This window comes from Streptomyces sp. NPDC025721 (assembly GCF_055558595.1).
Genome location: NZ_JBVHMF010000021.1, coordinates 112250 through 157829 on the forward strand (window position 1 = coordinate 112250; position 45580 = coordinate 157829).

38 protein-coding genes are annotated in these 45580 nt (G+C 72.8%); 9 read left to right on the plus strand and 29 right to left on the minus strand.

The features are described from left to right. Nucleotides 1-363: 363 nt before the first annotated feature. From ACZ4EF_RS26285 to ACZ4EF_RS26305, 5 genes are all read right to left on the minus strand, one after another. Nucleotides 364-1503, minus strand: a complete 1140-nt coding sequence (locus tag ACZ4EF_RS26285) for an ABC transporter ATP-binding protein (RefSeq protein ID WP_467506567.1) — start codon at nt 1501-1503, stop codon at nt 364-366. Continuing rightward, entirely contained in the window at nt 1500-2681 is a 1182-nt protein-coding gene (locus tag ACZ4EF_RS26290; protein ID WP_467506568.1) for an ABC transporter ATP-binding protein, read from the minus strand. The genes ACZ4EF_RS26285 and ACZ4EF_RS26290 overlap by 4 nt, the downstream gene beginning before the upstream one ends. Before the next feature lies 1 nt (nt 2682). Then, nucleotides 2683-3669 carry an ABC transporter permease gene (locus ACZ4EF_RS26295; protein WP_467506569.1) on the minus strand — a complete coding sequence of 329 codons (987 nt, stop codon included), beginning with the start codon at nt 3667-3669 and terminating at the stop codon, nt 2683-2685. Next, entirely contained in the window at nt 3666-4643 is a 978-nt protein-coding gene (locus ACZ4EF_RS26300) for an ABC transporter permease (RefSeq protein WP_467506590.1), read from the minus strand. Before ACZ4EF_RS26300 ends, ACZ4EF_RS26295 begins: the two co-directional genes overlap by 4 nt. A gap of 83 nt (nt 4644-4726) precedes the next feature. Next, nucleotides 4727-6463 carry an ABC transporter substrate-binding protein gene (locus tag ACZ4EF_RS26305; protein WP_467506570.1) on the minus strand — a complete coding sequence of 579 codons (1737 nt, stop codon included), beginning with the start codon at nt 6461-6463 and terminating at the stop codon, nt 4727-4729. A gap of 224 nt (nt 6464-6687) precedes the next feature. Here ACZ4EF_RS26305 and ACZ4EF_RS26310 point away from each other — a divergent pair, with 224 nt between their 5' ends. Further along, nucleotides 6688-8142, plus strand: a complete 1455-nt coding sequence (locus tag ACZ4EF_RS26310) for an aminopeptidase P family protein (RefSeq protein WP_467506571.1) — start codon at nt 6688-6690, stop codon at nt 8140-8142. A gap of 126 nt (nt 8143-8268) precedes the next feature. Here ACZ4EF_RS26310 and ACZ4EF_RS26315 read toward each other — a convergent pair whose 3' ends face one another. Together ACZ4EF_RS26315 and ACZ4EF_RS26320 are read right to left on the minus strand one after the other, a co-directional pair. Next, nucleotides 8269-8979 (minus strand): GntR family transcriptional regulator, encoded by a 711-nt coding sequence (locus ACZ4EF_RS26315; protein WP_355335293.1) that lies wholly within the window; start codon nt 8977-8979, stop codon nt 8269-8271. Nucleotides 8980-9107: 128 nt separating this feature from the next. After that, a complete protein-coding gene (locus ACZ4EF_RS26320) occupies nt 9108-10796 on the minus strand; it encodes a carboxylesterase/lipase family protein (protein ID WP_467506572.1) in 1689 nt (562 codons plus the stop codon). A gap of 106 nt (nt 10797-10902) precedes the next feature. Here ACZ4EF_RS26320 and ACZ4EF_RS26325 point away from each other — a divergent pair, with 106 nt between their 5' ends. After that, nucleotides 10903-11646, plus strand: a complete 744-nt coding sequence (locus ACZ4EF_RS26325; RefSeq protein WP_467506573.1) for a TetR/AcrR family transcriptional regulator — start codon at nt 10903-10905, stop codon at nt 11644-11646. A 3-nt stretch (nt 11647-11649) separates the two neighbouring features. Here the strand turns inward: ACZ4EF_RS26325 and ACZ4EF_RS26330 are convergent, their stop codons facing one another. Both ACZ4EF_RS26330 and ACZ4EF_RS26335 read right to left on the minus strand, forming a co-directional pair. Beyond that, nucleotides 11650-12198, minus strand: a complete 549-nt coding sequence (locus ACZ4EF_RS26330; protein ID WP_355335301.1) for a DUF4383 domain-containing protein — start codon at nt 12196-12198, stop codon at nt 11650-11652. A 153-nt stretch (nt 12199-12351) separates the two neighbouring features. Next, nucleotides 12352-13050, minus strand: coding sequence for an RNA polymerase sigma factor (locus ACZ4EF_RS26335; RefSeq protein WP_467506574.1), 699 nt, complete (start codon nt 13048-13050; stop codon nt 12352-12354). Nucleotides 13051-13218: 168 nt separating this feature from the next. Between ACZ4EF_RS26335 and ACZ4EF_RS26340 the strand changes: the two genes are divergently transcribed. After that, a complete protein-coding gene (locus ACZ4EF_RS26340; RefSeq protein WP_401720093.1) occupies nt 13219-14244 on the plus strand; it encodes a MerR family transcriptional regulator in 1026 nt (341 codons plus the stop codon). Between the two features lie 225 nt (nt 14245-14469). Here ACZ4EF_RS26340 and ACZ4EF_RS26345 read toward each other — a convergent pair whose 3' ends face one another. Continuing rightward, entirely contained in the window at nt 14470-16566 is a 2097-nt protein-coding gene (locus tag ACZ4EF_RS26345) for a glycosyltransferase (RefSeq protein WP_467506575.1), read from the minus strand. A 217-nt stretch (nt 16567-16783) separates the two neighbouring features. Between ACZ4EF_RS26345 and ACZ4EF_RS26350 the strand changes: the two genes are divergently transcribed. Further along, the gene (locus ACZ4EF_RS26350; protein ID WP_467506576.1) at nt 16784-18133 is read left to right on the plus strand and encodes a glycosyltransferase; all 1350 of its coding nucleotides are present in this window, start codon (nt 16784-16786) and stop codon (nt 18131-18133) included. A 3-nt stretch (nt 18134-18136) separates the two neighbouring features. Here the strand turns inward: ACZ4EF_RS26350 and ACZ4EF_RS26355 are convergent, their stop codons facing one another. Then, complete coding sequence (locus ACZ4EF_RS26355) at nt 18137-19666, minus strand: SDR family oxidoreductase (RefSeq protein ID WP_401720084.1); 1530 nt, start codon at nt 19664-19666, stop codon at nt 18137-18139. A 267-nt stretch (nt 19667-19933) separates the two neighbouring features. Between ACZ4EF_RS26355 and ACZ4EF_RS26360 the strand changes: the two genes are divergently transcribed. From ACZ4EF_RS26360 to ACZ4EF_RS26375, 4 genes are read left to right on the plus strand one after another with little or no spacing between them, the layout of a single operon-like run. Beyond that, complete coding sequence (locus ACZ4EF_RS26360) at nt 19934-21226, plus strand: polyprenyl synthetase family protein (protein WP_355335318.1); 1293 nt, start codon at nt 19934-19936, stop codon at nt 21224-21226. Beyond that, nucleotides 21223-22761: a phytoene desaturase gene (locus ACZ4EF_RS26365; protein WP_467506577.1), complete on the plus strand. Its 1539-nt coding sequence runs from the start codon at nt 21223-21225 to the stop codon at nt 22759-22761. The genes ACZ4EF_RS26360 and ACZ4EF_RS26365 overlap by 4 nt, the downstream gene beginning before the upstream one ends. Continuing rightward, nucleotides 22758-23828, plus strand: a complete 1071-nt coding sequence (locus ACZ4EF_RS26370; RefSeq protein WP_467506578.1) for a phytoene/squalene synthase family protein — start codon at nt 22758-22760, stop codon at nt 23826-23828. Before ACZ4EF_RS26365 ends, ACZ4EF_RS26370 begins: the two co-directional genes overlap by 4 nt. Continuing rightward, the gene (locus ACZ4EF_RS26375; RefSeq protein WP_401854651.1) at nt 23825-24832 is read left to right on the plus strand and encodes a DUF5914 domain-containing protein; all 1008 of its coding nucleotides are present in this window, start codon (nt 23825-23827) and stop codon (nt 24830-24832) included. Before ACZ4EF_RS26370 ends, ACZ4EF_RS26375 begins: the two co-directional genes overlap by 4 nt. Nucleotides 24833-24846: 14 nt before the next feature. Here ACZ4EF_RS26375 and ACZ4EF_RS26380 read toward each other — a convergent pair whose 3' ends face one another. The 15 genes from ACZ4EF_RS26380 to ACZ4EF_RS26450 form a co-directional block, all read right to left on the minus strand. Continuing rightward, nucleotides 24847-26394 (minus strand): FAD-dependent oxidoreductase, encoded by a 1548-nt coding sequence (locus ACZ4EF_RS26380; protein ID WP_467506579.1) that lies wholly within the window; start codon nt 26392-26394, stop codon nt 24847-24849. Continuing rightward, nucleotides 26391-27233 carry a class I SAM-dependent methyltransferase gene (locus tag ACZ4EF_RS26385; protein WP_391048142.1) on the minus strand — a complete coding sequence of 281 codons (843 nt, stop codon included), beginning with the start codon at nt 27231-27233 and terminating at the stop codon, nt 26391-26393. Before ACZ4EF_RS26385 ends, ACZ4EF_RS26380 begins: the two co-directional genes overlap by 4 nt. Nucleotides 27234-27294: 61 nt before the next feature. Continuing rightward, complete coding sequence (locus tag ACZ4EF_RS26390) at nt 27295-28578, minus strand: lycopene cyclase family protein (protein ID WP_467506580.1); 1284 nt, start codon at nt 28576-28578, stop codon at nt 27295-27297. A gap of 601 nt (nt 28579-29179) precedes the next feature. Then, nucleotides 29180-30202 (minus strand): 4-hydroxy-2-oxovalerate aldolase, encoded by a 1023-nt coding sequence (gene dmpG, locus ACZ4EF_RS26395; protein WP_467506581.1) that lies wholly within the window; start codon nt 30200-30202, stop codon nt 29180-29182. A gap of 1 nt (nt 30203) precedes the next feature. After that, nucleotides 30204-31094: an acetaldehyde dehydrogenase (acetylating) gene (locus ACZ4EF_RS26400; protein ID WP_467506591.1), complete on the minus strand. Its 891-nt coding sequence runs from the start codon at nt 31092-31094 to the stop codon at nt 30204-30206. 194 nt (nt 31095-31288) lie between these two features. After that, nucleotides 31289-32149: a 2-keto-4-pentenoate hydratase gene (locus ACZ4EF_RS26405; RefSeq protein ID WP_467506582.1), complete on the minus strand. Its 861-nt coding sequence runs from the start codon at nt 32147-32149 to the stop codon at nt 31289-31291. Between the two features lie 179 nt (nt 32150-32328). Next, nucleotides 32329-33816 carry an MFS transporter gene (locus ACZ4EF_RS26410; RefSeq protein WP_402713268.1) on the minus strand — a complete coding sequence of 496 codons (1488 nt, stop codon included), beginning with the start codon at nt 33814-33816 and terminating at the stop codon, nt 32329-32331. Nucleotides 33817-34026: 210 nt separating this feature from the next. After that, a complete protein-coding gene (hcaB, locus tag ACZ4EF_RS26415) occupies nt 34027-34839 on the minus strand; it encodes a 3-(cis-5,6-dihydroxycyclohexa-1,3-dien-1-yl)propanoate dehydrogenase (RefSeq protein WP_391048151.1) in 813 nt (270 codons plus the stop codon). Beyond that, nucleotides 34839-35696 (minus strand): alpha/beta fold hydrolase, encoded by an 858-nt coding sequence (locus tag ACZ4EF_RS26420; protein ID WP_467506583.1) that lies wholly within the window; start codon nt 35694-35696, stop codon nt 34839-34841. Before ACZ4EF_RS26420 ends, hcaB begins: the two co-directional genes overlap by 1 nt. After that, a complete protein-coding gene (locus tag ACZ4EF_RS26425; RefSeq protein WP_467506584.1) occupies nt 35693-36958 on the minus strand; it encodes an NAD(P)/FAD-dependent oxidoreductase in 1266 nt (421 codons plus the stop codon). The genes ACZ4EF_RS26420 and ACZ4EF_RS26425 overlap by 4 nt, the downstream gene beginning before the upstream one ends. Continuing rightward, entirely contained in the window at nt 36955-37269 is a 315-nt protein-coding gene (locus ACZ4EF_RS26430) for a bifunctional 3-phenylpropionate/cinnamic acid dioxygenase ferredoxin subunit (protein ID WP_355335349.1), read from the minus strand. Before ACZ4EF_RS26430 ends, ACZ4EF_RS26425 begins: the two co-directional genes overlap by 4 nt. Before the next feature lie 49 nt (nt 37270-37318). Further along, nucleotides 37319-37882, minus strand: a complete 564-nt coding sequence (locus tag ACZ4EF_RS26435; protein WP_391048156.1) for an aromatic-ring-hydroxylating dioxygenase subunit beta — start codon at nt 37880-37882, stop codon at nt 37319-37321. 15 nt (nt 37883-37897) lie between these two features. Then, entirely contained in the window at nt 37898-39256 is a 1359-nt protein-coding gene (locus ACZ4EF_RS26440) for an aromatic ring-hydroxylating oxygenase subunit alpha (protein ID WP_467506585.1), read from the minus strand. 28 nt (nt 39257-39284) lie between these two features. Then, nucleotides 39285-40175 carry a VOC family protein gene (locus tag ACZ4EF_RS26445; RefSeq protein ID WP_467506586.1) on the minus strand — a complete coding sequence of 297 codons (891 nt, stop codon included), beginning with the start codon at nt 40173-40175 and terminating at the stop codon, nt 39285-39287. A gap of 152 nt (nt 40176-40327) precedes the next feature. Next, a complete protein-coding gene (locus tag ACZ4EF_RS26450; protein ID WP_355335360.1) occupies nt 40328-41128 on the minus strand; it encodes an IclR family transcriptional regulator in 801 nt (266 codons plus the stop codon). A 110-nt stretch (nt 41129-41238) separates the two neighbouring features. Between ACZ4EF_RS26450 and ACZ4EF_RS26455 the strand changes: the two genes are divergently transcribed. Beyond that, the gene (locus ACZ4EF_RS26455; RefSeq protein WP_401307858.1) at nt 41239-41865 is read left to right on the plus strand and encodes a TetR/AcrR family transcriptional regulator; all 627 of its coding nucleotides are present in this window, start codon (nt 41239-41241) and stop codon (nt 41863-41865) included. Nucleotides 41866-41928: 63 nt separating this feature from the next. On the opposite strand, the gene ACZ4EF_RS26460 is transcribed toward ACZ4EF_RS26455, so the two are convergent. The 3 genes from ACZ4EF_RS26460 to ACZ4EF_RS26470 all read right to left on the minus strand — a co-directional run bounded on the left by ACZ4EF_RS26460 (nt 41929) and on the right by ACZ4EF_RS26470 (nt 45410). After that, the gene (locus ACZ4EF_RS26460) at nt 41929-43392 is read right to left on the minus strand and encodes an MDR family MFS transporter (protein WP_467506587.1); all 1464 of its coding nucleotides are present in this window, start codon (nt 43390-43392) and stop codon (nt 41929-41931) included. A 241-nt stretch (nt 43393-43633) separates the two neighbouring features. After that, nucleotides 43634-44593, minus strand: a complete 960-nt coding sequence (locus tag ACZ4EF_RS26465; protein ID WP_467506588.1) for a fumarylacetoacetate hydrolase family protein — start codon at nt 44591-44593, stop codon at nt 43634-43636. Nucleotides 44594-44666: 73 nt separating this feature from the next. Beyond that, nucleotides 44667-45410 carry an SDR family NAD(P)-dependent oxidoreductase gene (locus ACZ4EF_RS26470; protein ID WP_355335370.1) on the minus strand — a complete coding sequence of 248 codons (744 nt, stop codon included), beginning with the start codon at nt 45408-45410 and terminating at the stop codon, nt 44667-44669. Nucleotides 45411-45580 lie beyond the last annotated feature (170 nt).

The following is a 45580-nucleotide window of genomic DNA, read 5'->3' on the forward strand; positions in this document are numbered from 1 at the left end:
AAGCGTGGTTTGGGGTTTGCGAACCGGGACCGGGAACAGATCCACCGTGGGTGGACACCTGGGGGGAGAAAGCCAAAGAAAGCTGCGGGCACCCCCCCCCCCCCCCCCCCCCCCAGGCCGTTTCCCCGCTCCCCCGCGCCCGGGAATTCCCCGCGCCCGGACCGCGCCCGCCCGCGCGCAGGCGGACGCGGCGGAGCCGCTCGACCCCGCTGTCCGGCGCACGGAGCAGCCCTGCCGACCTGACCCGTGCCTCGGCCGGTCAGGCGGCCCCGTCAAGCGGTCCGAGCGTGCGGCTCTGTCAATCGGCGTGTTTGTGCGGCCCCGTCAGTCGGCGTGGTCGTGCGGCCCCGTCAATCGGCTCCCTCAATCGGCGTCCGGGAAGTGGCAGGCGACCTGTCGGCGCGGCGGACCGGCCAGTTCGGGGCGGGTGACGCCGCAGATCTCCTGTGCCTTGTGGCAGCGCGGGTGAAAGGCGCAGCCCGACGGCGGCGCCGCGGGACTGGGCGGATCGCCGCGCAGCACGATCCGCTGCCGCACGCGTTCCACCGCCGGGTCGGGTACCGGCACCGCCGACAGCAGCGCCGCGGTGTACGGGTGCGCGGGGCGCTCGTACACCTGGGACTTGTCACCGATCTCGACGACACGACCGAGGTACATCACCGCCACCCGGTCGCAGACCCGCTTGACGACCGAGAGGTCGTGGGCCACGAACACGTAGGCCAGGCCGAGTTCGTCCTGGAGACGTTCCATCAGGTTGACGATCTGCGCCTGCACCGAGACGTCGAGCGCCGAGACGGGTTCGTCCGCGATGACCAGCCGCGGTTCGGTGGCCAGGGCGCGGGCGATGCCGACCCGCTGCGCCTGCCCGCCGGAGAACTCGTGCGGATACCGGTCGAGGTGTTCGGGCAACAGGCCGACGAGGTCGAGCAGTTCGGCGGCGCGGATCCTGGCCCGGCCGGCCGACGTGCCCTGCGCCAGGAGCGGGTCGGTGACGATACGGGCCACGGTCTGCCGGGGGTTGAGCGAGGAGTACGGGTCCTGGAAGACCATCTGGATGTGCCGCCGCAGCGGCCGGAGCCGCCGCTGGCCCAGATGCGTGATGTCCTGTCCCGCGAACCGGATACTGCCGGCCGTGGGTTCGAGCAGCCGCACCACCATCCGTCCGGTGGTGGACTTGCCGCATCCCGACTCGCCGACCAGCCCCAGCGTCTCACCGGCCGCCAGGTCGAAGCCGACCCCGTCCACCGCGCGCACCGGGGCCGTCGCCCTGCCCAGCCGCCGTCGTCCGGGGAAGGTCTTGACCAGGCCGCGGACCGACAGCAACGGCGGTTCGCCGCCCGGCTCCAGGGCGGGCGGCGGTCCGCCGTCCGCGGCGGCGACGGGTTCGAGGTGCCATCGCCGGTCGGGGGCGGTCCCGGCGCGCTGTCCGTTCGTATCGGCGACGGCCGCCCCCGTACCGGGGCCTGATCCCGTCGCCGGTCGTGCTCGGTCCGTGCGCTTCATCGCGTTTCCTTGACGGTGAGGGGCGGCCCGCTCCGGGCGTCCGCGGGCGGATCGGCGGCGGACCGCGCCGCCGTCGTCAGATGACAGGCGGTCAGATGCGCCGGGCCGGGCGGGGCCGCGGCGGCCTCTCCCCCGCCGCCGGGGACCCGTGGGACCCCGGCGGCCTCTCCCCCGCCGCCCTTCCCCGGCGGGGCCGACCCCGCGCCGCGCACCGCCTCCAGGGCCGGGCGCCGGGTGGCACACCGCTCCCGCTCCGGCTCGGACGCGACCGCCGCCCGGGGGCAGCGGGGCAGGAAGGCGCAGCCCTCGGACAGGCTGAGCAGCGAGGGCGGTGAGCCCGGGACGGTACGCAGCGGCGCGTCGTCCGCGTCGTCCAGCCGGAGCAGCGAGTCGAGCAGCCCGCGCGTGTACGGGTGGGCGGGCTCGGCGAACAGCGCGTCCACCGTGGCCTGTTCGGCCGCCCTGCCGCCGTACATCACCAGCACCTCGTGGGCGACGCGGGCCACCACTCCCAGGTCGTGGGTGATCATCACCACCCCCAGACCGCGTTCCTGCTGGATGCGGGCGATGAGTTCGAGGATCTGCGCCTGCACGGTGACGTCCAGCGCGGTGGTCGGCTCGTCGGCGATGAGCAGGTCCGGCTCGCAGGCCAGGGCCATGGCGATCATCACGCGCTGCCGCATGCCGCCGGAGAACTGGTGCGGGTACTCCGCGACCCGCCGGGCGGGTTCGGGGATGCCGACCTCGCCGAGCATCTCCACCGCGCGGCGCCGGGCGACCGCCCGGCCGGAGCGGAAGTGCCGCCGGTGCGCCTCGGCGATCTGCTCCCCCACCGTGTAGTAGGGGTGCAGGCTGGACAGCGGGTCCTGGAAGACCATCGCCATCCGGCGCCCGCGCAGCGCGCTCAGTTGCGCACCGCTCAGACCGGTCAGCTCCCGGCCGCCCAGCGCGATGGAACCGGTGACCTCGGCGTCTTCGTGCAGTCCCATGACCGCGAGCGAGGTGACGGACTTCCCGGAGCCCGACTCCCCGACCAGGCCGAGGGTCCGCCCCTTCTCGACGGTGAAGCCGATGCCGTCGACGGCCCGTACCGGACCGCGCTTGGTGCGGAAGGAGACGGTGAGGCCGTCCACGCGCAACAGCGGCGGCGTGGCCGCGCCGGCGGTGTCCTGGTCCATCTCAGTACCTCACCCTCGGGTCGATGACGGCGTAGAGCAGGTCCACGACGAGGTTCGCGCCGACGATGAAGAAGGCGGCCAGCAGCGTGACGCCGAGGATCACCGGCTGGTCGGAACGGCGGAGCGCGTCGAAGAAGAGCTGGCCGACACCGGGAATGCCGAAGATGCTCTCGGTGATCACGGCGCCCGCCAGCAGGCCGCCGAGGTCCATGCCGAAGAGGGTCAGGACCGGTGTCATCCCGGAGCGCAGCCCGTGCTTGAGCACGACCGTGCGCTCGGGCATGCCCTTGGCCCGCGCGGTCCTGATGTACGGCTGGGCCATCGCCTCGATCATCGAACTGCGGCTCTGGCGTGCGTACATGGCCGCGTACAGCAGGGCCAGGGCGATCCAGGGAAGCAGCAGGTTGGACGCCCAGTGCACGGGGTCGCGGGTGAGGGCCACGTAGGACGGATAGGGCAGCACCCCGGCGATGCGGACCGCTCCCCAGATCAGCACCATGGCGGTGAAGTAGACGGGAAGCGAGGCGGTGGCGACCGCGCCGACCATCAGTCCGCGGTCGGTGAGCGACCCCTTCTTCAGGGCGGCGGTGACTCCCGCGCCCAGCCCGAGGACGAGCCACAGCACGGCCGAGCCGACCGCGAGCGAGACGGACACCGGCAGCCGGTCGGTGAGCAGGCTCCACACCGGCAGCGAGTTCTCGTAGGAGTAGCCGAAGCAGGGGAAGCCGCAGTGCACGGCGTGCGGGCCGCTGCCCAGGTCGCGGCCCGCGAAGATACCGGTGAGGTAGTCCGCGAACTGCCGCCAGACCGGCAGGTCGAGGCCCATCATGTGGCGGACCTGCTCGACGCGTTCGGTGCTGCAGGACTTTCCGCAGGCCGCCGCGGCCGGGTCGGCGGGCAGCAGATAGAAGATGGTGAAGGTGATGGCGCAGACGGCGAGCAGCACGCCCGTCACGCCGATCAGCCGGCGGATCACGTAGAGCGTCACGACCGCCCTCCCCGCGGGTCGAGGATGTCGCGCAGGGCGTCGCCCAGGACGGTGAAGGCGAGGACCGCCAGGAAGAGGAAGACGCTGGGGATCACGAAGAACATCGGGTCCGTGTCGTAGTAGACGACGGCCTGGGAGATCATCTGCCCCCAGGACGAGGTGGGGGGCCGCACACCCACACCCAGGAAGCTGAGCGCCGCCTCGGTGCTGATCATGCCGGGGACGAGCAGGGTGGTGTACGCGATGACCGGCCCCGACACGTTGGGCAGAACCTCGCGGGCCAGGATGCGCGGCGCCGTGGAGCCGCCGACCCGTGCCGCGTCGACGTACTCGCGGTGCCGGAGCGACAGCGTCTCGCCGCGGACGATGCGCGCGATACCGGGCCAGCCGAACAGGCCGATGACGCCGGTCATCAGCGCGACGCGGTTGACGTCCTGGGCCACCGACATCATGGCGATCATGAAGATGAGGGAGGGGAAGGACATGGTCAGGTCCATCAGCCTGCTCAGGACGCTGTCCACCCGCCCGCCGAAGTAACCGGCGGTGATGCCCGCGGCGGTGCCGACGACGACCACGATGGCCGTGGCGGCGAAGGCGATCATCAGCGACACCTGTGCGCCGTACACGACGCGGGCGAACAGGTCGCGTCCGGTGGCGGGTTCGACGCCCAGCCAGTGGTCGGCGCTCATGCCGCCGAACGAACCGCGGGGCATGCCGCCGAGGTAGGGGTCGATGGCGCTCTCGTCGAACTCGTCGGGGCGCCAACCGCCCAGTCGGGCCAGGAGCGGCGCCGCGACGGACACGACGATCAGCACGACGACCGCGACGAGGGAGCAGCGGGCGGCGGGCTCGTGCCACAACTGCCGCCAGGCACGCCGCCACGGGCCGCCGGTGGTGTCAACTAAGCCGCCGGACAGGTGAGTTGATGGTTCGTCAGATACTTTCGGATCGGTCGGATGCATCGGATTCGGCAGGTCGGTGGAGCCGCTGGGCCGCGACCGTCGGGCGCGCCGCCGCCGGGCGGTCTTCCGCTCTGTGGTCATGCCGGTGGCGCCCTTCACCCCTGGCTCTTAGCGGGGTCCTTGAGGCCGATGACCGCGAAGTCGAACTGCCCGGTCCACGCCGAGTGGCCGAACGCGCCCGCCACGTTGGTGCCGACCAGCAGCGGCTTGCGCTGCCACAGCAGCGGTACGGCGGGCGACTTGTGCATGATCGTCGCGTCGAGGCCGATCCAGGCGACCTTCGTCTGGTTGGCGTTGGACATCGCGGCGATCTGGTCCATCCGCCGCTCCACCGCGCTGTCGCGGAACTGCGAGAAGTTGCCCTGGTTGCCCTTGGCCTTGATGGTGCGACCGTCGAAGACGAAGGGCAGGAAGGTCGAACCCGAGGGGTAGTCGGGACACCAGCCGCTGAGCGTCATGTCGGGTGCGTGGGCGGTGTCACCGACCGTGTCGTAGAAGACGGACGGGTCCACGACGTCGATCCTCACCTTCACCCCGGCCTTGGACAGCGACGCCTGAAGCGCTTCGGCCCTGGTCTTGTCCCCGGTGGCGACGGTGAGCGTGGCGTCCAAGGCCGGCTTGCCCGCCTTGGCCAGCAGTTCCTTGGCGCGCGCCGGGTCGCCGGACGGCGGCACGTTGTACACCGGGGCGACGAACCCGCCGGTCAGCAGCGGCGGCAGGTAGTGGGTGGCGATGTCGTTGAGCGCCGGTCCGCCGTCCGCGGTGACCTGCGCCGACCTGTCGACGGCGTACTGCATGGCCTCGCGGACGGTGGGATCGGTGAACGGCCCGCGCGCGGTGTTGAGATAGAGCATGTCCGTGCAGCCGGTCGGCTCGGCGGACAGCCGCTCCCGTACCGACCGGTTCGGCAGCACCTTGGCGACGCTGGCCGCACTGAGATTGGCCCATTCGACGGCCGAGGCGTCCGCGCCCGAGCTCGCGATCAGCCGGTCGTCGATCTGTCCGCCCTGCAGACCCATCGTGACCACGATGCGGTCCGGGTACGCCTTGCGCACCTGGTCGGTCCCGGGGCTCCACCGCGCGTTGCGGACCAGCACCATCTCCTTGCCCCGCTTGTAGCTCTCGATCTTGTACGGGCCGGAGGAGAACGGCCGCAGGTCGTACCGCACCCCGGTCTCGCGGGCCTTCGGGACCGGCGAGAAGGTCGGCAGGGTGACGGTGTACGAGAACTCGGCGACCGGCCGCTTGAGGTGGAAGACGATGGTCCGGTCGTCCGGCGTCCGGATGGAGTCCAGCTCCTTGCCGGTCAGCGGCCCGGTGTAGCCGTCGGTGTCCGCCAGGTACTGCCGGGCGTAGTCGGGGCCGCCGGTCAGGTCCGGCGAGAACGACCTCTCGACGTTGTACTTCACGTCCTGCGCCCTGATCGGGGTGCCGTCCTCGTACGTCAGGCCCGGTTTGAGGGTGAAGGTCCACACCCGCCCGTACTCCGAGGAGCGTCCGAGGTCGGTCGCGAGGTCCGGCACGATCGTGCCGCCGGCGGTTCCGGGCGCGGCCTTGAAGGTGGTGAGCGTCCGGTAGAGCAGCCGGGTGCCGAAGTCCATGGTCGGCATGACCCAGTTGCGGGCGGGGTCCAGGTGGTCGAAGTCCTGATTGGACAGCACGGTGAGGGTGCCGCCGCGCTCGGGAGTACCGCCGATGACGGTGCCGGTGGCCACTCCCGGGGCCTTGTGCTCTCCGTCCCTGCTCTTGGTGTCGGCCGAGCAGGACGTCGCGGCGAGGGCCAGCGAGGTCGTTATGCCGATCGCCAACGCGACGCTGATGCGCTTGGTCATGGTGTGTCACTCCGTTGTGAGTTCCCGGCACCGCGACCGCCTTCAAGGGGTGAGAAAAGGGCGGCCGCCAGGACACCTGTGCGATGTGACTCGTAACATAGTAATGTGACATTGCATTGACAAGCCGTCAGCTCTCTCGTTACCGATCCGTGCCTCACCCTCCTCGTTCGCCCTGTTCGGCCGCTTTCCTCGTTCGCGCACCGACCCGAAGGAGTCGCGCACCGATGACCGAACCCACCACCCCACCGCACACCGGCAGCCACGATCTGCCGGTGTCCTCCGCTCTGGGCGACTTCATGGCCACCGCCTGGGCGCCCAGCCCTCTCCCGCCGGAAACCGGGCTGCCCGCAGAGGAGTTGACGACCGGTCGCCGCGCCCGGCTGTCCGCCCGGTTCCCCGGCGAGCGGCTGATCATTCCGGCGGGACGGCTCGCCGTACGGTCCAACGACACCGACTACCGCTTCCGCCCGCACACGGCGTACGCCTGGCTGACCGGCTTCACCGGCGAGGACCAGCCGGGGAACGTCCTGCTGATGGAGCCGGCGGGCAGCGGCCATCAGGCCGTGCTGTACCTGCGGCCCCGCTCGCCCCGTACCGGCCAGGAGTTCTACCGGGACCGCCGTTACGGCGAGTTCTGGGTCGGCCGACGTCCCGACCTCGACGAGGCCGCCGCCCTCAGCGGGCTGCGCTGCGAGCACCTGGACGACCTGGTCAAGCCGCTGACCGGAGCCTCCCCTCCGGTCCGGCTGCTGACCGGAGTGGACCCGGCCGTCGAGGAGTTGGTCGGCTCCGGGAACCACCAGCCCAGCGGTGACGCGGAGTTGGCGACCGTCCTCGCCGAACTCCGGCTGGTCAAGGACCCCTGGGAAGTCAGCCAACTGCAACTCGCCGTCCACCACACGACGAGCGGCTTCGAGGACGTGGTCAGGGCGCTGCCCCAGGCGCTGCGGCACCCGCGCGGCGAGCGCTGGATCGAGGGAGTGTTCGCCCTGCGGGCGCGCGCCGAGGGCAACGGGGTCGGCTACGAGACCATCGCCGCCTCCGGCGCGCACGCCTGCGTCCTGCACTGGATGGGCAACGACGGCCCGCTGGACCCCGCGGGACTGCTGCTCCTGGACGCGGGAGTGGAGACCGACACCCTCTACACCGCCGACATCACCCGCACCCTGCCGCTGTCCGGCCGCTACTCACCGGCCCAGCGCACCGCGTACGAACTGGTGCTGGCGGCGCAGGAGGCGGGCATCGCCGCGCTGCGCCCGGGGGCGCGCTTCCGCGACTTCCACCTGGCCGCGATGCGGGTCATCGCCGAGGGGCTGTACGACTGGGGCGTCCTGAAGATCCCGCCGGAACAGGCGTTGAGCCCCGACAGCGGCGTGTACCGCCGCTGGACGCTGTGCAGCAGTGGTCACATGCTCGGCATGGACGTGCACGACTGCGCGCGCGCACGGGCCGAGACGTATCTCGACGGCGTTCTGGAGGAGGGGCAGGTGCTCACCGTCGAGCCCGGACTGTATCTCCAGCCGGACGACGAGACGCTGCCGCGCGAACTGCGCGGCATGGGCCTGCGGATCGAGGACGACCTGGTGATCACCGCCGACGGCGCGAGGCTCATGTCCGGTGCGCTGCCACGGACCCCCGACGCGATCGAGGAGTGGATGGGCGGCCTCCTCAACCCCTGAGCGGTCGGGGTCGGCGTCCGGCGGCGACGGCCGCCGGACGCTCCCGTCGGTGACGGCCTCGTCCGCTGCCGGGCGACGCCCCGGACCGTACGTCAGGCCATCCCGTACGTCTGGCCATCCCGTACGTCAGGCGGTCCCGAGCTGGAGTCCGTTGGGCGCGGTCGCCGCCCCCTCGGCGCCGTCCGCCCACAGTGAGCGAACGTGGCCCAGGTGGCGGCTGATGCACTCCTGTGCGCCCTCGGAGTCGCGGGCGAGCATGAGGTCGAGCAGTTCGATGTGCTCCTGGGCGGACGCCACCAGTCGACCGGTCTCGTCGAGCCAGTTCAGCCCGTACAGCCGAGAACGTTTCCGTAGGTCGCTCACGACCTCCACCAGATGGCCGTTGCCGGCCAGGGCGAGCAGTCCGAGATGGAACCGGCGGTCGGCCTCCAGGTAACCGATCAGGTCGTGTCCCCGGGCCGTCTCCACGATCTCCAGGGCGAGCGGTCGCAGCGCTTCCAGTTGCTCGGGGGTGGCCACCGCGGTGGCCCGCCCGATGGTGGGGACCTCGATCAGCGCGCGGATCTCGGTGTACTCGTCGAGATCGCGTTCGGTGATCTCGGTGATACGGAAGCCCTTGTTCCGCACCGCCTCGACGAGTCCTTCCTTGGCGAGGTCGAGCATCGCCTCGCGGACCGGGGTGGCCGAGACGCCCAACTCGGCGGCCAGAATGGGCGCGGAATACACCGCACCGGGCCGCAGTTCGCCCGCGATGAGAGCGGCACGCAGAGCGTTGGCCACCTGGTCGCGCAAGTGCTCCCGTACGGGAATGACACCGCGCGACGACAAATGAGCCATGACCGATCCTCCAGACACACGAACTCCCAGCATACAATGTGACGTTGCCCCACAGGGAGGGAGCGGGGTTCCGGATCCGGAGTCCCGCCGGGCCGTGAGCCCGGCGGGGACGGGCGTCGCGGCAGCGGTCAGCCGCCGACGGTCCGCCAGAAGCCGCACTGGTGTTCCCGGGCGAGGTCGACCGGCTCCGTCTTCCCCGCTTGCAGGGACTGGACGTGCCGACCGGTGCCGAAGCGGGGCCAGGGCGCCGTGCCGGGGCCGTTCGGATCGCCCGTGTAGGCGAACTGGGCCCAGTAGCGGATCATCGTGTCGGCGAGTCGGCGCTGAGCGGGGGTGGCCGGACCGGGGAGCTGCTCGTCGGCGAAGAGGTACTGCAACTCGCTGCCGTGGAACGCTCCGGTGGGGAAGTCGGGCTTCTTGAGGGTGCTGAACCAGGGTGCCTCGTCGTCGGCGAACTCGTAGGCGTAGGTCGGCACGTGCTGATCCAGGGCCCGGTCCCGGTCGAGGACGGTGCACCCCCAGGCCCAGTCGGTGACGACGGCGGAGAGCGCCTCGCCGGGGGACGTGAAGCGGTCGGCGGGGTAGCGGGCCAGGACGCGGGCCGCGTCGGCCGGGGTGAACAGTGTCCGGATCTGCTGCCGGTAGTCGGCGTCGGTCGTCGTCCGGCCGGTCACGGCTTCGATGGCCGCGGTGAACAGCCGGTGTTCGTCCCGGGTCGTTCCCTGGATGACGGGGACCCGGTTGAAGTGGCCGGTGGCGAACGCCTGTTCCGGGCTCACGGGCAGAACGCCGCCGCCGACCGTCGGCCCTGACCCGACTCCGTCGTCGGACCACTTGAGGAGTTCCTTCACGGGTGCGGCGCGCAGACAGGCCGCCGCTGTCCGGAGGTCGGGGCAGCCGACCTTTGCCGCGACGTCGAGTCCGTGCCCCTCGCGCTCCGCGCGCGGCAGCGGGAACCAGGTGGGCGGGCCCGGTGACCAGTGGCGTCCCGTGCACTCGGCGCTTTGCAGGATCGCCCTCTGGAACAGGCCCGTTGACCCCGGCGCGACGAGATGCGCGCAGACGCTGGTGCCACCGGCCGACTCGCCGAAGAGCGTGACGTTCGCCGGGTCGCCGCCGAATGCCGCCGCGTTGCGCTTCACCCAGCGCAACGCCGCCTGCTGGTCCTCCAGTCCGAAGTTGCCCGACAGGTGTTCGGCCGGGCCGTGGTCGAGGGCGGGATGGTCGAGGAATCCGAAGACACCGAGCCGGTAGTTGATGCTGACCACGACCACCTTGCCCAGACTGGCCAGGCGCTGTGCGTCGTAGAGGCTTCCGGCGCCGTTGATGAAGCCGTTGCCGTGGATCCACACCATCACCGGCAGCTCGCGGGCGCCGCCGCTCGCGGGCGTGGTGACGTTCAGATAGAGGCAGTCCTCGCTGCTGCTCTGCTCGTCGATGAGCCCCGCCGACTGTGCGCATCGGTTGCCGGGCTCGGTCGCGGTCCGTATGCCCGGCCAGGACGCGGCCGGTTGGGGCGACGCCCAGCGCAACCGCCCGACCGGCGGGGCGGCGTAAGGAATCCCCTGGAACATCCGGGTGTCCGTGCCGAGGCGGCCTTCGACCAGGCCGGTGTCCGTCCTGACCACGGTGGCGGGACCGCCTCGGCCGCCCTCCGCGCGCTGGGCCGGCTGCGCGTGTCCGGCGGCGCAGCCGGTCATGGCGCCGCCGATCATGACGGCGCCGACCAGAGCGGTCAGCAGGGCCCGTAGGCGCGGTCGCGCCCTGACCTGTGGCCTGCGACGTCCTGGGGCGCGGTTCTGACCTGGGAGATTCATCGGCGTTCACATCCTCAAACAATTCGTGTGGGGTCCACACTAATATAAAGTGTGAGGCGCCCACAAAGTCAATTCCCCCTGGGGACGAGACATGGAGATGAGCCCGATGACGACCGGTGACGACGAGGCGCTGCCGCCCGGCCTCGCCCAGGCGTGGGGACTGGCCCCCAAGACGGGACGGCTGGGCCGGAAGCCCTCGCAGAGCGTGGAGGGAATCGTCGAAGCGACGGTCGCGCTGGCCGACGCGGAAGGCTTCGCGGCCCTGTCCATGCCGAACATCGCCAGGCGGGTGGGACTCACCGCCAACGCGGTCTACCGGTACGTCAGCTCGCGGGACGAACTGCTGGTCCTGGTCGCGGAGACCGCGTGGGGCCCGGCACCGGAGCTGGAAACCGGCGCGGACCGGTGGCGAGCGGCTGCCGCCCGTTGGACCAGGGCGATGATCGGGCGCTGCGACACGCACCCGTGGCTGCCCGACCTGCCCATCCGCGGGGCGCCCGCGACCCCGAACCTGCTGCGCTGGACGGAAGTGCTGCTCGAAGCGCTCACCGGGGCCGGGCTGAGCACCGCCGAATCGCTAGGGTGCGCGCTGCTGCTCGACGGTTACGCACGGCGCATCGCCGCCACCCGCCGCGACGTGCACGACAGCACCGCGGCGCCGGTGCAGTCGGCCGCCGTGGCGCGCTTCCTTCAGCCGCTCCTGCGCGAGCACGGATATCCCATCCTCGCGGCCATGATGGAGCGCGAGGAATACGACGACGACATCGCCGACGACGACGTGGACTTCGGCCTGACCCGGATCCTGGACGGAATCGAGGTCCTGATCACCCGGCGGACGACGGCCCGCTGAGAGTCAGCGCGGCTGCGCGCCGGGGGCGCGGGGCGCGAGGGCGGGACGGGGCGCCGCGGACGGGGCAGCGGCGGCGGCCTCGCGATCGGCCTGTTCGGGGTGACGGCTGCGCCAGTACGGGTTGTCGTGCGGGAGGCGGCTGCTGACGCGGCCGTACATCCCGAACGTGATGATGAGCAGGCCCATCACGAAGCTGAAGATGACATTGGGCATACGGAAGTTCAGCACGTTCGCCGAACGGTCCAGGACGGCGAGATTGACGAAGCCGCTCAGGAGGAACAGGGCGCCGACGGTCATGTTCAAGGTGGAGGCGAAGTTACCGCCGACGATGCCGCCGAGGATCAGGGCGGCGCCCACCACCAGGGAGATCACGCTCAGCGCGCCGTTGGTGCTCAGACCGGCGACTTTGGACCCATGGGTGTCGAAGAAGCCCAGCGCGTCAGCGAACCCGAGTGCTCCGAAGACGATCAGCACCAGGCCGCAGAAGGCGGCGCCGAAGCGGTAGACGGTGGCCAGGTGGTGATCGCGCGGGAGTTCGTCCTGCAGCTTCATCGCCGTCTCCTCTGTGGGGCGGGCAGATCCGTATGCCGCGGATGCACTGCTTTCACACTCTCCAGGGTGGCCCTTTTGTCCGGATCTCTCATCTCGCAGCGTTTTTGCAGCGTGTCGTGTCATGGGCGCTACGGCCTCCGGGTCCGCCCCGCATCAGCCGAGCGCGGCGTCCGCCTGGAGGAGCGCCCGCAGCCTGCGCAGCCCGCGGCGCGAATGGCTCTTGACCGTGCCGAGCGGCAGACCGGTGCGCTCGGAGATCTCGGCGTGGGTGAGGTCCCAGTAGAAGGCCATGCACAGCACCTGCTTCTGGGCGGCGGGCAGCTTGGCCAGCTCACGGGTCACGAAGACCCGGTGGAGCGCGGCGTCGGGCTGAGCGTCGGCGTCCGGCTCGGGCGGCAGGGCGGAACCGGCGTTGGCCACGAGTACGGAGCGGCGCGTGCGGGCGGAGAGCGCGTCGGCGATCTTCCGGTGCGCGATGCCGATCAGCCATCCGGCCAGGGACCCGCGGTCCGGCCGGTAGCCGTGCCGGCCGCGCCACGCGGCGAGGAAGACCTGCTGGGTGACATCCTCGGCCTCGCGTGCGTCGCCGAGCGACCGGCGGGCGAGCGCGTGGATCAGCCCGCCCCAGCGGTGGTAGGCGGCGGCCACGCAGTCCTCGTTGCCCCGCACCAGACCGGCCGCCAGCTCCGAGTCGGCCAGGCCCAGCTCGGCCGGTTCCCACAGCGGCGCGTCGGACCCGCCCCGGCCGTCGGCGGAGCGGGCGGGCGCCGGTACGGCGGGGGGAGCGGACGCGGCGGCAGCGGATGCGGACGCGGGCTCGTGCGCGGGTTCCGCGACGGTGCGTACGGTCATGGAGCTGCCCTTCTTCGGTCGGGTTCCTGCCGGGCGGGCCGCGAGCCGCCGGGAAGCCCGGCGCGCGGGGCCGCTTGCCGCCGATGCGGCGGGGTCGGCTCGTCCTAGCGTGCGAATCACCGGCCAGGTGGAGCAACTCGCACCGTTTCTGCGTCGTATATTGAAGAGATGAGCGAGGAGACGGGTGGGACGCAGGGGGCGTCGGGAGCGCGGGAGCCTGTCGAGGCCGGGATCGCCACGGGTGCGCTGGCGCGGCGGCTCGGGGTGTCCGCCACGACGGTGCGGTCGTGGGACCGGCGGTACGGGATCGGCCCGGCGGTCCGTTCGGACGGTCGGCACCGGCGCTGGGCTCCGCGGGACGTGGCCGTTCTGGAGGAGATGTGCCGGCTCACCGCCTCGGGCGTGCCGCCCGCGGAGGCGGCCCGCGCCGCTCAGGCCGCCGCCGGCACCGCGCCCGCGCCCACGAGCCCGGCGTCGGCCGGGCCGCCCCGGCCCGCCACTCGGCAACCGGCCGCCGGGAGCGGCCTGCCGCTCGGGGATGTCCGGCAGGAGTGCCGCGGGCTCGCGCGGGCCGCGGTGCGGCTGGACGGCCCGGCGGTGGACGCCCTGCTGACCGACCTGGTCGAGCGGCACGGGCTGGTCGTCGCCTGGGAGGAGGTGATGGCGCCGACCCTGCGCGCCGTCGGCCGCAAGTGGCAGACCTCCGGGGAGCGGTACGTGGAGGTCGAGCACCTGCTGTCCTGGCACGTCTCGTCGGCGCTGCGCCGGGTCCGCCCGGCGCCGACCGTCACCGGGGCGGCGCCCGTACTGCTCGCGTGCGTGCCCGGCGACCACCACACGCTTCCGCTGGAGGCGCTCACCGCGGGGCTCGGAGAGCTCGGCCTGTCGACCCGGATGTTCGGCGGGGCGGTGCCGGTCGACGCCCTGGACGAGGCCGTACGCCGGATCGGCCCGGCGGCCGTCGTGCTGTGGTCCCAGTCCCGCTCCACCGCCGACCGCCCGCTCGCCCGGCATGTCGCGGCCACTAGCTGGGGCGTCAAGGGCGCCCGTACCCATCCGATGGTCTTCCTCGCCGGTCCCGGCTGGGCCGGCCCCCTGATGCCCGGCATGCTCAGACCCCAGGGCCTGCGCGACGCCCTGTCCGCCCTGAGCCGCATCGGCTCCCCCACCCCACCACCCACCGCCGCCCCCTGACCCCCTCCGGGGGGGGCACGCCCCGGCCAGTCCTCAGCCGAGGCCGAAGCAGGCTCAGCGGCAGCCCGTGGACGCCCCGGCCAGCAGCCGACACCGCCGCAGGCCGACGCGCACGCACCGGAAGCCCCGGGACGCCGTCCGGGTGGCCCTCAGCCGACATCGCCGCAGGCCGGTGGGCGGCTCGCCTCCAACCCGGCGGTACGACCTCGCGTCGCGGCTCGGGCGTCAGCCGGGGGTTCCGGGCGGGGCGGTGGCCAGGTATTCCTCGACCAAAGCGGCAGCCGTAGAGGTGAGGGTGTACCCGGAGGTGACCGTGGCGCGGCCCCGCGCGGCGAGGGCGCGGGCGGCGGAGGGCGGCATGTCCAGCATCCGTTCGAGGCCGAGGCCCAGGGCGGGTGCGCTGGAGGTGTCCAGCAGTACGCCGTTGTCGCCGTCGCGCAGATAGTGGCGCACTCCCCCGCGTTCGGGGGCGGCGGTCGGCAGTCCCGCGTCCATGGCTTCGAGCACCGCGATCCCGAACTCCTCCTTGGCGCTCGGGCAGACGTACCAGGCCCGCGCCCCCGACGCCGGGTCGGCCAGCGCCCGCTCCAGGCGGCGTACGCGGGTGTTGGACAGGGCCGTGAGCAGGACGAGCCGGTGGGCCGCGCCGGGGTGCCGGGCGAGCAGGCGGCCGATCCTGGCGCGCATCGCGGTCTCGGCGGCCGACGGACGGTCGGCGGCGCCGCCGATCAGCACGAGGGAGGACCGCCGGTACAGGCCCCGCTCCAGCCAGGCCCGTACCAGCATGTCCTGCTGCTTGACGGGGTGCAGCCGTCCCACGGAGAGCAGCAGCGGCTCCCGCAGGGCGTCCGGGCCGAGCGGCGCCCGCCGCGCGCCGCCGCTACCGCCCCCGCCGAGGACCATGCCCAGCAGATCCGCCCGGTCGGACGCCTCGGACGCGGCCGGTACGTACGGCTGGATGCCCTCCGGTGGTGCGGCCGGGCCCGCGCCGTCCCGTGCGGCGGCCAGTTGGGGGAAGTGGCGGACGAGTTCGGAGGCGTCGCCCTGCTGCCCGGGTATGGCGACCACGCGTGCGGCCCGTTCGACCAGCCGGTCGGCGACGAACACCCGGTGCAGGTCGTCGCGCAGGTCGTCGGAGGCGGCCGGGGCCCGGCCGTGGCGTACGGTCATCTGCCGGTGCGGATCGGGCGTCGCGGTGAACACCAGTCGGGCTCCGAGGCGTTCCGCGGCCTGGGCCATGGCGAGCGAGCCGTCGTCGGCGTAGCGCGCGTGCAGGACGTCCAGCCGTGCGCCGAGGCCGCCGAGCAGCCGTACGGCCCACCAGGCCAGCGCCTCGCGGTGGGCGCCCATCTCGTGCTGGCCGAGGGGATGTTCCGCGTCCACGGGGAGCCGCAGCACCCAGTGCCCGGCGCCGCGGGCGTGCAACAGGCTGTCGTCGCGCGCCAGTTCGCTGCGGCTGGCGGTGACCACCGTCACGACGGCGGCGACCGCGCCGGTGTCGGCCAGCGCGTCCCCGAGGCCGCTGAGCAGCACGCTCAGGCCGCCGCTCAGCCCCTCCCCCGGGGTGTCGAGGCCGCCCAGCAGCATCGGCTGGGCGACGAGCAGACCCGGCCTGCGCGCCGCCGCGGGCAGCAGCGGGTCCTGGCCGGGGAGCAGCATCAGCCGCTCGTACGGGTCTTCCGCCTCGGCGGAGACCGGCAGCAGGGACGCGCCGCCCGGCACACCGGCGAGGTAGCGCCAGGCCGCGTGGCGGGTCGCGCGGTCACCGGCCGCCGCGAGTTCGGCCGCCTCCTCCGGCTCCAGCGGCCGCAGGCCCCGGGCCGTGGCGACGTCCAGCAGGGCCGCCGTCGCGGCCCCGGCCGGGCGGTGGCGCAGCGCCTCGCGCAGCGCGTCGCGCGCGCTGTCCGCGCCGTGCACCCGCAGCGCGTCCGGCCACGCCTCGGCCGCGGCGGCCCGCAGCCGGTCCGAGCCACCGGCGTGGCCGGTCAGCGTCTCGGGGCTGTGGGCCAGGCCCATCCGGCAGGCGCGGCGGAGTCGCGCCAGTGACAGGTCCTCCGCCTCCCAGGCGATGCCCTCGGGGAACGGCCAGCCGTACTCCGCCTGGGTGAGGTTCAGCAGCGCCCCGGCGCCCGCGCCCGCGGCGGCGGGCCGGATCCGGCCGGTCCAGAAGGTCGATCGGAGGTCGACGAAGACGTCGTCGTCCGGCGCGGGCCCCGTGCGAGCGCCCGGACCGGCGAAGACGTTCCCGGTGACCGTCCGGTCGCCGGCCGCTCCCGTCGCGGAGCCCGCCGCGGGGGCGGTCGGCAGTGCGATGTCTTCCATGGCGGCCTCTCCCGTGCGAATGGGGCTGCGGATCGTGCACAGTCATCGCTTCCGTACGGCCGGGCGGATTGGATGCACTTCGGATGCCGGTTCTGCCTCACAGCGCGCACGCCCCTGACCTGGCAGGATCTGCCGTCGCAGCCGCGCCGCACGCCGTCGTGGAGTTCCGCGGGGGCCGCGTCGCCGTACGCGGACACCGCTCGACCGAAGGAGTCCCATGGCCCGGATCGTGGTGGTCAGCCCGCCCTTCCAGTCGCACGCCCGGCCGCTGTCGGTCCTGGCGGGAGCCTTGCGGCGGGCGGGCGACGAGGTGCACTTCGCGTGCGCGCCCGCCTTCGAGGAGCTGGCGCGGGAGGCGGACATCGGTTTCGTGCCGCTCACGGTGACGCGGAACGCCAATACGGGGATCGCGGAGACGACCGAGCAGGACGCGGCGGAGGCGGCGCGTCTCACCGAGTTCCTGGACGCCACCAGGGCGGGCGCGGTGCCCGCGCTGCTCGCCCAGGCCCGGCACCGAGGCGCCGACATGCTCGCCGACCCGGAGCGGATCCTGGCGGACCTGCGGATTCTGCACGACCGGCTGCGGCCGGACTGGTACCTGGTGGACCAGCTCAATTACCCGGTGACGCTCGCCCTGCACTGCCTCGGTGTGTCGTACGCCTCCTACTGTCCCGGACATCCCGGCTACCTGCCAGCGGGCCCGGACGCCTTCTTCGGCGAACCCTGCGCCTGGCCCGCCGGGATCCGGCCGCGCCCCGCCGAGCGGGCGGCGCTGCGCACCGCGGTACGGGCGAACGACGCGGCCTTCACCTCGCTGTTCGCGGACTTCGCCGCACTCCACGCCCCGCACCGGCCGCCGCCCGGCCGGGCGTTCGCGCTGACCTCACCGCACGCCGTCGTCTACTGCTACCCGCCGCTTCCCGGCCTGCCCGTACCGCCCGAGGGGCGCGAAGCCCTCTACGCCGGTCACTGCACCGCGCAGGACGCGCCGGTTCTCGACCCGTACTGGCGTGGTGCGGCCGACCGGCTGCGGGCGGCGGCGGGGAAGGTCGTCCTGGTCGCCTTCGGCACCTTCCTGTCGGCCAGGGACGACGTGCTGCGGACCGTGGCGCGCGGCGTGCTGGAGCGCTGTCCGGACGCGGCGGTCGTCCTGGCGGCCGGGGACCGTACGGCGGCGCTCGCGGATCTGGCGGGCCCGAGGGTGTGCGTCGCGGCCTCCGTGCCGCAGCGCGCGCTGCTGGCGGAGGTGGACGCGATGGTGCACCACGGCGGCAACAACTCCTTCACCGAGTGCGTCGCCGCGGGCGTCCCGGCGCTCGTCCTGCCGTTCTCCAGCGACCAGTTCGCCGTCGCCCACGACGCCGAGCGGGCCGGGGCGGCCGTCGTCCTGGACCCGGCCGCGGCGACCGGGCGGGAGATCGGGGACGCCGTGGCCTCACTGCTCACCGCGCCGCCGCCCGGACTCGGGCGGCTGTCCGCCCGGGTCCGCGAGCGGGGCCCTGACTGGGCGGCCGTCCGGCTGCGGGCCGTGATGGCCGCCCGCCAGGAGCGGCCGGTCGCACCGTAGCGGTCAGTGGGTGGTGACCGGCCGCGGGCTCGGGGCGGACCTGCCCTGTTCCGCCGCCTTGGCGATGTTGCGTGCCATGCCGCCGAAGACGAACGCGTGGAAGGGCGAGATGCTCCACCAGTACGCGTGGCCGAGCAGCCCGCGCGGGTGGAACAGCGCCCGCTGCCAGTACAGGGTGCGGCCCTGGTCGTCCCGGTCGGCGTGCAGCTCCAGCCAGGCCAGGCCCGGCAGTCGCATCTCGGCGCGCAGCCGGAGCATCGTGCCGCGGTCGATCTCCTCGACCCGCCAGAAGTCCAGTGAGTCCCCGTTCCGCAGATGAACGGCGTCACGGCGTCCGCGGCGCAGCCCGACACCGCCCGCGAGGCGGTCGAGCCAGCCGCGCACCGCCCAGGCCAGGCCGAAGGAGTACCAGCCGTTCGTGCCGCCGATGCCCTCGATCACGCGCCACAGCGCCTCGGGTGAGGCGTCGACCACCTGCTCGCGGCGGTCGGTGTAGAGGCTGCCGCCGGACCAGTCGGGGTCGGTGGGCAGCGGGTCGCTGGGCGCGCCGGGCAGCGAGGCGGAGGACCAGCGGGTCGTGACCTGTGCGTCCTGGACCCGCCGCAGGGCCAGGGCCAGGGCGCGGCGCAGCGGGAAGGGCTGCCCCTCGCCGTCCGGCACGTAGCGGGCGATGTCGTGCTCGGAGCAGACCACCTCGTGCCGCAGGGACTCCGCGAGCGGGCGGGCGATCGACCGGGGCACCGGGGTGACCAGTCCGATCCAGTGGCTGGACAGCCGTGGGGTGAGGACGGGGACCGGGACGATCAGGCGTTTGGGCAGACCGGCGATCGCCGCGTAGCCCTGCATCATCTCCCGGTAGGTGACGACGTCCGGGCCGCCGATGTCGAAGGGGCGGCTGACCTCCGGCGGCATGGCGGCGCTCCCGACGAGGTAGCGGAGCACGTCGCGGACGGCGATGGGCTGGATACGGGTACGGACCCAGCTCGGGGTGACCATCACCGGCAGCCGTTCCGTGAGGTAGCGCAGCATCTCGAACGACGCGGAGCCCGATCCGATGATCACCGCGGCGCGCAGCGCGGTGGTGGGCACCCCCGAGTCCAGCAGGATGCGGCCGACCTCGGCGCGCGAGCGCAGGTGCGGCGAGAGTTCGGCCTCCGGTACTCCGCCGGGGGTCAGGCCGCCGAGGTAGACGATGCGTCCCACCCCTGCGGCGCGGGCCTGCTCGCCGAAGACCCGGGCCGCCTCCCGGTCGGTCTTCTCGAAGCCGGAGCCGGTGCCCAGCGCGTGCACGAGGTAGTACGCCACGTCCACGTCGCGCATCGCCGCCGCCACCGAGTCGGGATCGGTGACATCGCCCTGGACCACCTCGGTGTCGTGCACCCATGGGTGGTCGCGAAGCTTTCCGGGTGAACGGGCCAGGCACCGGACCCGGTACCCAGCGGCCAGCAGTTCGGGCACCAGGCGTCCGCCGATGTAGCCCGAGGCCCCGGTGACCAGGCACAGCGGCCCGGGTTCGGTGGCATCGCTGATCATGAGCAGCTCCGTTCCGCGCGTTGTGTTCCCCCCACCGTCCCCCTTCACGGTCTCTTCCGCGCGGCCCGGTCGGCCGGATGCGGGCCGGACCACCCGCATGCGGAGATTCGTCGACAGTGACCCGATGTGGCGGCGTGATCACGATGGGTCACTCGTGGTGAGGTGTTTTCGCCCCTCCCGGCAGCAGTGGACGTCCGCTGCATCCGCGGGGGCGTCCCGGACGGAATGACCGAAGACGAAGCCGAACGACGCGAGGAGAGGAAGTCGATGAGGCGCATCGCGGCGGACGAGCACCCCTCCCCCGGTGAGCAGGCGGCCCGGGGCGCCCCGTACGACGCTTCCGCACGCGTCCTTGTCCCCCGCCCGCCGGACCCCGCGGCCGTGGACGCGGACGTCGCGGACCACGTCGGGCGGGTGCTGGCCCATGAGCTCGGCGAGCGGGTGGCGGCAGCGGCGGCGATCGACGCGGTCTTCGCGCGGGACCTCGCCGAGCGGGTCGCCGGGTTCACCCTGGGCGGCGGCAAGCGCACCCGGTCGCAGTTCCTGTGGTGGGGGCTGCGGGCCGCGGGCGGCGGCGGGTCCGCCGAACAGGTGCACGCGGCGCTGCGGATCGCCGCCGCGGTGGAGCTCGTCCAGACCTGCGCGCTGGTGCACGACGACGTGATGGACGGCTCCGCGCTGCGGCGCGGACAGCCCGCGGTCCATCTCGACCTCGACGCGCAGTACCCCTGCGCGCGCCGCTCCGGCCCCGCCGAGCCCTTCGGCCGGGCGGCAGCCGTCCTGGTCGGCGACCTCGCGCTGGCCTGGGCCGACGACACCGTCGCGGCCACCGCGCTGCCCGGCGACACCTCCCGCAGGGTGCGCGTGCTGTGGCAGGCCATGCGCACCGAGATGGTGGCCGGGCAGTACCTGGATCTGCACGGGCAGACCACCGGTGCGCGGTCGGCCGCGCGGGCGCTGCGCACGGCCCGGCTGAAGAGCGCGCTGTACTCCGTCGAGCGCCCGCTGGCGCTCGGGGCCGCTCTGGCCCGCGCGGACGAGGAGACCACCCGGGCGCTGTGCGCGGCGGGCCGACAGGCGGGCATCGCCTTCCAGTTGCGCGACGACCTGCACGGGGTGTTCGGCGACTCCGCGTACACGGGCAAGCCGACGGGCGAGGACATCCGCGACGGGAAGCCCAACTACCTGATCGCGGTGGCCCGCGACCACGCCGAGGCCGCGGACGACCGGCGGGCCCTCGCCCTGCTGGACACGGCCGTCGGCGACCCGCGGTTGTCCGACGGCGATCTGGACCGGGTACGGGACCTGCTCGTCTCGACCGGCGCGCGGGCCGCCGTCGAGCACCGGATCGAGAAACTGGCCGCCGACAGCGCCCGGTTCCTGGCGGGCGCGACGCGCGTCGGACCGGTTGCCAGGGCCCGGCTCCTCGACCTCTTCCAACGCGCCGCGGGCGTATGCCCGGACGGGCGGTCCGTACACCACGCCCCGCACCCGCAGGACCGACCGGCAGCCGCCGGACCGGGCCCGCGGGAAGCCGCTGCCGCAGGAGACCACCGATGAGAACAGTGACGGGACGCACCGACCATGTCGTGGTGGTCGGGGCCGGGCTGTCCGGGCTGTCCGCCGCGCTGCACCTGCTGGGCGCGGGACGCCGGGTGACGGTTGTGGAGCGCGCCGCGCTGCCCGGCGGCCGGGCGGGCAGGATCGAGCGGGGCGGCTACCGGATCGACACGGGTCCGACCGTGCTCACCATGCCCGACCTGGTCGCGGAGGCGTTCGCGGCCGTCGGCGAGACGATGACCGACCGGCTGGACCTGATCGCGCTGCACCCGGCCTACCGGGCCTTGTTCGCCGACGGCAGCCGCCTCGACGTGCACACCGGCGCCGAGGCCATGGAGGCGGAGATCGAACGCTTCGCCGGTCCGGCGGACGCGGCGGGCTACCGGCGGCTGCGCCGCTGGCTGACCGACCTCTACGCGGTCCAGATGCGGCGGTTCATCGACGCCAACTTCGACTCGCCGCTCCAGCTCGTCCACCCGGACCTGGCCCGGCTCGCGGCGCTCGGCGGCTTCGGCCGACTCGACGCCCGCATCGGCGACTTCGTCTCCGACGAGCGGCTGCGCCGGGTCTTCACCTTCCAGGCGCTGTACGCGGGCGTACCGCCGGCCCGCGCGCTCGCCGCCTACGCGGTGATCGCCTACATGGACACCGTGGCGGGCGTCTACTTCCCGCGCGGCGGCATGCACGCGCTGCCGCGGGCGATGGCGGACGCGGCGGCCGACGCGGGGGCCGACTTCCGGTACGGGCAGGACGTCACCCGGCTGGAGCGGTCCGGCGACCGGATCACCGCCGTCGTCACGGACCAGGACAGGATCGCCTGCGACGCGGTGGTGCTCACCCCCGATCTGCCGGTCGCCTACCGGCTGCTCGGCCGGACCCCGCGCCGGGCGGTCCCGCTGCGGCACTCGCCCTCCGCGGTGATCCTGCACGCGGGCACCGACCGCACCTGGCCGGAGCTGGCGCACCACACGATCTCCTTCGGCGCCGCGTGGAAGGACACCTTCCACGAACTGACCCGCGCCGGGACCCTGATGTCCGACCCGTCGCTGCTGATCACCCGGCCGACGGCGACCGACCCGCGACTGGCCCCGCCCGGCAAGCATCTGCACTACGTCCTGGCGCCGTGCCCCAACACCGCCATCGGGCCGGACGCGCGCGCCTGGGGAGAGCTCTCGCCGCGCTACCGCGACAGCCTCCTCGCCGAGCTGGAGCGGCGCGGCCTGACCGGGATCGGCGCCGCCATCGAGGAGGAGTCCCTGGTGACGCCCGCGGACTGGACGGCGGACGGGCACGCGGCCGGTACGCCGTTCTCCGCGGCCCACACCTTCGCGCAGACCGGCCCGTTCCGTCCCCGGAACCTCGTGCGAGGCACCGAGAACGCGGTGCTGGCCGGCTGCGGCACCACGCCGGGCGTCGGCGTGCCGACCGTGCTCATCTCCGGCAAGCTCGCCGCGGCCCGCGTCACCGGGCCGCGCCCGCGGCAGCCGTCCCCGCCCGCCCGGACCCGGCTCGCGACGGAAGGCACCCCGGCGTGACCGCGCGCGAGCTGGACGCGGCCGGGATCGACGCGCCCGCGCTGCGCGCCGCGTACGCGCGCTGCCGACAGCTCAACGCCCGGCACGGCAAGACGTACTTCCTCGCCACCCGGCTGCTCCCGGTCGAGCGGCGACCGGCCGTGCACGCGCTGTACGGCTTCGCCCGCTGGGCCGACGACATCGTCGACAGCCTCGACCGGACGCGGACCCTCCAGGAGCGGTCCGCCGCACTGGACGCGCTCCAGGAGGAGCTGGCGGCCGGACTGCGGCACGGGAACAGCAAGGAGCCGGTGGTGCGGGCACTCGCGCACACGGCCGCCGTGTACGACATCGACCACCGGCACTTCACCGACTTCATGGCGGCGATGCGCAGCGACCTCGAAGTGCGCGACTATCCGACGTACGCCGACCTGCGCGGCTACATGCACGGGTCGGCTGCGGTGATCGGCCTCCAGATGCTGCCGGTGCTGGGCACGGTCGTCCCCCGCGCGGAGGCCGCCCCGCACGCCGCGGCACTCGGTGTCGCCTTCCAGCTCAGCAACTTCCTGCGGGACGTCGGCGAAGACCTGGACCGGGGCCGGGTCTATCTGCCCGCGGACCTGCTCGCCGCGCACGGCGTGGACCGCGGCCTGCTGCTGTGGAGCCGGACGACCGGCGCCCGCGACGCACGGATCACCGAGGCGCTGCGGGCCGCCGCAGAACTGACCCGGGGCGTCTACCGGGAGGCGGCGCCCGGCCTGCCGATGCTCGACCCGGTGGCCAGGCCGTGCATCCGTACCGCTCTCGTGCTCTACGGCGGGATCCTGGACGCGATCGAGGACGACGGGTACGCGGTCCTGCACCGCCGTGCGGTGGTACCGCGCGAGCGGCGCGCGGCGGTGGCGCTCGACGGGCTGGTCCGGCTGGGCGCGGCGCGGCTGCGCGCCCGGGGCGGCGCGACGGCACCGGAGCCGAAGGACCGAGGGCAGGCTTCACGGACGCAGGGGCGGCCACGTCAACCACCGCGTGAACGGCCGTCGTCGGTGGGCCCGTCGTGGTCCCGCTGGGAGAAGGAGAACATGTCGTGACCGACCACCGGCCCGGCCGCTTTCCGCTGCGGCTGCGCCGCGACCCGGCCGACTGGGCGCAGCAGCGGCCGACCTGGCGCGACGCGGCGCCGCGGCTGATCGGCGACGCCCTGAAGCGGGCCCTGGCGCGGCCGTCCGGCAACTGGTTCGTCGTCGGCGGCTCCCGCGCCGTCAAGGACGGCCGCCCGTACGGCAGGACCGTCGGCGGCACCGAGGTGGTGCTGTGGCGGGACGCGGCGGGCACACTGCGCGGCGGCCCCGGCGCCTGCCCGCACCTGGGCGCGCCGCTCAAGGACAGCTCGGTGCGCTGCGGGACGCTGATCTGCCACTGGCACGGCCTGTCCCTCAAGGGCGCGCCGTTCGCGGGCTGGGAGCCGTACCCCGTGCACGACGACGGGCTGCTGGTCTGGGTGCGGCTGGACGGGGTGGGCGGCGAGGAGCCGACGGCCGCCCCGCTGGTGCCGGTCCGGCCGGAGCCCGCGGGCGCCCTGGCCGCGGTCTATACGGGTTTCGGGGTGTGCGAACCGGAGGACGTGGTCGCCAACCGGCTCGACCCGTGGCACGGCGGATGGCTGCACCCGTACTCGTTCGTGGACCTCACGGTGGTCGGCACACCCACTGGCGATGCCGACGCGGCGCACGACGCCTTCGCGGTGGACGTGTCCTTCAAGGTCGCCGGACGGGCGGTGGTGCCGGTGCGCGCGGTGTTCACGGCGCCGGAACCCAGGACCGTGGTCATGCACATCACCGAGGGCGAGGGGCGGGGTTCCGTGGTCGAGACGCACGCCACGCCGCTCGGCCCCGACCGGTCGGGGCGTCCGCGGACCGCGGTGGTGGAGGCGGTGGTCGCCGCGTCGGACCGCCGCGGGTTCGCGGTCGCGCGGGCCGTTGCCCCGGTGCTGCGCCCGCTGATGCGCGGGGCCGCCGGGCGGCTGTGGCGCGACGACCTGGCGTACGCGGAGCGGCGGTGGGCGCTGCGCGCCGCCGGCCGCTTCCCGGGCTGACGGCGCGCGGCCCGTCACGTGTCCCCGAGGGCTGCCAGCGCCCGCAGTACGGCCGAGCGGCCCCGCTCCGGGACCGTCCAGAGCGTCTGGCCGCGCACGCCCCACCGCTCCAACAGGGCGTTGGCGGCCAGGAAGCCGGTGGTCGCCGCGCGTTCCATGAGGGCGACCGGGAGGTCGGTGCGGACCGCGTCGCCCGCCACCGTGACGGTCGGGTGCGGGGTGCGGACGGTAGGCCGGTCGTGGAAGCCGCCCACCGGGAACAACGGGCAGTCCGCGCGCCATTCGTGCCGCTGGTCGACGATCGTGGCGTGCGCCGTCTCCGGGTACACCCGGTGCATCTGCCGCACCAGCCGGTCCTGGGCGGCGGGCAGGTCGTCGGAAGCGTAGGCGTACGCGTGCAGTTCGACCACCGAGCCGCCGGTCCTGGCCGCCCAGCGCGCCGCCTCGCCCTCCCAGCGCTCCAGCACGCTGATGTTGTCGAGCGGGCCGAAGCCGCTGGTGCCGAGGAAGCCCGGCCGGTCGGCGGCGACCGGGCGGTCCAGCCAGAGCCGGGAGACGAGGAACGGCGGCGCGGTGCGCAGCCGTTCGGTCCGCTCCCGCCACGGCGCGTCGCACAGGCCGGGCGAGGCGGCGGCCAGGCGGCGAAGGCCGCCGCTGTCCAGGGCGAGGACGAGGGCGTCGAAGCGGCGCGTCCTGCCGTCGGCGGTGACCGTCGGGCCGTCGGGCCCCGACGACCCGGCCGCGCTCACTTCGGTGCCGGTGCGCACGTCCGCGCCGTGGCCTTCCAGGTAGCGGCCGAGCGGCTCCCACAGCGCCTGGGGGTACGGCTCGTCGGGGACGTCGAAGAGCAGGCCCTCGCTGGAGCCGAGGAAGTAGATGTGGAACATCAGGACCAACTCCGCGGCCGAGAGTTCACGCGGGTCGGCGAAGAAGCTGCGGGAGAACACCTCGAAGGCGAGGTGCTGCGCGGCGTCGGGGAAGCGGATACGGGCCAGGAAGTCGGCGGCGCTGACCGTGTCGAGGCGTGCGTAGACCTGCGGCACGCGCACGTCCAGCAGGGGCAGGGCGGCGGCCGGGTTCATCCGGAGCAGGTCCCGCCAGCCGAAGGCGGGGCTGAGGGCGACGAAGCCGAGGGCGCTCCACGGCGGGGTGCGCGGGACGCGCGCGAAGCTGTCGTACAGGCCGCCGCTGTGCCGCAGCGGGTAGTCGGGCAGCGCGGTGAGCATGCCGAGGGAAGGGTCGGCGCGGCGGAGCAGGCCGCGCAGGTTGTAGTACTGGCGGAAGAAGGCGTGGAAGCCGCGGCTCATGGTGACCGCTGAGCCGTCGGCCAAGTCGGTGGACCAGCCGGCCAAGCGTCCGCCGAGGCCGCGCTCGCGCTCGTACAAGGTGACCCGGGCGCCGCGCTCCGCCAGGCCGGTGGCGGCGGCGAGCCCGGCGATGCCGCCTCCGACGACGGCGACCTCGGGGGCGTCGGCGCCGAAGCGGGGGCGGCCGGGCAGCGCGGGAATCGTCCGGGCGCGCCGGTCGCGGCCACGGCGGGGCGCGGCGGGGCGGCCGGTCACCGCGGGTCCCCGTGCTGGTTGCGGAGCTGACGCTGCGGCTGCGGCTGCGGCTGCGGCTGCGGCTGCGGCTGGGCCAGACTTCGGGGCGGGTGGGGTGGTCCCTGTTCCGGCTCGGCGCGCGGCGGGTCCTGGGGTACGCGGCCGAGCACGGTGTGGGTGATGCCGGTCTGCCAGCCGGGCAGCGGCAGGACACGGACGGAGCCGAATCCGGCGCGGCGCACCCGGTCGCCGAGGGCGGCGGCCGTGTCGAACGCGACGACGCTGGTGTAGAGGTGGCGGTAGAGACCGGCGTCGCCGGTGAGCCGTCCTGCGGGCAGCACGACGCCCTTGCACACCCCCGCCCAGACCGCCCGGTGCGCGGCGCTCCCGCCGAGCGCGTACTCGTGCACGGCCAGTCGGCCGCCGGGGCGGAGCCGGTCGCGGACGGCGGTGAGGACGCGGTCAGGGTCGGCGACATTGCGCACGAGATACGCGGCGAACGCGGCGTCGAACCGCCCGGTGACGAAGCCCCCTTCGGCCAGCTTCTCCACGGGCGCGTGGAGGAAGGAGACGGTGGCGGGCCAGCGTTTGGCGGCCGCCCGCTCCAGCATCCCGGCGGAGGCGTCCACCGCCGTGATCTCGGCGTGCGGAGCGGCGGCGAGCAGCGCGGCGGTCGAGGAGCCGGTGCCGCAGCCGAGGTCGAGCAGACGCAGCCCGGCCCCGCCGTGCGGCAGCCGCAGCCGCCGGGCGGAGCGGCGCAGGTGCGCGTGGTAGCCGGGGTTCATCGCGGTCAGCCGGTCGTAGCGGGCGGAGCCGTGGTCGAACGCCGACGACAACTCGTCGTCTCGCAGCAGGGGCATGGGGCGGACTTCCTGTTGGGGGGGGCGGCATCGGGGCGGGCGGCGTCGGGGCGGCGCGGCATCAAGGGGCCGCTCCGGGGCGGCGGCTCACGGGCGCGACAGGGGGCGGGTCGGGTCTGCGGGCGCCAGATTCGCCGGGCTCGCGCCTGCGCAGGAAGGGCAGTTCGGCCACGGTCCGCAGCATCGGGGCGACCGGGGTGCTCAGGCCGATCAGGAAGTCCTCCCCCGGTCCTGAACCGCCGTCGAGGAAGCGCAGCAGACGCTCGGTCGGCACGCGGCGGAACAGCCCGGTGAAGAAGTCCGCGCCGTCCACCCGCCCGGTGTCCAGGGCCCGCAGCATGACGGCGTCCATCGCCCGGGAGCGGCGCGAGTGCGGGGAGGGCGGTACGGGGGTGCGGCGCCGCCGGCCGCCGACCGTGGGATCGCCGGTCAGGAGGGCGTCGGCGACGGCCCGGGTCTGCCGCTGGACGGCGGCGAAGGTGTAACCGGTCGACGCGCGGGTCGCGCCGCCCGCCGTGCCGATCCGGAACACCGAACGCCCGGCGCGCGGGGTGAACCGCCCGTCGGTCATCGGGATCACGCCCTGCTCCACGCCGGTCACCTCGAACCGGCCGAGCCTCAGCACGTCGTCGGTGTAGTGCCGCAGCGCCGCGTCGTACCGCGCCGTGTCCAGGACCCCGGCGGAGAATTCCGTGTACTCCACGAGCGCCTGCCGTGGCCCGAGCGGCAGCACGTAGCCGAAGGACAGCCCGTGCGCGGGACGCGGTGTGCGGAAGTCCATCAGGTCGGCGACAGCGGGGGCGAAGGCGTCGTCCGCGGTCCGGACGAACCAGCCCCTGAAGTGCTGGAGCAGCGTCGTGCGGGCCGCGGGGAGCCGTGGGAGCGGGCGGGAGTCGAAGACCCAGCGGGCGTTCAGCTCCAGAGGCCGACCTGCCGTGTCGTGCCCGGAGACCCGCGCGCCGGCGGCCGTGTCCTGGACGGACTCGACCGTCGCCTCGATCCGGCGGCAGCCGTCCGGTCCCGACAGGCGCTCGCCCACCAGCCGTTCGAAGGCGCCGGACCGCAGCATCTTGTAGCGGAACGGCGCGGGATCCGCCACGGTGGCCGAGCCGTCGGGTCCCCGGACCCGCAACCGGTCCCAGGAGGCGGCCAGGACCGCGTCGTACGGGCCGCCGGGCGGCTCCCAGAAGCACCAGGTGCGCTCGGGCGGTCGCAGCGGACCGGACGGCGCGTCGACCAGCACCACGGCGGGCCGGTGCCGGGCGGCCGAGGGCGCGCACAGCCGGTGGGCCAGCGAGAGCCCGGCGGCGCCCGCACCCACGATCACGACGTCCGCGTCCCGCACTCGTGCTCCTCCCGGCGCGACGAACACCTGGCCGTCCGGGCCCGGCTGCCGCGTTGCAGATCTTTCCGCAGCGAAGGCCCGGTTGGATGCACGCGGGGCGCGCGGCGAGCGGCGATCACGCGAATGGGGACGTCTACGAGGAGCGATCCCCGGTACCGGCCGCCCTGGGAATCGCGCAAGACAGCTGTGGGGGGCGGGTGTTGGGCGCGGCTGTTGGCGGCGGGCCTCACACGAGCCGCGCGATGGAGTCCGCGAGCGACGCCGCCCGGTCGGCCGCTTCATCGGCCGGGACGGCTACGGGTTCGCGGCCGAAGCGCCGACAGCTCTCTTCGTGGATCTCCCCGAAGACCGGCGACTCCCGGCAGGCGATCCGCCGCGCACGTCCTGGGGGTCGCGCGCACGATGCCCGTCGCCTCCCGTCGTTGACGTCCGCGCCCGCTGTGCGCGCTCTCGGGGGCCGCCGGGGCCCGTCTCCGGCGTAGGTCCGCACCGCGCGCACGCCACCCGGACAGCGGTGCCCCGCGCGGTGGGCAGCCGCCGCGACGATCCGGCTTCCCCCACCGCGCAGGGCAGCTGCGGGCCCGCGCCGGTCGCGGCCGTCTCAGACGGACGGGCTCTGGGCCGCCACGAGGTCGAGCGCGATGTCCACGATCATGTCCTCCTGGCCGCCGACCAGGCGTCGGCTGCCGCACTCCATGAGGATGGTCCGGACGTCCACGTCGTAGCGGGCGGCGGCGGCCTCGGCGTGCCGGAGGAACGAGGAGTACACACCGGCGTATCCGAGGGTCAGGGTCTCCCGGTCCACGCGCACCGGGCGGTCCTGCAAGGGCCTGACGATGTCGTCGGCGGCGTCCTGGAGCCGGAACAGGTCGCAGCGGTGCTGGTATCCGGAGATGTTGGCGACGGCGATGAAGGCTTCGAGCGGGCAGTTGCCCGCTCCCGCGCCGTGGCCCGCAAGCGAGGCGTCCACGCGCCGGACGCCGTTCTCCACCGCGACGACGGAATTGGCGACCGACAGCGACAGATTCTCGTGTGCGTGGATGCCGATCTCGGTGGCGTCGTCGAGCACGTCCCGGTAGGCCCGTACGCGAGCGGCGACGTCGGCCATCGTGAGCCGCCCGCCGGAGTCGGTGACGTAGACGCACTGCGCACCGTAGGACTCCATCAACTTGGCCTGCCGCGCGAGCTGTTCGGGCGGGGCCAGGTGCGAGAGCATCAGGAAGCCCGAGACGTCCATGCCGAGTTCGCGCGCAGCGGCGATGTGCTGCGCGGAGATGTCCGCCTCGGTGCAGTGCGTCGCGATGCGCACGGACCGCACGCCGAGTTCGTACGCCCGCTTCAGCTCGTGGATCGTTCCGACGCCCGGGAGCAGCAAGGTGGTCAGGCGGGCGTGCCGCAGGACGTCCGCGGCTGCCTCGATCCACTCCCAGTCGGTGTGGGATCCGGGACCGTAGTTCACCGATCCCCCGGCGAGTCCGTCGCCGTGCGCCACCTCGATCGCGTCGACTCCGGCGGTGTCGAGGGCGGTGACGACGCGTCGCACGTCCTCGGGGGTGATGCGGTGGCGTACGGCGTGCATGCCGTCCCGCAGTGTCACGTCCTGTACGAATATCGCAGCCGACATCTCAGACTCCTGCCTTCGCCGCGGCGATCCGCTCGGCGACCCGCAGGGCCGCCGAGGTCATGATGTCGAGATTCCCGGCGTAGGCCGGGAGATAGTGCGCCGCTCCCTCGACCTCCAGGAAGACCGACACCTGGTGGGTGGGGCTGTCGGCCGCGGCGTCCAGCAGGCTGTGCATGGGCTGCCCGGCCGGAATGCGGTCGATCTGCACCCGCTGCTTCAAGCGGTAGCCGGGCACGTAGGCGGCGACGTCGGCGACCATCCGCTCCACCGACGCGCTGATCCGTTCCCGGTCCTCGGCGTCGGGCGCCCGGACGAGGGCGAAGACGGTGTCGCGCATCATGAGCGGCGGTTCCGCGGGATTCAGGATGATGATCGCCTTGCCGCGCCGCGCCCCGCCGACCCGCTCGATGGCGGCGGCCGTGGTCTCGGTGAACTCGTCGATGTTCGCCCGGGTGCCGGGCCCCGCGGACTTCGAGGAGATCGAGGCGACGATCTCCGCGTACGGCACCGGCACCACCCTGCTGATGGCGGCCACGACCGGGATGGTGGCCTGGCCGCCGCAGGTCACCATGTTCACGTTGGGCGCCGCGAGATGCTCGTCGAGGTTGACCGCCGGGACGACGTACGGCCCGATCGCCGCGGGCGTGAGGTCGATGAGCCGCTTGCCCAGCGGTGCCAGCTTGGCGGAGTTCGCTTCGTGGGCCTTGGCCGACGTGGCGTCGAAGACGATGGCGATGTCCTCGACGCCGGGCAGCCGCAGCAGACCGTCGACGCCTTCGTGGGTGGTCGCGACCCCGAGGCGGGCCGCACGCGCCAGCCCGTCGGAGGCGGGGTCGATGCCGACCATGGCCGCCATCTCCAGGTGCCGAGCGCTGCGCAGCACCTTGATCATGAGGTCGGTGCCGATGTTGCCCGATCCGATGACGGCGACTTTCGTCCTGGCCGCACCCGCCGTACGCGTCGCGCCCGTTGCCGCCGTCGCGTCCGTCGTACGTGTCGCGCCCGCTGTCTCCGTCGCGTCCGCCGTACGCGGCGCGCCCGCTGTCTTCGTCGCGTCCGTCGTACGCGGCGTGCCCGCTGTCTTCGTCATGCCCGCTCTCCCTTGCCGAACCGCACTTGCACCGCGCCGAGCCCGGACAGCCGGGCGACGACGACGTCGCCTTCGACGACGGGACGCATCGGACCGAGCGCGCCGGACAGCACGAGCTGCCCCGCGCGCAGCGGATCGCCGAGTTCCCGCGCGGTCCGGGCGAGCCAGACGACCGCCGCGACGGGATCGCCCAGGCACGCGGCGCCGGTGCCGGTGGAGACCTCGTCGCCGCCGATCGACATCGACATCCGCTGCTCCACCGGGCTGAACGCGTCGAGCGAGAGCCGCCGCGGGCCGATGACGTACGCCCCGGCCGAGGCGTTGTCGGCGACGGTGTCCGCGAAGCTGATGTCCCAGTCGGCGATCCGGCTCCCGCACACTTCGAGGGCCGCCGAACCCCAGGCGATCGCGCCCCGGACCTGAGCGTGGTCGAGCGGGCCTTCGGTCAGGTCGTCGCCGAGCATGAACGCGATCTCGGCCTCGACCCGCGGCTGCGTCACGCGGTCGATCGGGACCGTGTCACCGCCGAGGAACGCCATGTCGTCGAAGAGGACGCCGAAGTCCGGCTGGTCGACGCCGAGTTGCTCCTGGACCGCCGGTGAGGTGAGGCCGATCTTGCGCCCCACGACGCGGGCGCCGGCCCGCAGGCGGTGCGCGGCGACGGCGGCCTGTACGGCGTAGGCGCCCGGCAGGTCGTCCGCGCCGATCAGGTCGCGGACCGGTGCGCAGGGCACGCCGCGCGCCGCGGCGTCGATGAGCCGGGCCGCCGCGGCGGCGACGGCGGCCTCGTCGGCCGCGGCCGGCCGGCAGGGTGCGCCGGCCCCGTGCGGGCGTGTGGATGATCGGGAAGAAACCATGGTGGTGTGCCACCCAACAGAACAGGGGCCACCGGAGATCCGGTGGCGACGGCCGAATGATTGGCAGAGGTTGTCGTCGGTGCCTTTTCGCCGCGCATCCGACGCGGTGGTGACCGGCCGGGCCGGGCGGCAGCGTCGCCCGGCCCGGCCCCTCCTCAGGAAGTCAGGAGGTCAGGAGGTCAGTTGGTCAGTTGGTCGGCCGGTGCGCCGACGGACGGCTGCGCGGACGCGGGCACCCGTCCGCGGCGGGCGGAGTAGCAGATGAAGGCGACCAGGACGTCGCAGCAGCCCGCGACGAGCAGACAGATCCGGAACCGGTCCTCGGCCGGCACCCCGGGGACGGCGGCGACACTCTTCGACTGGAGGATGCTCGAATAGACCGCCGGGCCGAGCGCCCCGGAGATCGTCATGATGATGCCGATCATTCCGATCCCCATTCCGGTGAGTTCCGCGCGGACGCTGCTCTGGATGGAGCTGAACAGTCCGACGCCCACCAGGCCGCTGCCGACGCCGTAGACGCACGCGGCGACCAGGAACGACGCCACGGAGGCGCCCCCGGACATGGCCAGGATCAAGGTCAGCGCGGCGGCGCAGTGACAGGTCGCGCCGACCCCCGCCACCAGCAGCGGCCTGGTACGAGCGCCGAGGACGCCCGCGCCGATACCGGCGAGCGCGCCGAGCAGCGAGTAGGGCAGCAGCAACAGCCCGGTGTCCAGGGCGTCGTACCCGAGGCCGTATCCCGCGGCGGAGGGCGTCTGGACGTAGAACGGGATGAGGAAGGTGACCGACTGGATCGCCATGCCGATCGTGAAGCCCGCCACGACCGTCCGCGCGACGGTCCCGGACCTCAGGAGCGCCAGATGGAACACCGGGGTCTTCGACCGCTTCTCCAGCGTCACCCATACGGCCCCGCCCGCGAGACCGGCAGCGGCGAAGCCGATCGCCTTCGCCGACGAGATGCCGTCGGATCCGGCCGTCTTGATGCCGTAGAGCAGCAGGACGATCCAGGCGACCAGGCCGATGACATTCCCGATGCCGAACGCGGCCGTGGCGTCGCGGGAACTCGACGGGATGACGGCCCAGACGCAGATCCCCACCACGACGTACACGACGGTCGCGCCCAGGAAGAAGTCCTGCATCGAGACCCGGCTCAGCGCCAGCCCCCCGGCGACGAGCCCGACTCCGGCCCCGACGGCCTGTGCGACCTGGCTGACGATCACCGCGGTGTGCACCGAGGAGCCCGCCAGGTGGCGGCGCAGGACGCCGACGCCGAGCTGACCGGCCGCGGAGCCGAGTCCCATGACCGCCGCGCCGATCAGCATCGCGGGGAAGGTGTGCGAGATGCCCGGCACGAGCATGCCGGTCGCGAGGAGCGCGGCGCCCAGTGTCGCGGCTCCGCGGTCGCCGAGCACGTCCGCCAGCCGCGGCAGCAGGATCGTGCTGACGCCGCCGCCTATCAGCAGCAAGGTGAGCACCCACGCGACGTCGCCGACCGTCAGGTGGAACTCGCGCTGCACCACGGGAAGCAGCGGGGTCAGCATGAAGGTCACCGCGGACGAGGTGAAGCCGAGCAGCGCGGCCACGGCGATCAGGGGATTCCTCCCGCGGGTACGGACGGGTCTCTCGACGCGCGGTCTTTCCTGGTGGTGTGTTTCGCTGTGCGTCATCGCACTGCCTCTCCTCATGTCATGAACGCCCCTGGGGCCATCCCCGCCGCGGTGTCGGCACCTGCGAGCGGAGGGCGGGCCGCTCGGCGAGCGACCGGTGACCGGAGTATGTGATTCGGCCAGGTGAGCGGCCAGCAATACGTTCTGCCTGGGGGAACGCGGCCGAAACACGTCACCGCCGGGAGCGGTGGGACGGCGCGCGGGACAGCGTTACGGCGCGGGGTCGGGGCGGCGCGGGGTGCCCACGGCGCTCACGTCGAGGACCGCGCCGGTCACGGTCGCGGACTCCTCGCGCGAGGCGAGCAGGACGTACGGGGCGACGTAGTCCTCGGCGCTGGGGGCCAGGTCGAGGGCGGAGTACCGACGGAGCCGGTCGCCGGTCGGCAGCATGTCGCTGATGGAGGTGTCGCCCAGCGCCATGGCGCGCGGCCCGCGCAGATCGGTCGCCATCCCGCCCGGCGCGACGGCGTTCACCCGCACGCGCGGCGCGAGTTCGTACGCCAACTGCGCGACCAGTCCGACTCCGGCGTGTTTGGACGCGGTGTAGAGCACGCCGCCGCCGCGTGGGTACAGGGCGGCGTTGGACAGGGTGAAGATCATCGATCCCCGCCGCTCGGCGAGCGCCTGGGCCGCCGCCCGGGCGCCGAGCAGGTAGCCCTTGACGTTCACGCCGAACAATTCCTCGTAGCCGCTCTCCAGTTCGGCCATCGACATGTCGAGCGCCGCCCGGCCGAAGTCCCACAGGCCCGCGTTGCCGACGAACGTGTCGAGTCCTCCGAAGGCCGACACGGCCGCCTCGACGGCGGCGGTGTTGTCCTCTCCCGAGGTGACGTCACCGCGTACGCCGCGTACGCGGTCGCCGTGCGCCTCCCGCAGGTTGTCCAGTTTCTCCGGCGACCGTTCGAGCACCGTGGCCGTCGCGCCCTCGGCGACGAAGCGGTCGACGACGGCCCGGCCGAGTCCCGAGCCGCCGCCGGTCACCAGCACCGACAGCCCGGCGAGACGCCCCTGTCCGGCGGCCATCAGTGGTGTTCCAGGAAGTGCTTGACCGTGGCGTTGAACTCGGTGGCGTGTTCGAGCTGCGCCCAGTGACCGCAGCGGCCGAACATCAGCAGCCGGGAGTCCGGGATGACCGCGTGCGCGCGCAGGCTGGTCTCGTAGTGCACCGTACGGTCGTCCCGGCCGTGGATGATCAGCGTCGGCACGTCGGACCGCGCCATCTTCTCCCCCGCCTGCGCGAAGCCGGTCGCGCCGACGCCCGCGCGCATCACCTCCAGCCAGTTGCGCAGGTGCTCCGGCCTGCTCACGGCGGTGCGCGAGCGTTCCTCGGCCAACTCGCGGGTGGCGTGGGCCGGATCGAAGCACATCACCTCGACCAGCTTCTGGAAGTTCTCCGGTGAGGGGTCCTCGTAGGTGTCGAAGATGATCCGGATGCCTTCGGACATGCCGTTCGGCGCCATCACGTTGACGCCCCAGATGCCCGAGCCCATGGTCACCAGGTGCGAGACCCGCTCGGGGTGCTCGGTGGCCATGACCATCCCGATCGCGCCGCCCATGGAGTTCCCGACGAAGGCGGCGCGGTCGATGCCCATGGCGTCCATCAACTGCGTGACGGCCGCGCCCTGGTCGCGTCCGGTCGCCACGCTCTGCGGGTTGGAGTCGCCCCAGCCCGGCATCGTGACGGCGACGCACCGGAAGTCGGCGGCGAGCGCGCGGACGTTGGCCTCGAAGTTCGACCAGCCGGTGGCGCCGGGCCCGGTGCCGTGGATCAGGAACACGGGATCGCCGTCACCGGCTTCGTTGATCTGGATCTGGTAGTCGGCGGTGTCGACCAGCCGGTAGGTGGAGTCGTGGGTGATCTCTGAGGTGACGGTCGTCATTGCGCGCTCTTTCTCACGAGGTGCTGTTTGAGTGTTCCGCGCAGGTCGAGGCCGGGGTCGGACAGCAGTCGGCTGTCGACCGGCACGTTTCCCGCGATGAGCCGCTTCACCACGCCGACCTCGCGGGCGGCGCCCATGCCCGCTGCCGCCGCGATCCGGCCGTGGCGCAGCCAGAAGGCGAGGAACCGGTCGGGTACCGCGCCCTCCCGGAGGACGAAGTCGTCGCTGCGCCGGGGCCGTCCGATGATCTGCAACGTGGTGTCGTACTGGTCCGACCACGCGTAGGGCGGCGCGGTGTACCGCACCGGGCTGCCGGCGATCGTGCTGCCCACCGCCGCACCGTGCCGCTGCGCCGCCTCCCAGTGCTCGAGCCGGCCGCGGGCGGTCAGGTGCGGGTGCGGCTGGCTCGCGACATCGCCGGTCGCGTAGATCCACGCCCGGCTGGTCTGGCCGAACTCGTTGACGGGGATGCCCCAGTCGTCGACGTCGATACGCGCCGTACGGGCCAGCTCCGTCCGCGGGCGTACGCCGATCCCGACGACGACCGTGGCGGCCGGTACGCGGCGGCCGTCCGACAGACGCACCGCCTCCACGCCCGCCGGGGAGCCGAGGAATTCCGTGACCGTGACGCCGGTCAGCAGCCGCACCCCGTGGTCGCGGTGCAGCCGCGTCATCAGGTGCGCCACGGCCGGTCCGAGCACGGAGGCCAGCGGATACGGCTGCGCTTCGACCACGGTCACCTCGATGCCGCGCCGACGGGCGACGGCGGCGAGTTCGAGGCCGATGAAGCCCGCGCCGATGATGACCAGCGGGCCGCCGCGGGCCAGCCGCGCGTGGAGCCGTACCGCGTCGGCGGCGTCCCGGAGCGACAGGACGTTGTCGGCGTCGGCGCCGGGCGTGGTGAGGCGGCGCGCCGCGACACCGGTCGCCAGCACCAGCCGCCCGCAGCCGAGGACGTCGCCGCCGCTCAGCCGTACGGTGAGCGCGGCCGGATCGATGCCGACGACGCGTTCGCCAAGCCGCAGCGCGATGTCGAGGTCCTGGTAGACCGACGGGGGCTGGATGGGCACGAGACCGGCCGACTCCCCGTCGAGCAGTCCTTTCGACAACGGCGGCCGTTCGTAGGGGAGGTTGGGGTCCGCGTCGACCAGCGTGACTCTGCCCCGGTAGCCGTGGCCGCGCAGGGCCACGGCCGCGCAGACTCCGGCGGCGCTGGCCCCGACGATGACGCAGCTCTGACCGGGGACGGCCGACGTGCTCAACTCCGCTCCGGTATCTCGACCATGACGTCGTCGCCGTCCAGCTTCACCTGGTAGGTGCACAGCGGGAGGGACGCGGGCGGGGACAGCACGGAACCGGTCCTGAGGTCGAACTTCGCGAAGTGCCAGGCGCATTCGACCTGGTCGCCGTCCACGTACCCGTCGGCAAGCGAGGACTGGCCGTGCGTACAGGTGTCGTTCAGGGCGAAGAATTCGCCGTCCGCCCTGAACACGGCGACGGGCGGCACCGTCGGCATCTGGAGTGCGTCACCGTCGTCGAGTTCGTCGACGGAACAGGCACGGATCCACGGCATTGCTGCACCTTTCGGTAGGCGCGGGACGGCGCGCGGGCGCGGGTCGGGGTCAGAAGAAGTTGCTGAGGTTGCCGGACTGGAGCACCGTCTGGTCGAGGTAGACGAACCGCTTGGCGATCGCGAGCCCGTTCTCCGTACGCCGCAGCGTGTCCTCGCGGCGGCCGACCCACTGGTCGGTGTCGCTCTTGAGCCGGGTGCGGTAGAGCAGGAAATTGCTCTGCACCACGAGTTCGTCGCCGCTGTCCTCGGTCACCCGGACGTTGGTGATGAGGTGCCGGGTACGGGACGGCGGGTCCTCGGCCCACGAGGTCCCGGTGGCGAACTTCTTGGCCCGCGTCCGGAGGAACTGCTTGTCCTCGTCGAAGTAGGCCATCTCGCCGGGCTTGGTGAACTCCAGGTGCAACTGCCGCCTGGTCATGGTCCGCCGCAGCGGCATGAAGTAGTGGGTGTCCTCGGTGAAGAGGCCGACCCACTCCTCGTACTGGTGGGCGTCGAGCAGCGCCGACTCGTAGGAGTAGAACTGCTCCACCTCGTGCTGCCGCAGCAGCGTGTCGAGGTCGACGGCGTGCGCGGCGGGTACGGCACGCGCTGCGGGTACGGCGTGGGTCGTCATCGCGGGCTCCTGGGCCTAGTAGCGGTCGTGGGGAACCGTGCTCTTGCGCAGCCCCTCCCACGTGGGGTTGCGGAGCCACTCGCGCCAGGAGTGGTAGGTCCACAACTGGGCGTGCTCGTTGATGGGCGCGTCGATGACGGCGAGGCCGTCGTCCTTGACGACCTCGGACGTGCCGAGACCCATCTTCAGAAGCTGGGGGATCTCGCGGCTCTTGGTGCCCTTGGTCTGGAGGGTGGACTGCGCCCAGTTCTCGCCGTCCTCCTGTTCGAGCATTCCTGCGGGCCCGAAGAAGTGGATCTGCGCGTGCAGCGCGGCGGCCTGCTCCTGCGGCGAGGCGTTCTTGTCGCGGAAGGAGTACCACCAGATCTCGGTGACGTCGGGGCTGCGCGGCACCCGCAGACTGAGCTGCGCGTTCGCCGTGACCCAGGCGGTCGGGAAGATGTGCGGGTGGCCGCCCACCCGGCTTCCGTGCCGTCCGAGCTTGGCCTGGGTCCGCGGTGTGTAGCGCCACTCGAACAGCTCCCGGCCCCCGGCTGTCACCTCCAGCGACTCCTGGTCGGGACCCGAGATCGCGTGCCCGTACTCGCCCACCATCACGACGTTGTGCAAGTCGCTGGGCAGGAAGGGGACTTCGAGGTCGGCGCCGGATTCGGTCCTGGCCCCGCCGTCGACGAACTCGTCCGGCGGGGCCGGGATGAGACCGACGGCGAAGGCCGACATGTGCGTGATCTGCGGGTGGTAGTAGTCGAAGACGTTGTCGACGGTGAACTTCCAGTTGGTCCTGACGGTGAACTTCTGGACGCCGGGAACGGCCTCCATGTCGCCGCGCTCGGCGAGCAGGTCCAGTCCGAGCCGGCCCGTCGCGCCGAGGTACTCCTCCAGGGGCGGCGCGTCCGCGTCCATGGTGGCGAACACGAAGCCGCGGTAGGAGTCGAGTTGGGCCACCTTGCGCAGCGGGTGCTTGGACAGGTCCAGCTTGTCCTTGTAGAAGAGGGACTTGCCGGGCACGCCGATGAGTTCGCCGTCCAGTCCGAAGGTCCACCCGTGGTACGTGCACATGAAATTGCGGACGTTTCCCTCCTCCGCCCGGCACACCGCGTTGCCGCGGTGCGAACAGGTGTTGAGGAAGGCGCGGATCGAGCCGTCCCGCTGCCGGACCACGAGGACGTTGTCCGATCCCATCGGGGCCTCGAAGAAGTCGCCGCGCTTGGGGATCTGCGTCTCGTGGCACAGGAAGAGCCAGGCCCGGCCGAATATCCGTGTCATCTCCAGATCGAAGATCTCCTGGTCGCTGAAGATGCGCCGGTCGATCTCGCCTCTTTCGAGCGAGACCAGGTCATCGAGCTGGTCCACCGCGCGTGGGGAGTCGTTCATGGTGTTCTCCTTGGCGTACACGTCACCGTCAGTGGGTGTGATTGCGGTCGTGGCCCCAGAACTGGGCGGCGTCCCAATTCGTGATCGTCCAGGTCTCGTCGTCGATCAATTTGCCGGCCGTTCCGTACTCCACGCCGATCCCGGACGGCGACTTCATGTAGAACGAGAGCATCTCGTCGTTCGTGTGACGGCCGAGCGTCGCGGTGAGGGAGATCTCCCTCGCGCGCACCCGGTCCAGTGCGCGGCCGACGCCGTCGACGCTGTCGACCTCGAGCATGAAGTGGTCGATGAAGGGTTTCCTGCCGTCCGGCGCGGGACCGAACGCGAGTGAGTGGTGCCGGGGATTGACGTGGGTGAACGTCAGGACCAGGGGCTTGAAGGTGATGTAGTCGCTCACCTTGAAACCGAGGACGTGGCGGTAGAAGGCGACCATCTCGTCCACGACGGACGAGACGAGCACGATGTGGCCGACCCCGAGGTCGTTGCCCTTGTCGTCGCGCGTCACGAACCGGACGCCGGTCGGCGAGACGAACGCGGAGGACACGGTGACGGCGCCGTAGAACAGCTCCAACCGGAAACCGGCCGGATCGGCGAACCGCACCAGTCGGCGGACTCCGCGCAGGTCGGCGAGGTGCGGATCCTCCGTGACGGCGACCCCGGCGCTCTCCAGGTCCCGCACCTGGGCGTCGAGGTCTTCCTCGGTCGCCACCTCCCATCCGACGTAGGACAGCGTGTCGTCCCCGGCGCGTACCGCGATGCGGTGGTGCCTGGCGTCCATCCGCAGAAACAGCGTTTCGACGTCGTCGGCGTCCCGTCCGCGGGAGACGTGCAGGCCCAGAATGTCGCCCGCGAAGTCCTCCCACGCGTCGAGGTCCTGCGCACCTATGCCGATGTAACCGAGCGCTTTGACATAACTCACGCGCGATTCCTCCGATTCCCAATGGATGACGCGGAAGCCCTCGGAAAACACACAATGGAAGGGCCTGCGCATAACTGTATTGAGCGCCCGAAAAGAAGCCAGGATCCTGTTCCGTCAGACGGAAAGCAGTTGTTCCGGCGTGCTCCCCCGGGTCACTTGCGACGCAGCGCGGACGAGAGCTGCTGCGCGGTGTCGACGAGCACCGACTTGTAGCGGGCGGGGGTGCGGCCGAGCACCGGGCAGGAAAGCGAGACCGCGGCGACCGCGCGGCTGTGATCAGCGGCCCAGACCGGCGCCGCCAGGCAGGCCACGCCGAGGAACGACTCCTCGTGATCCGTCGCGATACCGGTCTCGCGCACCCGGAGCAGTGAGAGCTTCATCCGCTGGGCGTCGGGAATGGTGTACGCGGTGAACCGCTTGAAGGATCCGTCGAGAACGGTCCTCAGATGCAGGGAGGGAGCGAACGCGAGCAGCGCCTTCCCGAGCCCTGTGGCATAAGCGGGCCTGCGTCCGCCGATACGCGTGTCCATTCTCGGCGCGCCCAGCCCGGAGACTTTGTCGATGTACAGGATGTCCGCGCCGCTGAGAATGGCGAGATGAATGGTCTGCCGGGTGAGGGCGAACAATTCCGCCAGATAGGGAGAGGCCAGTTCGCGCAGGTCCTTCGCGGCGCCGACCTGCACCCGGCTGCCCAGCTCGAAGACGCGCTCGGCGAGCAGATACCGCTCGCCTTCCTTGGCCACATAACCGTGCTCGATCATCGCGCTCAGCAGCCGGTGGACGGTCGACTTGGCCATCCCGGTGCGGGCGGCGATCTCCGAGACGCCCAGCGACTTCCGCGAACCGGACAGGGTGTCGAGCACGGCGAGCGCCTTGCCGACGGATGTGTCGCGCACTTCGCCGGCCGCCGCGGCGGCGTCGTGCACCCGCCGCGGGCTTTCCGGAGCAGGCATCGGGTTCCTCCTCAAGGTACGAGGTCACCAGCCGTTAAATGGGAGTAAACTCTCACTTAGCCGTCACAGTAGGCTGCCCGCAGTCGCATCGCAAGAGTGGGGAGCGGAGATTGCCGGACGAGTCCGCAGCACCGGTACCGGTACGCAAGCGCGCACCTCGCGCCGACTCCCGGCGGAACGTCGATCGCATCCTGGCGGCGGCCCAGACCCTGATCGAACGCGAGGGGCCCGACGTCACCCTCGACGAGATCGCCAAGGAGGCCGGGGTCGCGCCCGCCACCCTCTACCGGCACTTCCCGAGCAGAATGCATCTGTTCGAAGGCGTCTACCGCGGTCGCGTCGCGCGACTGGCCTCCATGGCAACGGAGTTGGCGCAGCGCGACGAGCCGACGGCGGCACTCCTGAACTGGCTGCGCCAGTTCGTCGATCTGGGAGTCGAGGCGCAGGGAGTCCTCGCCGGACTGCTCGCGCAGGGGCTCCGTGAGACCGACCCCGTCGCCAACACCGAGTGGGGTCAGTCGCTGCTGGTGTCGGCGGCGGATCTGCTGCTGCGGCCCGCCCAGGAGCTCGGCGCGATCCGCGACGACCTCACCGCCGGCCAGCTCGTGGCGCTGCTCACCGGCATCACCCTGGCCGTCCACACGCTCGGCGGCTCCGCGTCCGCGTCCGCTGCCCGGGCCCTGGACGCGCACCACGCGCTGAATCTGCTGCTCGAAGGTCTCACGCCGCGGCCGTGACCGCCGCCTTCACAGCCGGGGGCCCGCGGCGGCGCGCACCGGGCCGACGACGTGCCGCAGGCGTCAGCCCGTCAGCGTGTCGGCGGTCTTCGACGCTCCCGTCCCGTCCCGTTCGACATCGGTCGGCGCCCGCGTGCGCAGCATCACGGCCGGGACGATCGCGAGCACCGACAGGGCGACGGCCAGCCAGAACAACCCGCCGAAGGCGTCGGCCAGTTCGGGTGCCAGGCGCTGCCGCACGGTGTCGCTCAGCGCGGCCAGGGACTGGACCCCGCCGCCGTCGGTGAAGCCGCTGAGCCGACGTTGGAGCAGAACCGCCGCCACAGCGGTGCCCATGGCCCCGGCGACGTACTGCACGATGCTCATCAGCGTCGACGCGCCGGGGATCTCGTGGCCGCGCAAACCGGCGTATCCGGCGGCGGTCAGCGGCGTGGCCGTGGCGCCGACCCCGACGCCGCGGACGAACCAGCACACCGACAGCCATACGTCGCTGGTGTCGGGCCCGATCATGGTGAGCGGAAGCACTCCGGCGGTCACCATGAGCAGGCCGAAGACGATCACCGCCCGGGGACCGCGCTTGTCCATCACCCGGCCGGCCGTCGTCAGCACCAGCATCGCGCCGAAGGCCGACGGCGCCACCAGCAGGCCCGCCTCGATGGCGCTGTCCCCCCGCGCGAACTGGTAGTAGAGCTGCACCAGGAACAGCACCGCGTTGGTACCGGCGAGGTAGAGGAACATCGCGGTCTGGGCCGATCTGAGGGCCGCGTGCTTCCACAGCCGCAGGTCGAGCAGCGGATGAGCGGCCCGCAGCGCGTGCACGACGAACGCGGCGGTCAGGGCGATTCCCAGACCTCCGGTGAGCGCGACGGACGGGGACACGCGCCCGGCATCGCCGAAGTCGGAGATGCCGTAGACAAGCAGCGCGAGTCCCGGCGGCAGCAGGCCCAGTCCGATGAGATCGAGCTTCCGGGGCACGCCGGGTTCGCCGCGGTCGAGGACGGCCCAGGCCAAGCCGATCCCGAGAGCGCCCAGCGGCAGATTGACGAAGAAGATCCACCGCCAGGACAGGCTGGAGAGGATCAGTCCGCCGAAGATCGGCCCCAACAGGGGCCCCAGCATGGACGGAATCCCCACCACGGCCATGACGCGTCCGAGGCGGCCGGGGCCCGCCTCCCTGGCGAGGATCGTCTGCCCGGTGGGCAGCAGCATCCCGCCGCCGATCCCTTGCACCGCGCGCGCGACGATGAGCAGCGCCATCGAGTTGGCGAGTCCGCACAGCAGCGAGCCGAACAGGAACATGGCCATGGACGCGATCCACACCCGTCTGGAGCCGAATCGGTCGTTGGCCCAGCCGGTGAGCGGCACCACCGTGGCGAGGGCGAGAAGGTAGACCGTGCTGACCCACTGGACGGTGGCGAGCGAGGTGTCGAAACTCCTCACCAACGACGGCACGGCCACCTGGACGATCGTCGTGTCGAAGATGGATATCAGGGAGCCGAGAATCGTGACCGTCGCGACCAGAGTCATGCGTCGGTCGAAGACCTTCACCTTTTGAGAGCCGACGTCGTTCAACGAGTCTCCGATCGCACCGCACACTTCTCGCGGCGCGTGTCATCCGAAAAGGCGCGGCCGCACCGCCTTCGGAGAGTGTCCGCTCTCCGATCCCGATGCGGTGCCGCGTCGTTCCGTCAGACAGAACCGGGCTGCCCGTGGTCCGACCGGGGACGTACGGGTGCCGGGTGGTGCGGGGTCGGCCGGTGGTGCCGGGTCAGACCGTGCGGATCTCGTTCACGAGCGTGCCGATCGCCTCGCACTCGATCGTTCGCGTCGCGCCGATCCGGTGTTGGTAGTCGATCTCCCGCAGCGTGTGCGTCCCCGTGATGTCGGTGCCCACGTGGATGATGTCGCCGGGGAACAGGGTGTGGTGGTCGCTGGCGTGCGCGATGACTTCCGCCACCGAATAGATCAGGCGCTCGGTCCGGCATTCGATCCGTACGTCGTCGCCGGTCGCCAGGGTGATGCCGAGCCGGTCGGGGTCGGGGATCTCGTCCCTGGTCACGATCCACGGTCCGCACGGTTTGAAGCTGTCGGTGCCCTTGGCCCGCAGGTGGTAGGTGACCCTCATGTCCCCGTGCTCGAAGCCGGACGCCGCCTGGGGCCGGCCGCTGTGCCGCCGGTCCAGCTCCCCCGCCATGGAGCCGGGTACCACCACGGTGTCACCGGCCCGCAGCCCGGGCGCGGACACGTCGTCGATCAGGGTGTATCCGAAGACGTGGTCCAGTGCCTCGGCCGGGTCGATCCGCGTGCCCTGCCGTCCGATCACCACGGCCAGCTCCGGCTCGGGATGGACGAGTCCGAACGACGGTCGCAGCCGGATCGGCTGCCGGTGTCCGACCAGCGCGGAACCGGGTGAGGAGAAGAACGGCGGATGGTCGGGGACGCTCGACGCGAACGCGGCGAACACCGGGCTGTTGAAGCCGACGCCCAGGATCTTCCCCGGCCGCGGGACCGGCGGCAGCCAGGCGCCGAGCCGGTCGATCTCGGCCACGCTGGTGGCGGCCGGGGACCGGTCCGTCCCGAGCGCGCGGGCCAGGCGCGGGCGCAGGTCGTCCCAGCGTTCGATGAGCGTCAGCACGCCGTAGAGGCCGGGGCCGCCGACGAGGTTGCCGACCGGGACCGCCCGGCCGGCCGGATCGAACACGACCGGCTCGGGCCGGCCGTCGATCACGCATGTTCCTATCCGCACGGCAGCGCCTCTCCGTGAAGCGGCGCCGCCGCGTTCGGCACGGTCTCGGGTCCCCTCACCACGACAGCAGTCCGCCGTCCACCACGATCGCCTGACCGGTCACGTAACCGGCCGCCGGGGAGAGCAGGAAGTCGATCATCGCGGCGACCTCGTCGGGCTCGCCCTGGCGGCCGAGCGGGATCTTCGCCTCCAGCTCGCCGACCGCCGCGTCGCGGTCGGAGGAGTGCTTCCAGTGCTCGTCGTTGAACGGCGTGTCGATCCAGCCGGGGCACACGCAGTTGACGCAGACCTTCAGCGCGCCCCACTCGACCGCCATCGCCCGCGTCATGCTGACGAGGGCCCCCTTGGACGCGGCGTACGCGAAGGACCCGAAGCCGCCCCGGAACGCGGAGGTCGAGCCGGTGAAGACGATCCGCGGCGCGGCGGACCGGCTCAGCGGCCCGATCGCGGCCTGGGCCAGCAGGAACGCGGCGCGGACGTTCAGGTCCATCGTCGCGGTCCAGTCCTCCAGGGGGTACCGGGCGACGGGCGCCTCGCGCAGCAGCGCGGTGGTGATGAGGAGTCCGTCCAGGCCGCCGAACCGCGCACAGGCCGCGTCGACCATGGCCCGGGCGGCGTCCACGTCGTACAGGTCGTGTTCGCCGATGACGAGGCGGCCGGGTGCTTCCTCGGCGGCCAGTTCACCGGCGGCCGCCATGTTGATGTCCGCGAGGTACACGTCGACACCACGGTTACGCAGGCGGCGTACGCAGGCGCGTCCGATTCCCGTGGCGCCTCCGGCGACAATGACGGCGGGCATGGTGATCTCCTCGGTGGAACGGGCTCGGGCTGATGGGCCTGGGGGGGGGGGGGGGGGGGGGGGGGGGGGGGGGGGGGGGGGGGGGGGGGGGGGGGGGGGGGGGGTGGGGGGGGGGGGGGGGGGGTGGGGGGGGGGGGGGGGGGGGGGGGGGGGGGGGAGGGGAAGGGGGG

Coding starts and splice junctions, on each gene's coding strand:
- ACZ4EF_RS26285 (WP_467506567.1), bottom strand. CDS start 1,503: ATGAAGCGCACGGACCGAGCACGACCGGCGACGGGATCAGGCCCCGGT.
- ACZ4EF_RS26290 (WP_467506568.1), bottom strand. CDS start 2,681: ATGGACCAGGACACCGCCGGCGCGGCCACGCCGCCGCTGTTGCGCGTG.
- ACZ4EF_RS26305 (WP_467506570.1), bottom strand. CDS start 6,463: ATGACCAAGCGCATCAGCGTCGCGTTGGCGATCGGCATAACGACCTCG.
- ACZ4EF_RS26310 (WP_467506571.1), top strand. CDS start 6,688: ATGACCGAACCCACCACCCCACCGCACACCGGCAGCCACGATCTGCCG.
- ACZ4EF_RS26315 (WP_355335293.1), bottom strand. CDS start 8,979: ATGGCTCATTTGTCGTCGCGCGGTGTCATTCCCGTACGGGAGCACTTG.
- ACZ4EF_RS26320 (WP_467506572.1), bottom strand. CDS start 10,796: ATGAATCTCCCAGGTCAGAACCGCGCCCCAGGACGTCGCAGGCCACAG.
- ACZ4EF_RS26325 (WP_467506573.1), top strand. CDS start 10,903: ATGACGACCGGTGACGACGAGGCGCTGCCGCCCGGCCTCGCCCAGGCG.
- ACZ4EF_RS26330 (WP_355335301.1), bottom strand. CDS start 12,198: ATGAAGCTGCAGGACGAACTCCCGCGCGATCACCACCTGGCCACCGTC.
- ACZ4EF_RS26335 (WP_467506574.1), bottom strand. CDS start 13,050: ATGACCGTACGCACCGTCGCGGAACCCGCGCACGAGCCCGCGTCCGCA.
- ACZ4EF_RS26340 (WP_401720093.1), top strand. CDS start 13,219: ATGAGCGAGGAGACGGGTGGGACGCAGGGGGCGTCGGGAGCGCGGGAG.
- ACZ4EF_RS26345 (WP_467506575.1), bottom strand. CDS start 16,566: ATGGAAGACATCGCACTGCCGACCGCCCCCGCGGCGGGCTCCGCGACG.
- ACZ4EF_RS26350 (WP_467506576.1), top strand. CDS start 16,784: ATGGCCCGGATCGTGGTGGTCAGCCCGCCCTTCCAGTCGCACGCCCGG.
- ACZ4EF_RS26355 (WP_401720084.1), bottom strand. CDS start 19,666: ATGATCAGCGATGCCACCGAACCCGGGCCGCTGTGCCTGGTCACCGGG.
- ACZ4EF_RS26360 (WP_355335318.1), top strand. CDS start 19,934: ATGAGGCGCATCGCGGCGGACGAGCACCCCTCCCCCGGTGAGCAGGCG.
- ACZ4EF_RS26365 (WP_467506577.1), top strand. CDS start 21,223: ATGAGAACAGTGACGGGACGCACCGACCATGTCGTGGTGGTCGGGGCC.
- ACZ4EF_RS26385 (WP_391048142.1), bottom strand. CDS start 27,233: ATGCCCCTGCTGCGAGACGACGAGTTGTCGTCGGCGTTCGACCACGGC.
- dmpG (WP_467506581.1), bottom strand. CDS start 30,202: ATGTCGGCTGCGATATTCGTACAGGACGTGACACTGCGGGACGGCATG.
- ACZ4EF_RS26400 (WP_467506591.1), bottom strand. CDS start 31,094: ATGATCAAGGTGCTGCGCAGCGCTCGGCACCTGGAGATGGCGGCCATG.
- ACZ4EF_RS26405 (WP_467506582.1), bottom strand. CDS start 32,149: ATGGTTTCTTCCCGATCATCCACACGCCCGCACGGGGCCGGCGCACCC.
- ACZ4EF_RS26410 (WP_402713268.1), bottom strand. CDS start 33,816: ATGACGCACAGCGAAACACACCACCAGGAAAGACCGCGCGTCGAGAGA.
- hcaB (WP_391048151.1), bottom strand. CDS start 34,839: ATGGCCGCCGGACAGGGGCGTCTCGCCGGGCTGTCGGTGCTGGTGACC.
- ACZ4EF_RS26420 (WP_467506583.1), bottom strand. CDS start 35,696: ATGACGACCGTCACCTCAGAGATCACCCACGACTCCACCTACCGGCTG.
- ACZ4EF_RS26430 (WP_355335349.1), bottom strand. CDS start 37,269: ATGCCGTGGATCCGTGCCTGTTCCGTCGACGAACTCGACGACGGTGAC.
- ACZ4EF_RS26435 (WP_391048156.1), bottom strand. CDS start 37,882: ATGACGACCCACGCCGTACCCGCAGCGCGTGCCGTACCCGCCGCGCAC.
- ACZ4EF_RS26440 (WP_467506585.1), bottom strand. CDS start 39,256: ATGAACGACTCCCCACGCGCGGTGGACCAGCTCGATGACCTGGTCTCG.
- ACZ4EF_RS26450 (WP_355335360.1), bottom strand. CDS start 41,128: ATGCCTGCTCCGGAAAGCCCGCGGCGGGTGCACGACGCCGCCGCGGCG.
- ACZ4EF_RS26460 (WP_467506587.1), bottom strand. CDS start 43,392: ATGACTCTGGTCGCGACGGTCACGATTCTCGGCTCCCTGATATCCATC.
- ACZ4EF_RS26470 (WP_355335370.1), bottom strand. CDS start 45,410: ATGCCCGCCGTCATTGTCGCCGGAGGCGCCACGGGAATCGGACGCGCC.